This is a genomic window from Psychrobacter sanguinis (assembly GCF_020736705.1).
In the GTDB taxonomy this organism is placed as follows: Bacteria; Pseudomonadota; Gammaproteobacteria; order Pseudomonadales; family Moraxellaceae; genus Psychrobacter; species Psychrobacter sanguinis.
This window is the reverse complement of record NZ_CP085990.1, coordinates 57,672-115,342: the sequence shown is the minus strand read 5'-3', so window position 1 is coordinate 115,342 and position 57,671 is coordinate 57,672. Positions and strand designations below refer to the sequence as shown.

The 57,671-nt window shown below is 42.0% G+C and carries 42 protein-coding genes, 2 tRNA genes and 3 rRNA genes (2 of these 47 cut by a window edge); 23 read left to right on the top strand and 24 right to left on the bottom strand.

The genetic code is table 11. From position 1 onward, the window contains the following. Positions 1–35, top strand: partial view of an acetate--CoA ligase gene (gene acs / locus LK453_RS00560; RefSeq protein WP_201534263.1) — the 3' portion only. 1,912 nt of this gene lie to the left of the window's left edge; 35 of the gene's 1,947 nt are visible here — the last part of the coding sequence; its start codon lies off the left edge, out of view; its stop codon occupies positions 33–35. A 425-nt stretch (positions 36–460) separates the two neighbouring features. Then, the gene (locus tag LK453_RS00555) at positions 461–1,630 is read left to right on the top strand and encodes an NAD(P)/FAD-dependent oxidoreductase (protein ID WP_201534261.1); all 1,170 of its coding nucleotides are present in this window, start codon (positions 461–463) and stop codon (positions 1,628–1,630) included. A 150-nt stretch (positions 1,631–1,780) separates the two neighbouring features. Here LK453_RS00555 and ribF read toward each other — a convergent pair whose 3' ends face one another. Continuing rightward, positions 1,781–2,848 carry a riboflavin biosynthesis protein RibF gene (gene ribF / locus LK453_RS00550; RefSeq protein ID WP_201534259.1) on the bottom strand — a complete coding sequence of 356 codons (1,068 nt, stop codon included), beginning with the start codon at positions 2,846–2,848 and terminating at the stop codon, positions 1,781–1,783. 210 nt (positions 2,849–3,058) lie between these two features. Here ribF and LK453_RS00545 point away from each other — a divergent pair, with 210 nt between their 5' ends. Further along, a complete protein-coding gene (locus LK453_RS00545) occupies positions 3,059–3,685 on the top strand; it encodes a GNAT family N-acetyltransferase (protein WP_227674435.1) in 627 nt (208 codons plus the stop codon). 80 nt (positions 3,686–3,765) lie between these two features. On the opposite strand, the gene LK453_RS00540 is transcribed toward LK453_RS00545, so the two are convergent. After that, positions 3,766–5,043, bottom strand: coding sequence for a cation:proton antiporter (locus LK453_RS00540; RefSeq protein ID WP_201534254.1), 1,278 nt, complete (start codon positions 5,041–5,043; stop codon positions 3,766–3,768). Positions 5,044–5,202: 159 nt separating this feature from the next. After that, positions 5,203–6,774 (bottom strand): YihY family inner membrane protein, encoded by a 1,572-nt coding sequence (locus tag LK453_RS00535; protein ID WP_201534252.1) that lies wholly within the window; start codon positions 6,772–6,774, stop codon positions 5,203–5,205. Between the two features lie 402 nt (positions 6,775–7,176). On the opposite strand from LK453_RS00535, the gene wrbA reads away from it, so the two are divergent. The 4 genes from wrbA (at position 7,177) to LK453_RS00515 (ending at position 11,745) form a co-directional block, all read left to right on the top strand. Then, on the top strand, positions 7,177–7,815 hold the full coding sequence (wrbA, locus tag LK453_RS00530) for an NAD(P)H:quinone oxidoreductase (RefSeq protein WP_201534239.1): 639 nt from the start codon (positions 7,177–7,179) through the stop codon (positions 7,813–7,815). Positions 7,816–7,818: 3 nt separating this feature from the next. Then, positions 7,819–8,268, top strand: coding sequence for a hypothetical protein (locus LK453_RS00525; protein WP_201534236.1), 450 nt, complete (start codon positions 7,819–7,821; stop codon positions 8,266–8,268). Positions 8,269–8,547: 279 nt separating this feature from the next. Next, entirely contained in the window at positions 8,548–9,558 is a 1,011-nt protein-coding gene (locus tag LK453_RS00520; protein WP_201534233.1) for a TAXI family TRAP transporter solute-binding subunit, read from the top strand. A gap of 87 nt (positions 9,559–9,645) precedes the next feature. Further along, positions 9,646–11,745 carry a TRAP transporter permease gene (locus LK453_RS00515; protein WP_201534230.1) on the top strand — a complete coding sequence of 700 codons (2,100 nt, stop codon included), beginning with the start codon at positions 9,646–9,648 and terminating at the stop codon, positions 11,743–11,745. Positions 11,746–11,940: 195 nt separating this feature from the next. Here LK453_RS00515 and LK453_RS00510 read toward each other — a convergent pair whose 3' ends face one another. From LK453_RS00510 to LK453_RS00495, 4 genes are all read right to left on the bottom strand, one after another. Beyond that, positions 11,941–12,657: a DUF3108 domain-containing protein gene (locus LK453_RS00510; RefSeq protein ID WP_201534227.1), complete on the bottom strand. Its 717-nt coding sequence runs from the start codon at positions 12,655–12,657 to the stop codon at positions 11,941–11,943. A gap of 282 nt (positions 12,658–12,939) precedes the next feature. After that, positions 12,940–14,328, bottom strand: coding sequence for an NAD(P)(+) transhydrogenase (Re/Si-specific) subunit beta (locus tag LK453_RS00505; RefSeq protein ID WP_044298162.1), 1,389 nt, complete (start codon positions 14,326–14,328; stop codon positions 12,940–12,942). A gap of 17 nt (positions 14,329–14,345) precedes the next feature. Then, entirely contained in the window at positions 14,346–14,729 is a 384-nt protein-coding gene (locus tag LK453_RS00500; RefSeq protein ID WP_227674434.1) for a proton-translocating transhydrogenase family protein, read from the bottom strand. Between the two features lie 105 nt (positions 14,730–14,834). Beyond that, on the bottom strand, positions 14,835–15,968 hold the full coding sequence (locus LK453_RS00495) for a Re/Si-specific NAD(P)(+) transhydrogenase subunit alpha (RefSeq protein WP_201534224.1): 1,134 nt from the start codon (positions 15,966–15,968) through the stop codon (positions 14,835–14,837). A gap of 445 nt (positions 15,969–16,413) precedes the next feature. Here LK453_RS00495 and yaaA point away from each other — a divergent pair, with 445 nt between their 5' ends. Then, positions 16,414–17,226: a peroxide stress protein YaaA gene (yaaA, locus tag LK453_RS00490; RefSeq protein ID WP_201534209.1), complete on the top strand. Its 813-nt coding sequence runs from the start codon at positions 16,414–16,416 to the stop codon at positions 17,224–17,226. Positions 17,227–17,355: 129 nt separating this feature from the next. Here the strand turns inward: yaaA and groL are convergent, their stop codons facing one another. Together groL and LK453_RS00480 are read right to left on the bottom strand one after the other, a co-directional pair. After that, complete coding sequence (gene groL / locus LK453_RS00485) at positions 17,356–19,002, bottom strand: chaperonin GroEL (RefSeq protein ID WP_007393999.1); 1,647 nt, start codon at positions 19,000–19,002, stop codon at positions 17,356–17,358. 147 nt (positions 19,003–19,149) lie between these two features. Further along, positions 19,150–19,440 carry a co-chaperone GroES gene (locus LK453_RS00480; RefSeq protein WP_007393998.1) on the bottom strand — a complete coding sequence of 97 codons (291 nt, stop codon included), beginning with the start codon at positions 19,438–19,440 and terminating at the stop codon, positions 19,150–19,152. Between the two features lie 312 nt (positions 19,441–19,752). On the opposite strand from LK453_RS00480, the gene LK453_RS00475 reads away from it, so the two are divergent. The 3 genes from LK453_RS00475 to LK453_RS00465 all read left to right on the top strand — a co-directional run bounded on the left by LK453_RS00475 (position 19,753) and on the right by LK453_RS00465 (position 22,158). After that, positions 19,753–20,328 carry an acyl-CoA thioesterase gene (locus tag LK453_RS00475; RefSeq protein ID WP_201534206.1) on the top strand — a complete coding sequence of 192 codons (576 nt, stop codon included), beginning with the start codon at positions 19,753–19,755 and terminating at the stop codon, positions 20,326–20,328. 117 nt (positions 20,329–20,445) lie between these two features. Beyond that, on the top strand, positions 20,446–20,652 hold the full coding sequence (gene iscX / locus LK453_RS00470; RefSeq protein ID WP_007393996.1) for a Fe-S cluster assembly protein IscX: 207 nt from the start codon (positions 20,446–20,448) through the stop codon (positions 20,650–20,652). A gap of 681 nt (positions 20,653–21,333) precedes the next feature. Beyond that, the gene (locus tag LK453_RS00465) at positions 21,334–22,158 is read left to right on the top strand and encodes a hypothetical protein (RefSeq protein ID WP_201534203.1); all 825 of its coding nucleotides are present in this window, start codon (positions 21,334–21,336) and stop codon (positions 22,156–22,158) included. A gap of 338 nt (positions 22,159–22,496) precedes the next feature. Here LK453_RS00465 and dapE read toward each other — a convergent pair whose 3' ends face one another. Together dapE and LK453_RS00455 are read right to left on the bottom strand one after the other, a co-directional pair. Next, positions 22,497–23,732 (bottom strand): succinyl-diaminopimelate desuccinylase, encoded by a 1,236-nt coding sequence (gene dapE, locus LK453_RS00460; RefSeq protein ID WP_201534200.1) that lies wholly within the window; start codon positions 23,730–23,732, stop codon positions 22,497–22,499. A gap of 263 nt (positions 23,733–23,995) precedes the next feature. After that, positions 23,996–24,844: a 2OG-Fe(II) oxygenase gene (locus LK453_RS00455; RefSeq protein ID WP_201534184.1), complete on the bottom strand. Its 849-nt coding sequence runs from the start codon at positions 24,842–24,844 to the stop codon at positions 23,996–23,998. Positions 24,845–25,046: 202 nt separating this feature from the next. Between LK453_RS00455 and LK453_RS00450 the strand changes: the two genes are divergently transcribed. The 10 genes from LK453_RS00450 to LK453_RS00405 all read left to right on the top strand — a co-directional run bounded on the left by LK453_RS00450 (position 25,047) and on the right by LK453_RS00405 (position 34,731). Next, positions 25,047–25,922, top strand: a complete 876-nt coding sequence (locus LK453_RS00450) for a 23S rRNA (adenine(2030)-N(6))-methyltransferase RlmJ (protein ID WP_007393991.1) — start codon at positions 25,047–25,049, stop codon at positions 25,920–25,922. A 44-nt stretch (positions 25,923–25,966) separates the two neighbouring features. Further along, positions 25,967–26,833 carry a CDP-diacylglycerol--serine O-phosphatidyltransferase gene (gene pssA / locus LK453_RS00445; protein WP_227674433.1) on the top strand — a complete coding sequence of 289 codons (867 nt, stop codon included), beginning with the start codon at positions 25,967–25,969 and terminating at the stop codon, positions 26,831–26,833. A 125-nt stretch (positions 26,834–26,958) separates the two neighbouring features. Continuing rightward, positions 26,959–27,924, top strand: a complete 966-nt coding sequence (menA, locus tag LK453_RS00440) for a 1,4-dihydroxy-2-naphthoate octaprenyltransferase (RefSeq protein WP_227954042.1) — start codon at positions 26,959–26,961, stop codon at positions 27,922–27,924. A gap of 520 nt (positions 27,925–28,444) precedes the next feature. After that, a 16S ribosomal RNA gene (locus LK453_RS00435) occupies positions 28,445–29,979 on the top strand. A 61-nt stretch (positions 29,980–30,040) separates the two neighbouring features. After that, positions 30,041–30,117: transfer RNA gene (locus LK453_RS00430), tRNA-Ile, on the top strand. A 13-nt stretch (positions 30,118–30,130) separates the two neighbouring features. After that, positions 30,131–30,206: transfer RNA gene (locus LK453_RS00425), tRNA-Ala, on the top strand. A gap of 330 nt (positions 30,207–30,536) precedes the next feature. Then, positions 30,537–33,389, top strand: a 23S ribosomal RNA gene (locus LK453_RS00420). A gap of 147 nt (positions 33,390–33,536) precedes the next feature. After that, positions 33,537–33,650, top strand: a 5S ribosomal RNA gene (gene rrf / locus LK453_RS00415). Together the 16S, 23S and 5S rRNA genes with 2 tRNA genes alongside form the textbook arrangement of a ribosomal RNA operon. A gap of 186 nt (positions 33,651–33,836) precedes the next feature. Next, a complete protein-coding gene (locus LK453_RS00410) occupies positions 33,837–34,250 on the top strand; it encodes an OsmC family protein (RefSeq protein WP_201538129.1) in 414 nt (137 codons plus the stop codon). A 16-nt stretch (positions 34,251–34,266) separates the two neighbouring features. Continuing rightward, positions 34,267–34,731: a flavodoxin family protein gene (locus tag LK453_RS00405; protein WP_201538127.1), complete on the top strand. Its 465-nt coding sequence runs from the start codon at positions 34,267–34,269 to the stop codon at positions 34,729–34,731. A 147-nt stretch (positions 34,732–34,878) separates the two neighbouring features. On the opposite strand, the gene LK453_RS00400 is transcribed toward LK453_RS00405, so the two are convergent. The 7 genes from LK453_RS00400 to LK453_RS00370 form a co-directional block, all read right to left on the bottom strand. After that, a complete protein-coding gene (locus tag LK453_RS00400) occupies positions 34,879–39,225 on the bottom strand; it encodes a two-partner secretion domain-containing protein (protein ID WP_227674444.1) in 4,347 nt (1,448 codons plus the stop codon). 405 nt (positions 39,226–39,630) lie between these two features. Next, positions 39,631–41,412, bottom strand: a complete 1,782-nt coding sequence (locus LK453_RS00395; RefSeq protein ID WP_201538125.1) for a potassium/proton antiporter — start codon at positions 41,410–41,412, stop codon at positions 39,631–39,633. A gap of 99 nt (positions 41,413–41,511) precedes the next feature. After that, a complete protein-coding gene (locus LK453_RS00390; RefSeq protein ID WP_201538124.1) occupies positions 41,512–42,726 on the bottom strand; it encodes an ABC transporter permease in 1,215 nt (404 codons plus the stop codon). After that, positions 42,726–44,213, bottom strand: a complete 1,488-nt coding sequence (locus LK453_RS00385) for an ABC transporter permease (protein WP_201538123.1) — start codon at positions 44,211–44,213, stop codon at positions 42,726–42,728. The genes LK453_RS00390 and LK453_RS00385 overlap by 1 nt, the downstream gene beginning before the upstream one ends. 26 nt (positions 44,214–44,239) lie before the next feature. Continuing rightward, positions 44,240–45,298: an HlyD family secretion protein gene (locus LK453_RS00380; protein WP_201538122.1), complete on the bottom strand. Its 1,059-nt coding sequence runs from the start codon at positions 45,296–45,298 to the stop codon at positions 44,240–44,242. A gap of 70 nt (positions 45,299–45,368) precedes the next feature. Then, entirely contained in the window at positions 45,369–47,147 is a 1,779-nt protein-coding gene (locus LK453_RS00375) for a TolC family protein (protein WP_201538120.1), read from the bottom strand. A 635-nt stretch (positions 47,148–47,782) separates the two neighbouring features. Further along, the gene (locus tag LK453_RS00370; RefSeq protein ID WP_201538118.1) at positions 47,783–48,529 is read right to left on the bottom strand and encodes a hypothetical protein; all 747 of its coding nucleotides are present in this window, start codon (positions 48,527–48,529) and stop codon (positions 47,783–47,785) included. A gap of 954 nt (positions 48,530–49,483) precedes the next feature. Here LK453_RS00370 and LK453_RS00365 point away from each other — a divergent pair. After that, positions 49,484–49,825 (top strand): DMT family transporter, encoded by a 342-nt coding sequence (locus tag LK453_RS00365; RefSeq protein WP_201538115.1) that lies wholly within the window; start codon positions 49,484–49,486, stop codon positions 49,823–49,825. Between the two features lie 26 nt (positions 49,826–49,851). On the opposite strand, the gene LK453_RS00360 is transcribed toward LK453_RS00365, so the two are convergent. From LK453_RS00360 to LK453_RS00345, 4 genes are all read right to left on the bottom strand, one after another. Beyond that, the gene (locus tag LK453_RS00360; RefSeq protein ID WP_201538113.1) at positions 49,852–50,613 is read right to left on the bottom strand and encodes an iron ABC transporter ATP-binding protein; all 762 of its coding nucleotides are present in this window, start codon (positions 50,611–50,613) and stop codon (positions 49,852–49,854) included. 94 nt (positions 50,614–50,707) lie between these two features. Then, positions 50,708–51,823: an iron chelate uptake ABC transporter family permease subunit gene (locus tag LK453_RS00355; RefSeq protein WP_201538111.1), complete on the bottom strand. Its 1,116-nt coding sequence runs from the start codon at positions 51,821–51,823 to the stop codon at positions 50,708–50,710. A 62-nt stretch (positions 51,824–51,885) separates the two neighbouring features. Next, positions 51,886–52,944 (bottom strand): ABC transporter permease, encoded by a 1,059-nt coding sequence (locus LK453_RS00350; RefSeq protein WP_201538109.1) that lies wholly within the window; start codon positions 52,942–52,944, stop codon positions 51,886–51,888. 44 nt (positions 52,945–52,988) lie between these two features. Next, complete coding sequence (locus LK453_RS00345) at positions 52,989–54,041, bottom strand: siderophore ABC transporter substrate-binding protein (protein WP_201538107.1); 1,053 nt, start codon at positions 54,039–54,041, stop codon at positions 52,989–52,991. Between the two features lie 429 nt (positions 54,042–54,470). Between LK453_RS00345 and LK453_RS00340 the strand changes: the two genes are divergently transcribed. After that, on the top strand, positions 54,471–55,967 hold the full coding sequence (locus tag LK453_RS00340) for an MFS transporter (RefSeq protein ID WP_201538105.1): 1,497 nt from the start codon (positions 54,471–54,473) through the stop codon (positions 55,965–55,967). 165 nt (positions 55,968–56,132) lie between these two features. Here LK453_RS00340 and narL read toward each other — a convergent pair whose 3' ends face one another. Both narL and LK453_RS00330 read right to left on the bottom strand, forming a co-directional pair. Beyond that, on the bottom strand, positions 56,133–56,792 hold the full coding sequence (gene narL, locus LK453_RS00335) for a two-component system response regulator NarL (RefSeq protein ID WP_201541963.1): 660 nt from the start codon (positions 56,790–56,792) through the stop codon (positions 56,133–56,135). A gap of 179 nt (positions 56,793–56,971) precedes the next feature. Continuing rightward, positions 56,972–57,671: the final stretch of a histidine kinase gene (locus tag LK453_RS00330; RefSeq protein WP_227674443.1), read on the bottom strand. It continues 920 nt past the right edge of the window; 700 of the gene's 1,620 nt are visible here — the last part of the coding sequence; its start codon lies beyond the right edge, outside the window; it ends in the stop codon at positions 56,972–56,974.

Here is a 57,671-nt window from a genome sequence, read left to right as displayed (position 1 = left end):
TTGATGATTTAATCAAAACGGTTAAATCTGCTTAAGTCATTTACAATAGGCTATTCAAAGTTGGCTAATGGTTAAAAAATTACTTAGTCTCAAGATATCGGAAACCACTGTCTATAAGTAGGCAGTGGTTTTTTGTATAAATGTGACCTATTAATTTGCAGTATTAAAAAGTTAGAGCATGTATGATAAACCTCTCATTATGAGTACATAAAGTACGAACTTTTTTGTTTATTACGAATATAAGATATCCCAAATTTTAACTGATACTGATTTAATCATTATTAAAATTGGCACTGATTTAATTAGGATTAATTTAATTGATTCTTACTTAATTGCAGCGTACTTAAATAAAAATCATTAGTAAGATACTATGCACATATAGGCTCATGACTGAGCCGCTTACTGGACTACCTGCTATTCACTCCTTAATCTTCTACCTACTGTAAATACTGTTATCTATATGACTGAAAATTTAAAACCAACAACTGCTTATGACATTCAAAACTTATCTGATGCCACGCCTAAAATAGCCATTATTGGTGCCGGTCTTACTGGGCTAATGATCTCTCATTTACTTGAACAAGCTTTCGTCTCACAAAACCGAGCTCTCAATATTGTAATTTTTGAAAAGTCAGCTGGGGTGGGGCGTTTGGCCACACGGTATAAGAATCCTGAAGTTAACCGCGACCAACAATGGCAATTTGACTTTGGCGCTCAGTTTTTTACCGCCAAATCACAAAGCTTTCAAGATTATTTGCAGCCTTGGTTGGCGCAAGGAGTGATTGAGCCTTGGCTGGCCAAAACAGCAACCCTTAACAGTACAACAGAACCGTCAGAAATACAGATAACCGGTCAATGGGAGAGTGATCAGCCGCGTTATATTGGCAGCCCAAAAATGACCAGTTTTGGTCGACATTTGGCAGCGGTATTAAAGCACACTGAGATTCATTACAAAACCAGAGTCGCTCCATTAAAACCGTCCGAGCAAACCATAGAGCATACTCAGTCTAATAATAAAACTTGGTTAGTAGATATTGAGGGCAATGATTTGGGTGTCTTTGATTGGGTCATCTGTACAGCGCCACAGCAGCAGGCTATTGAGCTTTTGCAGCAGACAGACTTTGTGCATCTAGACCATATCAAGCAGCCGAAAATGCTCGCGTGTTATACCTTAATGTTGGGTTGGGAGTCGTTATCTGATTTACCGCAAACCCTCAGTCATGCTCAGTGGGATGTGCTTCAAGTCAATGAGGCAGATGCCATTGTCAATCGAGTGTTTGTTGAACATCATAAGCCAGGAAGAGAGGCTATGTTACCGAGTATAACGGTGCATGCCACCAATCAATGGTCAGAGGCTCAGGTTGATGAGGATATGACTGTGGTAAAAAACCAACTGTTGCGAGCGGTGCACTCATTACTGGATTGGAAGGACGAGACTGCACCGAAACTAGTAGACTGCCACCGTTGGCGTTATGCGGCGACTAAGCACACTAATGACAATGAATCTTCTGAAATCAGTTATGTCGATGATAATAAACAATGGGTTGTTACTGGTGATTGGTGCGATGAAGGTCGTATAGAAAGTTGCTTTAAAACAGCTACTAACGTGGTGCAAACTATCGCAGGCTAGAAGCTGTCAGTTTAAGGCTCTATGAATCACCAAAATCAGCAGCCACAAAAAAAGGCGAGGGAAACCCTTCGCCTTTTTTAAGGACTTTTATTTGTGATTTTTATTCAAAGCCCTGAATTTTTGATGCTTGAAAAATAATCTGTATCAAGCTTATTCTGCATTTTCACGCCATTGCAACAGGTCAACAACGTCTTGTTGAATCCCTGCTTTTAAGGCCTCTAAGCCATCATATTTACGTTCATCATGTAAATGATGCAAGAATCTAACTTGTAGCGTTTTGCCATACAAGTTACCTGAGAACTCAGGGAAGAATACTTCAAGCCGCCAGTCATTAGGCTTATCAACGGAAGGACGAACTCCAATATTAGCGGTACCAAATAGGCTGTGCTCAAGTAGCCCAGCAATGCCAGTTTTACCTTCATTCGCTAAGTTATCAAAGGCATGAGGGATTACTTTACCCTCTGCATCTAATACCACCACATCGACACCATACACACCATGTAGAGCGGGGCGTATTCTGTTTAACTCGATATTGGCAGTCGGGAAGTCCAAAGTACGTCCAATTTTGTCACCACCGACCACTTCGCCAGTTATCGTATAGTCACGGTTTAACAAATGAGCAGCCGTCTTTAAGTCGCCTTTCGCAAGTAGCTCGCGTATTCTGGTAGAGCTAATGCGGTTGTCTTGGAGCGTTAAAGGTGCTTTTTCGGCAACGGCTTGGGTATCAGTGATAGTTTGTAGATTAGTCACTGGCAATCCATAATTGCGTAGGAACTCACTGTCTCCAGTGCGGTCATGACCAAACTTAAAGTCATCGCCTAAGACCAGAGACTTGACGCGTAAATGATGTATTAGCATATCGGCAAATTGAGCGGCCGATAAAGAGCGAAAGGCTTCATCAAATTTAGCAATCACCACTGTATCTATACCAAACTCTGAAAGTAGTGACAGTTTCTCATCTTGTGAGGTTAATCGAGCAGGGGCAGCAAGAGGGTCTGACTTTAGTTGAGCGAAATATTCGCGCGGCTGTGGCTCAAAAATCATTACCATGGTAGCCAATTGCTGCTCACTAGCACTGGTCTGTAGCTGTTTTAACATGGCTTGATGGCCGAGATGAACACCATCGAAATTCCCAATAGTCAATACATTGTCACAGTCTAAAGTGCTATGGCTATTACCAGCATTGATTGTGGCCAAGTCTAAAAAAATTGTTTTCATAAAGCCTTATCGATAAACACGAAGAGAGTTGTAAGCTACTTTTGATAAACAGCTAATTGGATAAATTGAACAGATAACGCTACACAAAGCGGACTAAAAATTATAGTCTAAAGCTGCTAATTGATAGATAATTACTGCCCATTATAATGTAAAATTGACCTTATTGAGGCTCAAAATGAACTCAATGTCTATTTTATGAGAAATAAGTTTATGACCAATACCTTTCAGAGTGCTACGCAACCTTCATCTGATCCTTCATATTTGCATAGCACGACACAAAATCCCACCCAAACCTATCACATCCGTTTAGCACAGCCTGCAGATTTGCCTGAAATTGTAGACATTTATAATCAAAGTATACCAGCCAAAGCCTCAACAGCAGACCTAGAGCCGGTGAGTATTGAGGATAGACAGGCTTGGTTTAATGAGCATCTTACTCAGCCGAATCGTCCTATTTATGTGCTGATTAATCAGGCCAGTACGACTGAAGAAATCATGGCATGGGGCAGCTTCAGTGATGTAAAAAGTCGGTCGGCCTATAACATTAGTAGTGAAATTAGTATTTATGTCGGCAATCAATACCAAGGTCTTGGTTTGGGTAGCTTTTTTTTAAAATGGATGATGGCCGAAGCACCTGAACTCGGTATTCAGAATGTTTTAGCACTTATATTTGGCCATAATCAGCCCAGTTTGGCTCTGTTTAAAAAATATGGTTTTGAGCATTGGGGCACATTGCCCAAAGTGTGCGATATGCAGGATTTCATTGCAGATATCGTTATATTAGGTAAATCACTGACTGCGAACCACAAACCGTTTAGCTCTCAGACTCTCCTGTAGCCGTTACAATGCTTAAATCGTTCTGTTACGGCATTTAGAGAGGCTGTATGGCTATCACATATTAAAGAAACTACAGGTTTTTAGTGTTGTCTTCGCGGTGTATTCTCTTTAGGTAGCTTCTCTGCCACCTTACCAATGGTGAGACCTTGTACCAAAATCGAGAAGATAACAATCGCATAAGTTAACGCCAGTAAGATGTCTCTTTCAGGTCCGCTAGGCAACTGTAATACCAAAGCGATTGATATACCGCCACGCAGGCCACCCCAAGTCAATACCTTCCATGCCCCTTCAGGTAAATCAAGCTGCTTGTGCAAGCTTTTGGTGGTTAGACCGACCACCACAAAGCGTGCCGCCAAAGCGATAATAATGCCAAGAATAGCCGCTACAAAGATATTGAGAGAATAGGCAATAACCACGACCTCTAAGCCAATTAAGACAAACAAAAGGGCGTTTAATATTTCGTCAATAAGCTCCCAAAATAAGTCAATATAATGACGGGTCTCATCACTCATTGCCAAAGCACGACCTCGGTTACCCACCATCAGCCCCATAACGACCATCGCTAGCGGACCTGAAAGATGGTAGTGACTGGCCAAGGCGTAACCGCCCAATACCCCAGCTAAGGTCAATAAAACCTCTTCTTGATAGCTGTTAATACTTTTAAGCAAGTAATATAAAATACCACCTAAGACGAAGCCAAATAAAATACCGCCCCCTGCTTCAACCGCAAGGGTGTGGAAGACATATGAGGCGCTAGGGATGTCACCACTGGCCAATATGCCCAGTAAGATAACGAATATCACCACGCCAATCCCGTCATTAAATAAGGATTCACCGGCAATAACAGTCTCTAAACTTTTAGGCGCACCTGCTGAAGCCAAAATTCCCATCACTGCGATAGGATCTGTGGGGGAGATTAGAGCACCAAATAGCAAGCACCAGATAAACCCTAATTCAAAGCCAACCAAGGGCATAATAAAGTAAACCGCCAGCGCAATTAATAAGGCGGAAACGATAGTACCCAAACAGGCCAGCACTCCAATAGGCAGTTTATAGTCTTTTAAATCATTAATATTCACATGCAAGGCGCCAGCAAACAGCAGCATAGAAAGCATGCCATCGAGCAGCACTTCAGTGAAATCTAATTCAGCCAGCAGTCCTTTTTCATAGTCAATTAACTCATCGAACCCCATTAAGCCTAGAAAAATGGCCACGATAGACAATACTAAAGAGATGACCATCACCCCGATGGTGGTTGGCAAACCAATAAAACGCTTATTAATATAAGCAAGTAGGGCGGTCAGGCTCAAAAATATGGCACTGATTTCTAATATCGTAAGTCCTGATGCGTGCTCCATGGTGTTAACTTTCATCCTGTATTTGTGGTTGAATTCAACGGTCGTACGCTAATGGCTATGGCTTGTTTTTTGTACTATTTTTGCTGGACGCTAGTATTACTCGTGCTGATGGTTTTGCTATTGCGACCATCAATAAATCGTATAGACGTTGTCACACTATTATCGGTCAGGGTTATCCTCTTCAGTAATAACAGGTGCATCTTTGTCATGTGAGAACATACCCAATAAGCCTGATCTCTTTTTAGGTTTTTCCGTTTCAGCTGAAGAAGTAGACTTAACACTGCTGTTAGGTACCAAATCACCCTCAGGTGGCATCACCGCTTCGTTTCTCTTATTGTCTTCAACCACTTTGGCATCAGGATCAAAAGTTTCAGCCTCAAAATCTCCTTTAACTGAATTCAATTTGCCCTGATTTTTGGATTTCGCTTTTTCCCCAGAGTCAGCAAACATAGGTTCAGTCGTTTCTACGCCTTCACGGGGTAAGCTATGTTCAAAGATACTTCCCAGCGGAATATCCAACTCATTTTTGGCATGATTTTCGGTGTTTTTAAAGCGATCAACCAATAGGTTTAACCAAGGGGTGTCCATATTGTCACTTACCTCATCAAGCTCATCTTTGATAGGTAATGGGTAAGGTAGGGTACGGTAAAAATCCCATAACGTGATATGGTCCAAATCTCTTTTTAGTACATAGTTTCCTTTTTCAGTAACGGTAATCAAATTGCTGTCTAATAAATAGTTCAGATAAGTGAACCATTTTGGCAGCTCTTTACGACCTAGAACACTGCGCAGCTCTTCTTCGCTAGTTGACTGACCTTCTTGATAGCGATCATGAATTAGATTTAGCATGTCGAGTAGACTAAGAAGAGGATGACGAGGGTACACTTCTTTGGTCGCAAAAATAGTTAAGGTATAACTAATTTCCACACCCAATAAGATAATGTTCCAAGACAAATAAATCCATAATAAGAAAATAGGCAGGGCAGCAAAGGCACCATAAATGGCTTCATAACTGGTGAAGTTGGTCATGACAATACCAAATGAGTACTTCAGCAGTTCAAAGGTAACCGCCACAAAGACACCGGCTATAGCTGCATTTTTTAACGGAACTTTTGCTTTGGGAATAAACCAGTACATGCCGATGAAACCTGCGATAGTTATCGCAAACGACACCAACTGAATCCAGAAGTTCCAGTCAATCCCATAACCGCCAATTTGCTGGTTTAAAAAACTTAAGCTTTGAACCGTACTTGAGACGATAAAAGCCGTTCCTAATACTAAGGGACCCAAGGTAATAATGGTCCAATAGCGGACAATACTTTTCACCCCACCAGAGCGATCTTCAACGCGCCAAATTTGGTTGAAAGCACGTTCAATGGTGGTCAAGGTCATTATGCTGGTGACAAATAAAGCCATCGCACCTATGGCAGTCAAGTTACTTGATTTCTCAGCAAAGTCATTCAGATATTGAGAAACTTGTAATCCTGACTGAGGCAGCAAGTTGCTATAGATTAAATCAGAGATTTGCTCGCGTACCGATTCTAATGCGGGTATTGATGACAAAATCATCAATAAAACCGTTAAAATAGGGACAATTGATAATAGTGTGGTATAGGTCAATGAAGCCGCTTTTTGTTGGCTATCGTCCTCAATAAAGTTGCGAATTAAGAAACGCAAAAAGTTAAACCAAGTCTTGTCGTAAAATGGCAGCTTTTTTAACAGGTTTTCCATATCAGAATCATTATATTAGTGTAGTGAAAGATAAGAGGGGCACTAAAAGCGCATAGTTTACCAAATATTGATAATCAAAATGTGAAGAATGTTTGTGTCTTAATGATATGATATCGTTAACTTAGAATGAGTTAGACACTTATTATGTTCGTATTTAGTATTAAGGCACTGACTACACAAAAATAGCCCCTTTTAAACGGTAGCCTCTTTTTATGAAACTAATTATTCTTAAATTAGAAGTGCCGAACCAACAATGTTGAATTGAAAGTACTGAATTAGAAGTGTCCAACCAAAACTATTAGATTCAAATGCGGCGCTAAATCTTGAAACTAAGTGTTGTACCCCTTGTTCAAGCTCTATTATAGAGCAATAACAATTTAAAATAATCGGAAGTGAAGTCTTATGACAAATGACAATGTCTCTATCCCCTCTACTGAAGGCAGCTATGTATTGGTGTTGTACTACTCGCAACATGGTACAACCAAAGAGATGGCTTATGCTATCGCACAAGGTATTGAAGAGGCGGGCATGACCGCTCGAATTCGTACAGTACCCACTGTGGCAGTAGAAACCACAGTCGCTAAACCGGCCATCCCCGATGAAGGTGACTTGTATTGCACCATGTCTGATCTAAAAAACTGCTCTGGCCTTGCTTTAGGAAGTCCGACCCATTTTGGTAATATGGCAGGCTCAATGAAGCATTTTTGGGACAGTACCGTGACCTTATGGTTGGCTGGTAATTTACAAAATAAACCAGCCACGGTCTTTACCAGTACCGGTTCAATGCATGGCGGACAAGAGACCACATTACTAACGATGATGATGCCTTTGTTGCACCACGGTATGATGATCTTGGGAGTGCCTTATTCAAATCCTGAGTTAAGTCGCACCAATCGTGGGGGTACGCCTTATGGTTCAACGCATGTCAGCGGCAGCGCTCACGACCAACCAGTGACCAAAGATGAGCGCAGCTTAGCAATTGCTCAAGGTCGTCGTCTTGCTAGTGCTGCCAAAGCGCTAGCTAATGCTAAGTGGTTGTAATATATGGCTAAGAGAGAGGTGCTGGATAGAAGTAGTCCAGAGAACATAGCCCTTATTGCTAAGTTACAATCAAGACTACGGATGAGTTGGATCGCTTGGCTGGTCTATCGCGGTATCGGCTTACCTGTGCTGTTAGGCCTGTTACTGGCGACCCAGCCTGATGTCATCGGAGGTATCGCTTGGCAACTGCTGTGGTTGATTCCAGCGCTTATCGTCACGCCTTGGGTAATCAAAGGTAAATCGCCTTATGCTCTGCTAATGAGTAGTATGCTGACCTTGGTTTACTTAGGTGCCAGCGGCGTTACTTTATTCTCTAGGTTTTATGACAGCGGCAGTAGTGTGATGTGGGTCTATGCCATAGATCTGATACTTATTCTGCTTATCAATGTTTGGTTATTTAAATTATTAAAGCGCTTACCGTCAATGAATGACAAGTTTAAAGACCCACTATGATCTTATACTAAACAAGTTTTTAATATAAATTTATTAATTGCTATAACGTAATAAGTCAAAATTTTTTTATTAATTTTAAGCTCAGTTCAGCCCTAAGGGCGGACTGGGCTTTTTTTATATTAGACCCAAAAATGAACTTGACTCCAAAATATGAATTGAGATGACTTCTGGACTTGGTTAAACATGTGTAATAGTATGAATGTATTGATGCATATTTGTAATAATATGTGAAATAATATTTCTCTAAGATTAAAAACAATAACCAACAGGATAGTACTCATGAAATTACTTCCCACTTTATCTGCGATGACACTCGGCATGCTAATAATGACCGGTTGCTCTACATCGTCGGATGAAGCATCAGATGTCGAATCTGCTACGGTCACCGATACTAAATTTATCACCATTGGTACAGGCGGTGTCACTGGTACTTATTATCCGACAGGTGGTGCTATTTGCCGTATGGTAAAAGCGGCAGAAACGCCCATTCGTTGTTCCGTCGAGTCAACGGGTGGCTCAGTTTATAATGTAAACACCATTAAAGCAGGTGAGTTAGATTTTGGCATCAGCCAAAGTGATACTGCTTATCAAGCTTACAATGGTGAAGGTAAATTCAGTGAGGCCCCTGTTAAAGAGTTACGTAGTATATTAGCTATTTATCCAGAGCTTTTAGCACTAGTGGTTCGTCAAGATTCTAATATCGCAACCTTAGCTGACCTTAAGGGCAAGCGTATCAATATTGATGTGCCGGGTAGTGGTACACGTATGACGACCGAGGCAATATTTGAAGCTTCTGGAATTAGTTTGGACGATTTAGCGCTTGTAAATGAGCTAAAATCTTCTGAAGGTCCAACCATGCTTAAAGATAAGAAAGTAGACGGTTACTTTGGTATGTTTGGTCATCCTACTGCCAATATTAAAGATGCAGCTAATTCTGTAGATATTGATTTGGTGCCTATTGAAGGCGCTGTTATTGATAAGCTTATTGCAGACAACCCTTATTATGCTAAAGGGATGATTTCAGCTTCAGACTATCAGGGTATAGATCAAGACGTACCAAGTATTGGGGTTAAGGCAGTATTGGTAACCCGTGATGATATGGCTGATGATGCGGTAACTGCGATTACCCAAGCTGTACTAGATAATTTTGATGAATTTAAGGACGCACATCCTGCCTATAAAAATATTACTAAAGAGTCTTTACTTGAAGGCTTAGCAGTGCCACAACATCCTGCCGCTATAGCAGTATTTGAAAAAGCGGGAATTGTTTCGGCTAATGCTCAGTCATAAAATTATTTGTGATGCGTTAACTTTATGAATAAGCACAGGTTTATCGGCCTGTGCTTATTTTTTTGAAAAAGTCTCTCGGAGAATGCTATGAACAACTATCCTTCACAAGATATGGTCGTAGATGATGCCAATATCGATAACGCAGATGTCTTAGAAGGCAAGCGTGTTCTACCCACCAATTCCCTCGGTTATATAATTATTGGTGTCATTGCTTTCTTATGGTCATTTTTTCAACTGTATGTTGTACTAATCCCATTTAACGATGTATTTATTAGATCCATTCATTTAGCCTTTGCATTGCTAATGACTTTTTTGATGTACCCAATGTTTCGTACAAAAAAAACAATGTCTAGTATTCCAATTTGGAACTATGCACTTGGTTTGATGGCTGCGGCTACCGCGTTATATATTTTCATTTTTTACGATGCGCTTAATGCTCGCTCCGGTGCTTGGATAGCGATGGATGTCTGGGTAGCGTTGGCAGGTATTTTACTGTTACTGATGGCTTCTCGCCGAGTTTTAGGGCCGGCGCTGGCCATTATTGCCATTGTATTTTTAGGTTATGTTAAATTTGGCCAAATTATGCCGGATATGATTGCGCATAAAGGGGCCAGCATTAATAAAATGATGGGACAGATGTTTCTGACCACAGAGGGTATCTTTGGGGTACCACTAGGGGTGAGTGCCAGCTATGTATTTCTCTTCGTTTTATTTGGGGCGCTACTAGAGAGGGCCGGGGCAGGTAAGTACTTCATTGATTTGGCTTATGCGGCATTGGGCCGTTTTGATGGCGGACCTGCTAAGGCTTCGGTTGCCGCATCTGGGATGATGGGGATTATCTCAGGTTCGTCTATTGCCAATACAGTGACTACAGGCACTTTTACCATTCCTTTGATGAAGCGATTGGGGTTTCCTGCGCATAAGGCGGCTTCAGTGGAAGTTGCAGCGTCGACCAATGGTCAGTTAATGCCACCAATCATGGGAGCGGCAGCATTTATCATCGCCGAGTTTTTGGGTATGGATTATGCGGGCGTGATTATGGCAGCAGCAATTCCTGCTTTTGTCAGTTATATCGCCTTATTTTATATCGTTCATTTGGAAGCCAAAAAGTTAGGCATTAAAGGGGAAGCTAAAGATCGCTTGCCACAAGTGTGGGGGGTATTCATTAGCGGATTGCATTTCTTGCTACCAGTATTCTACTTAATGTATACCTTAATCGTTTTGCGTATGTCGCCACAGCGGGCCGCCTTTAATGGTATCTTAGTATTGATGGCCATTATGGTTGTCCAGCCCTTTGTTAAGTCGTTATGGACTAAAAAAAGCTTAAATCTTTCCGAAAACTTAAACACAGTGATAAATGATCTTGTTGTTGGCATGGTCAATGGCGCTAAGAACATGGTACCTATTGCCATTGCTACCGGGGTGGCAGGTATTGTTGTTGGCTCAGTTACGCTCACAGGTATTGGCTTAATTTTAGCCGATGTAATCGAAGTGCTGTCGCATGGCTATATACTGGCAGTGCTAGTATTAACAGCAGTGGTGTGTCTAGTGCTTGGTATGGGTTTGCCCACTACTGCAAACTATATTGTGATGGCGTCTCTAACTGCACCAGTTATCTTAGGATTGAGTGGAGATTTAGGGTATCTAGTCCCAGCAATTGCGGCTCACCTGTTTGTGTTCTACTTTGGTATTTTAGCCGACGATACCCCTCCCGTAGGTATGGCAGCTTATGCAGCGGCAGGTATTGCTAAATCCGATCCTATTAAAACGGGTATTCAAGGTTTTGCTTATGATATTAGAACTGCCATTTTACCGTTTATGTTTTTCTTTAACTCTAAACTGTTGTTAATCGATGGGGTAGATCCTACTAATCCTAAAGATCCTGCGGGTTGGCAGTGGATTACCAATCCTTTCGAGATTGGTCTTATTTTTTCTATGGCAGTGTTTGGTATGTTGGCTTTTTCGTCAGCAACACAGCGTTGGATACGGGTCAAAACCAATGGGTTAGAGGTTGTTTTATTGATAGCGATTACTTTGCTACTGATGATACCCAACGTCATTCAAAGTTGGCTTAACTTACCGTATGAGTACATCAGTTATGCAATCGGCTTAAGCTTGTATGCGGTAATATATGGGTTGCAAATGAGACGGCATAAAACACAGTTGGCTATTTTGAAAGCGGCTTAATAAAATAACGCTGATATAGTAATCAAAATATTTTTCGAATAAAGTGCTGTAAGGCTAGAGTAAAAATCTCATAAAGAGTGCAAATAATGAACGCATAAAAAGGCCCCCATAAATCTATGGGGGCCTTTTCAATAACAAGACATAAAGTATTGGTTAGAAAGGTAACCTATAAAAAGTTAGCTTATAAAAAGGCGATTAACGAACTTTAGTCAATGCCATTTCCATTCTTTTACCATCATTAACCTGAGCAACTTTCACCGGTAAATAGTCTAAGCTAGGTGCCAACCAGAAGCTAGTTGAACGGTCACTGTCCTCATGAATACGGTCAACACGAATGGTATCAAAAGTACCTGCTGGTACGGTCACTTTGGTATTGCCTACTTTTTTGAAAGGTGTTTTTTCTACTTTGTCTTTTTTGACCATGTAGTAGTTACCGGTAAATTTACCGGTTAATAGATCTTGTCTGATTTGGGCTTCCAGACTTAAGTCATCAAAAGCTCTATTGGGTGCTGATAAATTAACGGTCTTACCACGGTAAGTACTGGCAACTTTTTTGCCAGAGTCGCTAAATTTCATATTATGGGTATTACCGATACCGAATACTTTATAAGCGGTACTGGCACTGGTTGGGATAATATTGTTACCACTTAAGCTAAAGGTACTGCTTTGATTCGCTGTAGCCACACCGGCCACTCTGGCATTTACTTTATAGTTCCAAGAGTTGCCTGACTTGGTTAAAGTACGGGTGGCAGTACCTTTATATTTATTTTCAACAGTGAAAGAATAGTCTGCAGTTGAAGGGGTTAACGCGGTTGAAGCCATACCTGCAGTTGAAGCCACTGCTGTTGCCGTTGCTAAACTCACGCCAGCAACAATTTTTTTCGCTCTCATATTTTTTAATTTGTTAAACATATTTTTGCCCTTAATTTATTTCTTTTCTTTAAGTTGTTATCAATGAGATAGGTCACTCATTAATAGATTTCTCTCTATTGAAGCGAAAACCTATTAAAGTTAACTATACTCTATATATGGTCATACCTTGTTACATTTCCAAGGGCAGTATTGAAGGTATTTTGTTAGCATTTCTTACTGAAAGAGTCGATTTATTATCAACAGAAAGCCATTCAGAAAATATAAAAGACAGCCTAAGCTGCCTTTTATATCTAGAATGAACGTAGTGAGCAAATATAAAGCCTAGTGACCGCCACCGTTAATAGTGCGTACCATTTCTTCAACCATTTTCTTGGCATCACCAAAGATCATCATGGTCTTATCTAAATAGAATAGCGGGTTGTCTAGTCCAGCATAACCGGTACTCATAGAGCGCTTGATTACCATAACCGTTTGCGCTTTTGAGGCTTCAAGGATGGGCATACCAAAGATTGGAGAACCTGGGTCATCTTTAGCAGAAGGGTTAACCACGTCGTTGGCACCAATAATTAACACCACATCTGTACTTGGGAAGTCTGAGTTAATCTCATCCATCTCCAAAATGTCATCATAAGGCACATCTGCTTCAGCAAGCAGTACGTTCATATGACCTGGCATACGACCCGCAACAGGATGAATGGCAAAACGAACATTGACGCCTTGTTCCTTTAGAAGCTCATACAGTTCTTTCACCGCATTTTGCGCACGGCCTTGGGCCATACCATAACCTGGAACAATAATAACGTCACTGGCGTTACTCATTAAGAAGCCCGCATCTTCAGCAGAGCCAGACTTGTAAGTTTTTGGTGCGCCATCATCGCTACCGGCGACAGCAGCGGTTGAACCCATTCCACCAAACAATACGTTTAATAATGAGCGGTTCATAGCCTTACACATGATGTAAGATAAAATCGCACCTGATGACCCTACCAACGAGCCGGCAATAATCAACATTGAGTTGCCTAAGGTGAAACCGATACCTGCTGCTGCCCAACCCGAGAAAGAGTTAAGTAGAGACACAACCACCGGCATATCACCGCCACCAATTGGGGCAATCCACATCCAGCCAAATAACACTGCAAATACTGTCATGGCGTAAAATGCTGGCATAGACTCAGTGACGAAGTACCAGCCACCACAAGCAACCATAGCCACAAAAAGAATCAACTGTAAGGGCTTAACCCAGCCGCCATTGACAGTTTTAGCCCATTTCTTAGCGCCTAATTTGCCGAAGGCAAACACTGAGGCGGAGAAAGTAATGGCACCGATAAAGCAACCAATGAACAGTTCAACACGAGCAATTGTGCTGTGTTCGTGTGTGCTGTTAAGCACAGTGGCTAGGGCGATAGCGACCGCAGCCAAACCAACAAAAGAGTGCATTAATGCCACAGTTTCCGGCATTTCGGTCATGGCAACGGTTTTCGCTTTCCACATACCGACTAAAGCACCTAAAATCATTGCACCGATGATAAGCCAAAGCACAGGACCTTCCGCTAAGAAGAAGGTAGTAATGACGGCAATGGCCATAGCAGCCATACCAAAGCGATTACCACGAATGGCCGTTTTTGGGCTAGATAGACCGCGTAATGTAAGAATAAACAATACAGCGCCTATTAAATAGAACCAATCAGCGTGAGCAGCAATCCAGTTCATTTGAGTTAATTCAGGATTCATGCGTCACCTCCTTTTTGATCAGCCGCTGTGTTTACTTTTTTCGCTTTAGGTTTGAACATGGCAAGCATACGCTCAGTTACTGCAAAACCACCAAAAATATTAATACTGGCTAAAAACACAGCGAAGGCACCCAATAAGCTGGTCACTGAAATGGCATTGCCATCAATATGAACCGTTTGTAGCATCGCACCCACGATAACGATACTTGATAAGGCATTGGTTACTGCCATTAAAGGGGTGTGAAGGGCAGGGGTAACGCCCCAAACAACGTAATAACCCACAAATACGGCCAATACAAAGATGGTAAATATGGCCACGAATGGGGTAGCACCAGTTACGGCAACGCCCAGTGGTGCGGTTGCTAATAAAGTAGCAAGCATAATCTTCTCCTAAGATCTTTCTGAAATATTCATGTTTAGCTTTTTGGATTATTTTCGACAGCGCAGAGGCTTTAGTCAGCAATATTTGCCTGATTTATCAAACCTTTATCTACGCTGTAAACGCACCTCACCACTATGGGTCACTGCTAAAGCTCCCTGAATTTCATCTTCAAGGTTAATCGTTAAGGCATTGTTGTTGTCTTTATCAAATAAAGTGGTAATAAAGTTCACTAAGTTATTGGCATATAAGTCAGAGGACTGCGCCGCTAAGCTTGCTGGAATGTTGGCGGCGCCGATGATACGTACGCCATTTCCTGTGACAATGGTCTCTCCAGAGACAGTACCTTCAACGTTACCACCTGAGCTTGCGGCCATATCGATTAATACTGAACCTGCTTTCATTTTGTCTAGTGTCGTTTTATGCACTAATCTTGGCGCATTACGACCTGGAATCTGAGCTGTGGTAATAACAATATCTGCATTTGAGACCGCTTTATCGACTACGGCAGCCTGATCTTTCATGTATTGCTCAGAAGGGGTCCAAGCATAGCCGCCTGTTGATTTAGCCTTTTCTTTTTCCTCATCGCTCATCGGTACATCTAGCCATTTGCCACCCAACGACTCCACTTGCTCTTTGGCTGCGGGACGTAGGTCACTGGCTTCAACCACAGCGCCCAAACGCTTAGCAGTAGCAATGGCTTGAAGACCAGCCACACCCACCCCTAAGATAACCACTTTGGCAGGCTTAACCGTACCAGCCGAGGTCATAAACATTGGGAAGGGACGGGCGTACTCATTGGCCGCCATCAGTACTGCTTTATAACCGGCTAAGTTGGCTTGGGAGGACAGTACGTCCATGTTTTGCGCACGAGATAGTGTGCGGGGTAGTAGCTCCATCGCATAGGCAGTTACCCCTTGTTGCGCATAGTTGTCTAACTGATCATTGCGGTAAGGGTCAAGCATACCGATGACGATGCTACCGGTAGACAGTTGAGCGATCTGCTCTGCGGTTAAGTTTTGAACCACACAAATAATGTTTGCTTGAGACAATACTTCAGATTCGCTGGCGACTTTAGCGCCGGCATTGAGATAAGCGGTATCATCATAATAGGCATGTTGACCTGCACCAGATTCAATAATCACGTCATGGCCAAGCTTAATAAGTTTTTTTACTGAGTCGGGCGTAATTGCAACGCGTCCTTCAAATGCCTGCTTGGCTTGAATTGTGCCTATTATCATGTTCGCTCCTAGCTTAATTAATGGATGTAAATTTTGGCTTTATTCACATAAGGTCATCTAAACATCTAACCTTCCTTGATGAAAACATCTGGTTTATAGTCATAGAACTAAAGGTTATCAATTTAATAAATGGCTAAGTGAATACCATCACGGGAATTTATTATAGGAATATAAATTAAAAAAATTCATCGTAGAAATATGACCGACCAGTTAAATTTAATCAAAAACTTTAATTTATGTACTTTTCGAAAGTTAACGTGAAACATAACACAAGGTTATCTATAAATGCGAGAAAAAATTGCTCTGAATGACTCACTATAAAATCAAATAGGTGATTAGTTATTGATAGCAATTAGTCATGGTCGACTTAAACTTGTTAAACTATATAAATTAAAAGTTTTGGATTAGGTTAAAACCACAAAATAAATAAATTGAGGATAAAATTATGTACTTTGTATTGTCTCCCGCAAAAAGTCTAAATGAGAGCGATGAGATACCTGTTAATCTGGGCAGCCACTACAGTCAGCCACAGCTCATTGAGCATGCGCAAGAATTGATGAAAGTATTAAAGTCTAAAGAGCCTGTAGATTTACAGGAGTTGATGAGTATTTCTGATGATTTGGCTCAGCTAAATGCACAAAGAAATCAACAGTGGTCATGGATTGATACCAGTCCGTTTACTCAAGACAATGCCAAAGCGGCTGGCTATTTATTTGACGGCGATGTGTATACCGGTCTTGATATGTATAATTTAGATAAAGAGACAGTGATTTATCTTAATGAACATTTGGGTATCTTGTCAGGACTATATGGGGTACTAAAACCACTAGATTTAATTCAACCTTATCGTCTTGAGATGGGTACTAAGCTTGAAAACGAGCGCGGCGATAATCTGTATCAATTCTGGGGTGAACATATTACTGAGGTGATTAACCAAAGAATGGGTCAAGCTGCTGAGCAGGGCGAAGACAATGTGTTGATTAATCTAGCGTCTAATGAATACTTTAAGTCAGTAAAGAAAAAGTCATTACAAGCGCAGATTATTACACCGCGATTTGAAGATGAAAAAAGTGGCAAGTATAAAGTGATCAGCTTCTATGCCAAAAAAGCACGTGGTTTGATGGTGAAATACGCCGCTGACAATAAAATAACTCAGGCAGAGGACTTAAAAAACTTTGATTTGGCAGGTTATTATTATGTGGAAGAACTGTCTGATGAGCATAACTGGACATTTAGACGGGATGAGGCTGATCAATAACCTTAAGTTTTGTAAGTTATAAGCAAGCACTTAGACAATAAAAAACCCCGATAAGCAATTGCCTATCAGGGTTTCGTTTGCCAGTTACGCCTTTAGCGTATCATGAACAATTAAGGGGAAGGGGGACGATTACATCATGCCGCCCATACCACCCATGCCGCCCATACCACCAGCACCCATGCCAGCCATAGCGTCATTGTCTTCTGGCTTATCTGTGATCATGGCTTCAGTAGTAAGCATCAGGCCAGCAACAGAAGCTGCGTGCTCTAACGCTGAACGAGATACTTTAGCTGGGTCAAGGATACCCATCTCTAGCATATCGCCGTATACGCCAGTCGCTGCGTTATAACCGAAGTTACCAGAACCATTTTTCACTTCGTTAACTACCACAGAAGCTTCATCACCTGCGTTAGTAACGATTTGACGTAGTGGTGCTTCCATTGCACGGCGTAAAATGTTGATACCCGCGTTTTGGTCATCGTTGTCGCCTTGTAGATCAGCTAATGCATTTAAAGCACGAACCATAGCAACACCACCACCAGGTACCACACCTTCTTCAACCGCAGCGCGAGTCGCATGTAGCGCATCATCTACACGGTCTTTCTTCTCTTTCATAGCGGTTTCAGTAGCTGCGCCCACTTTAATAACGGCAACACCACCTGATAATTTGGCCACACGCTCTTGTAGTTTTTCTTTGTCATAATCTGAAGTAGATTCTTCGATTTGACGGTTGATAGACTCAACGCGTGATTCGATTTCAGCTTTAGAGCCAGCACCATCAACGATCACAGTGTTTTCTTTACCAACAGTTACTTTCTTAGCAGTACCTAAGTGTTCGATAGTCGCGTTTTCTAAGCTTAGACCCACTTCTTCAGAGATAACCGTACCACCAGTTAAGATAGCGATGTCTTGTAGCATTGCTTTACGACGGTCGCCAAAACCTGGTGCTTTAACCGCACAAGTTTTCAAGCCACCACGCATGTTGTTTACTACTAGAGTAGCCAATGCTTCGTTTTCTACGTCTTCAGCAATGATTAGTAGTGGTTTGCTTTGCTGCATTACTTGCTCAAGTAATGGCACGATTTCACGGATGTTGCTGATTTTTTTGTCAACAAGCAGAATGAATGGGTTTTCAAACTCAGCAGTTAAGCTGTCTTGCTTGTTAGCGAAGTATGGGCTGATATAGCCACGGTCAAACTGCATACCTTCAACAACTTCTAGTGAATCTTCGAAGCCTGAACCTTCTTCAACAGTAATAACGCCTTTTTTGCCTACTTTCTCCATTGCTTCAGCGATAAGCTCACCAATTTTGGTGTCAGAGTTAGCAGAGATAGAGCCTACTTGAGCGATGGCCTTAGAGTCATCTGCTGGGGTAGAGATCTTATGGATTTCAGCAACAGCAGCCGCAACTGCTTTATCGATACCACGTTTAAGATCCATTGGGTTCATACCAGCAGCAACAGACTTCATACCCTCAACTAGGATAGCTTGAGCCAATACAGTTGCTGTAGTAGTACCATCACCAGCCACGTCATTGGTTTTGCTAGCCACTTCACGTACCAGCTGCGCACCCATGTTTTCAAATTTGTTTTCAAGTTCGATTTCTTTGGCTACTGAAACACCATCTTTAGTGATAGCAGGAGCACCAAAAGATTTATCGATAACCACGTTACGGCCTTTAGGACCTAGGGTTACTCTTACAGCGTTAGCAAGAATGTTTACGCCGTCCATCATTTGTTTACGAGCGTCAATGCCAAATTTTACGTCTTTAGCCATGAGAATACTCTCCAGTTATTTTAGTTAATGAGTGTTTAGTTATAAGAGTTTGGGAAAATTTATAAGCTTAGCCAATCTGTTGTTGTAATAGTGGATTGTCTACGCCAACTGTCTAACCCAAAAGTAGAAAGTTATTAATCCTTTTGATTAACCTTCCAAGACGCCTAATACGTCAGACTCTTTCATAATCAATAATTCTTCGCCGTCAACTTTCACAGCTTGACCTGCATATTGACCGAATAAAACTTTGTCGCCAACTTTTACGTCTAAAGCACGGACTTCACCGCTGTCACGGATTTGACCATTGCCAACAGCTAGGACTTCGCCTTGAGAAGGTTTTTCTTGTGCAGAACCTGGTAGTAAGATACCACCCGCAGTTTTTTGTTCTTCTTCCACACGGCGGACAACGATGCGGTCATGTAAAGGGCGAATATTCATTGTTCACTCCATTAAAAGTTCAATTAAGTTGATAAAAGTTTACCCATATCACTCATGAAGATATTGTTGTTTAACAGAATTTCAAGGGTAATTTTCTTGTTTCTGCTATGAGCTATGGGGCTGTCCTAAAAGTGGGGTTAGCTGAGTATATTTTCAACCTTAAAAAAGTAATTTTTTTATTAAGTTGGCTGACAAGTGACCCTTGCCTGTATAGACTAACGCCTGTACAGAATTTATGCTTTGTGTAACTTATTGAATATCATCCGACAAACATCCCATTAAAACCTGACTTACCTGACTTGGAGACGGCAAATGAATATGCTAATACGTTTTTTTATAGTGATGGCGTTATTAAAACGTGAGCATGCTGAGCAAAATAAAGGTAAGCAGCAAAAGGCGAAAAATTCTGTAGATAGCAGTGCTTCTCAAAACAATGTTTCTGCTGACTTATTTCAACCTTTTAGCCGAAGCTATCGCATATTGCCACATGATATGGGCTTTCGTAATCACTTACCCAATTATCGTTATTTGTCGTTTATTGAACTTAACGTGACCGGTTGGCTGTATAAAATTTTGAAGAAAAATCAATTGGGTGGTCTGAGTATGGACTGGATTATCTCTATGCAAGAGATGGTCTATTTAAAAGAGATTAAATTTTTAAATAAGATGACGGTGAGCAGCACCTTAGAGGGCTGGGATGAGAAATATGTTTATTTTCAGCACCACTTTTATGTCAAAAATACTTTGATGGCAATTGGCTTAACCAAATTTGTATTAATGAATAAAGAAGGCAAACAGTCGCCAGCAGTATTGGGAATGCAAGGTAAGCATTTGACTGAAGTTATTAAAACTTGGAATGCAAACCAGACCGCCATTAAGTCTCAATAATGTTTGGCTTTGATAAAACTGGCTATATACATACTCTGAAATTTGCTAGCATTAAGGTTATAACTATTTTAAGTTCACCCAATACTTAAAAAATAATTTCATAAAAAGGAAATCACTATGAATCAAAAACTTAAATGGACCGACAGCCTAGACATCGCCATCGAATTGGTGGAAAAGTTTCCAGAAACTGACCCACAATATATCCGTTTTACTGATTTACACCGCTGGGTAACCGAGCTTGAGAACTTCGATGACGATCCTAACAAATCAAACGAAGGTATCTTAGAAGCCATTCAGATGAATTGGATTGATGAGGCGGACTAGTTTAACGGCTATAGATGAAATATAAATAGGTTATTGTGAATCCTACCTTTGGTGTAGCTGTCTCTTAAGCTCGATTTCGAGGACGCTCAATTCGCACCTCACAAATAAAATTCTAAAAGGAATTATTATGAGTACCACTGTTAAGGAGCTATCCAATGACATAGCTTGTTGAGGGGTTAATATTCGTACCACAAATCAATCAGAATTAAATCAAGAGACAGCTAAAATTGGAGGGCTATGGTAAACCTTTTTCAATACCTATTTTTCCAAACTTCCAAAAGATAGCTGTATTTATGGGGTTTATCATAGATACTAAAGTGATGCTAATGGGGAGTTAGAGGTTGCCGCTAGCTGGAAGCAGAATGGCAATAACCCAGAGCTCGAAAATTCTACTCTTGAACCGGTCACTATTCCAGCAGGAAAGTACTTAGTTTTTAGTGGACAAGGTTGATTACCTGCTGCAGTTGATAGAGAGATATTATGATTTAGGTCTAATAAGTTTTGTGATGTTGTTGAAAAAGTAGCTAGTGTAACTTCAAAAGTTGATCTTAGTGCATCTAAAGAAATAGGAAGTTATTTAAAAGAATTCGACAAAAAGAAGGTTGATAATTTTTTGGAAAAGTATAAAAATTTAGCAGAGCGATACATTAAAAAACTATAATTAATTTCAAGGGTATATATATGGCTATGGATGGGAATGACAAGTCATCATTTACGCTTCAAATAATTGAAAAGGCTTTAGCATTACCAGGTGTTAAAATTGATAGAAGAAAATTTTTGTCAGATACCTTTGGTAAAAGCTTGAGCAACGAAGATTTATTAAAGTTGTTAGATCTTGGACCTTCAAAGTCTGGTCTCATCAATAGGAAAGATCTGAAAAAAGCTGCTATTAAAAGTTGTAATTCTAATAAATGGTCATGCTCTGCTACATCTTTTGCATCAGGTTTTCCAGGTGGAATTGCAGTGGCTGCAACTATACCTTTAGATACTATTCAGTTTTTTGGCTTTAGTCTTAGAATAGCTCAACAAGTTGCTTATATATATGGTTATGAGGACTTTTGGAATGGCGATATTCTAAATAATGAAAAAGTAGAAAGCGAACTCGTCATGTTTTTAGGTGTTATGATGGGAGTAGGAGGTGCATCGCATGCTACTCGACTATTTGCTAGTCAATTTGCTAAAAAAATAGCTAGTGACCTACCTAAGAAAGCTCTGACTAAAACTATCTATTACCCAATCATAAAATCTATTGCCAAGAGTATTGGTATTAAAGTTACTAAAGAATCTTTTGCGAAAAGTCTTTCTAAAGCTATACCAGTGCTTGGTGGTATTATTTCAGGTGGTATGACATATAGCAGTATGTCTATAATGAACAAAAGGCTATATGAAACTTTTGAGGCAACTTTAGATTACAACGAAGATAGGGCTAATGAAGATTTAGAAAGCCTGAAAGAAGTGTTGCCTGAAATTTTTGATGTTGATAGGGATGATTATCGAGAATTGTAGTTATTTCGATAGTCATATTGAAGTGCTATAAGTATTTCACTAATAAAATAAATACTTGTATAACTATGAACTATTAATAGTAGATAATACTTATTTAGTTAGAATCTAAATTAAGCAACAAATTTATTCTTTAAACTTAAAAAGATTCATAAAGCTAAATAGTATTTGAATGCAATAAAATTGAAAAAATTTGTACTTTTGCTTAATCCAAGCCCTGATTTATCCTATAAGGTCTAATTCAGGGCTATAAAGTGGTAACTGTAGTCAAAGAATTATAAAGTAGAGACAGATCAATTGACTGAGGATACTACGCTTAGCGATTCGTATCCTTATGACTATTAATCCAACAACAACTCTTCTAGCATGCGCTCATAAATCTGAGCCAATTTACCGATATCATCAATTTCAACACGTTCATCAACTTGGTGGATGGTAGCATTACGCACACCCAGTTCAACCACTTGCGCACCAGTTGGGGCGATAAAACGGCCGTCAGAAGTGCCGCCTGAAGTGGATAAGGTAGTGTCAATACCAGTGACGTCTTTAATGGCTACTTTACACGCATCAACAAGTTTACCCTCAGCCGTTAAGAACGGATGACCCGATAATTTCCAGTCGATATCGTAAGTGGCTTCAGTATCATTAAAATGTCTGTCTAAAATTTCATGGGTTTTGGCTCTCAATTCTTCTTCTGTTGTTTCAGTCGAGAATCTAAAGTTAAACACCACTTCTACCGTTTCAGGAATCACATTATTGGCGCCGGTGCCTCCATTAATATTTGAAATTTGCATAGAGGTAGCCGGGAAAAAGTCATTGCCACTATCCCATTGGGTATGGGTAAATTCGGCTAATGCTGGCAGGAGAGCATGGATCGGGTTAATCGCTAAGTGAGGGTAAGCCACATGACCTTGCTTACCGGTGACCGTAAGTATGCCACCTAACGAGCCACGACGGCCGTTTTTGATAACATCGCCTAAAGTATCGGTGCTTGATGGCTCGCCAACCAAACAATAAGTGATTTTTTCATTACGAGCTTCCAAAGCTTCGACTACTTTTACCGTACCGTTGATAGAAGGACCTTCTTCATCAGAGGTAATCAGCATAGCAATAGAGCCGTTATGATTAGGGTGTTTTTTGACAAAGTTTTCTGTAGCGACGGTAAAGGCCGCAATACCCGTTTTCATATCGGCAGCACCGCGTCCCCATAAAAAGCCATCTTTGACAGTCGGCTCAAACGGGGGGATTTTCCAGTTATCAACATTGCCCGTAGGCACCACATCGGTATGACCGGCAAAGCAAACCACTGGATCGGCTGTACCACGTCTGGCCCAAAGGTTCTTCACTTCAGCATTATTTTTGTCAAAGTTGGGCGCAGTTGTCTCTTTATCGCCAAAATACATGAATTCGCAGTTGAAATCTAAAGGCTTTAAACGCTCTACTAAGACATCTTGACAGTGTTTATCTTCTGGTGTGACTGAATCACGGCGCATCAGATCAATGCTTAACGCCAAGGTTTGCTGCTGCGGAGTTTGTTGTAAATGGCCAGACTGCCCAGTAGTGTCGCTAGAACTCATAACTTGCCTCAAATATACAAAATCAAATAAAAAGCTGATAGCGAGCTTGTGCATCGCATCAGATAAAGTGGGAAGGTTGGAATTAACATGACAGGTCTATCTACCTGCCATGCTAAGCGAACCATATCATGTCAAATAAATTAAGTATGCCCGATAGTTAAAATAAATCCTATCTGCATCGGCTTTATTTTGCCTCGCTACTGCTTGACTTGCTAGCTTAGCGTCTTGCCTTAACATTAATTTAAAACTTTAATAGCTCGCATCTATAAAGGGTCGGTAATGATAAGTGCATCATCACGGCGTAGCCAAGTGGCAATAGAATAACGTTGACGATGCGCTATCTCGACTTGATGCTGCAAATTACTGTCAAAGATGACTAATCGATTGGCCTTAGGTAACAGTTGGTGCAGTTGGTTATGTTCATCTACGATAGAAAGTTGCCCACCATCAGCATCCTCCCATTCATCATTGAGATAAAATACCGCAGAGATAACACGTTCATCACGTCCGATAGGGTTATCAGAATGCCATTTATAGCCAAATCCAGGCGGATAACAAGCGTAATGTGCCTCGCTATGACGAATACCAGCGAACAAAGTACGGTTTAGGAAAAATGCCAATTCATTGATACTTTGTAGATAATGATAGCCTGCATAAAAATCTTTGGTAATCCAGCGAATACGGTCTCCACGAATATCTGTTTTGCGCACGCCTTCAGTGAGTTTGGCGTCACGATAATCAATAAACCCACTCTCAGCTTGTAAAGCGAGTAGAGCGGTGGATTGGTAGAGGTCATCTAGGACGATGAACCCGTCACTCACAAAGTAGTCTAATACGTCATCTTTTATTCTTTGTTCCCAGTCTACTGCGAAGTCTGATTGCGCTAGGCTCTTTTGAGTTTCAGACAAATCAATATTAACCAAGCGGTTATGTTGCTGGGTAAATGGGGTATTGGGCGGTAATTGTTGTAAGGCTTTATAGGCTTGTTTTTTAGAGTCAGCCAAGTCTTGCGGTGTAAGCGGAGGTGGTATAGCTGCGGTGATGGGGTCTTGGAAGTGATAAGTAGTTGGAGATAAATTGCTTTCGATGGTCGTCTTAACGACTGTAGTCATTGGCGGATTCTCTGTTGTTCATTTTTAACATCACCCTAGGATTTAGAGGTGTGAAAATGACCGAAAAAAGTGAAGAACTACCCAGAAATATTAGGGCGATATTAAGGGTATTAACCATTAATATACTTATTTTAAACCAGCTTATGCTACCATAGAACTAATTTTTGAAAATAAACCTTTCTACCATAACACAAGCTAAATTATGAATTACAAACACGCTTATCACGCCGGTAATTTCGCCGACGTTGCAAAACACATTTTACTGGTGCAATTACTTAATCAAATGAGTACCAAAGGCAAGCCTTATTATGCGCTAGACGCTTATGGTGGTCGAGGTCTTTACTCGTTAAGCAGTGAAGAAGCCCGCAAGACAGGGGAAGCCAAATCAGGTGTCCAAAAGATTTTGGACGCCGATGTCTCTGAAGCACCTGCTGCGGTTCGTCAGTATGTTGATGACATCAAACAAGCCCGTCAAACTTATGACAAGCATGTTTATCCAGGCTCACCTTGGTGGATTGCCAATCATGTTGAAAAAAATCCAGACGTAAAGGTACGTGCTGAAGCTTTTGAATTAAAGAATAGCGAATACGATGCTTTAAACTATCAGTTATACCAACTGCCTATTGGTATTCAAAACCGTGATGCTTTCGAAGGTATTTTGGGGGTTATTCCTCCTGTAGAACGTCGAGGGGTGATCCTAATTGATCCGCCTTATGAGCAAGAACATAAAGACTTTACCCGTTTGGTAGAGTTATTAGTGGCTACTATGACCAAATGGCCTCAGGGGATTTATGCACTTTGGTTCCCAATTAAGAACATTGAAGCGGTTGAGCTTTTTTATAAAAAAATGAAGCGCACTGGAATTCGTAAGCAACTTCTATGTGAATTAAATATATATCCTAATGATGTTGCAGTAGGTCTTAACGGTACCGGCATGCTGATCATTAATCCACCTTGGAAATTTGATCAAGATGCTCGTGAAATTCTTAATTTTATTCAGCCTTTACTGCGTCCTGAAGATGCTCCTGAGTTACCACAGAGCCAAGCGGTAAGCGTACGCTGGCTAGTAGGTGAGTAGCTACTTAGTAGGCAACTTGGATTTTGATCAATAAAGGATTTTGTATGAAGACTCCACATCAATCGCATTCAGATACGGTACAAGCAGGTTCGGTACAACCCGATAATTCTACACCTGCGCAGCCTACTGAGTCTGGCATTGACGGCTTAGATACTTTGACTTTTGAAGTTATTGAGCGGGAAGTGACCGATGGTAAGCCAGTGGTTAGCCGAGGTGTCTATTTAGCTCCCAACTTAATTACCACGCTTTCTTTATTGTCTGGATTCTTCTCTATACTATCAAGTACCCAAGGCCACTTTTACAAAGCTTCTTTGGCCATATTTTTGTCTGCTATTTTGGACGGAGCTGATGGCCGGGTGGCACGTATGTTAAACGCCCAAAGTCCTTTTGGCGAGCAATACGATTCCTTAGCAGATATGCTTGCTTTTGGTGTGGCACCTGCCATATTAATTTATAGCTTTGCCCTTCAGCCTTTAGGTAGAGTGGGTATTGGCTGCGCCTTCATATTTACCGCTTGTGCCGCATTTCGTTTGGCACGTTTTAATGTGCAAATAGGCGAAGTGGACAAAAAATACTTTGTTGGCTTAGCAAGTCCACTGGCTGCTATATTGGTAACCAGTGCGGTCATGGTGGCTATTGATCATAATCAGTGGATAGGACAATATGATTCACACGTTATGATTATTGCTGCTATCTGGGTGGTTATATGCGGTTTATTAATGGTCAGTAATATTAAATACTATAGCTTTAAAGAGTTTGATAAAAAGAAAGTGCCATTCGTGGCTCTTATTATCGGTGTGTTAGTCATGGCGATTGTGCTTTATGATATTCCAGTGGGTATTCTAGCCATTGGTGTCATTTATGCATTATCAGGCATCTTTTCGACTCTTCAAGCTAAGGTAAGAAATTAATAACTAGCATGATTTGCTTAAGTAATTTGCTTAAATAAACAATTTGCTTAAACAAATAACCTGCTCATATAAATAGTTTATTCAAATACACAGTGGCTAAGTCTATCACCTCATCATTAAAGGCTTTGTTGCAAGCCACTCGTCCTAGAACCTTTCCTTTAGCCATTGCCAGCATCGTTTGCGGCAATGGCTTAGCTTTATCTCAAGTAGCGTCCTTCTCCTCCCTCGGTTGGCATAATATTACGGTGTTCCTACTGACGTTATGGGTAGCTTTGGCTTTGCAAATTTTGTCTAATTTAGCCAATGATTATGGGGATGGGGTTAAAGGAACAGATAATCTGCGTGACATTAACAGCCCTGAACGTATGATAGCACAAGGTCTGTTGCGGCCTAAACAGCTTAAACGTTTAATTATTGGATGGGCGACAATTACCTTTTTTTCAGGGGTGGCTTTAATCAGCATTGGGTTTGATAATCTACGTGACTTTTTGATCTTCCTAGCATTTGGCATTATCGCTATTATTGCGGCTATGGCTTATACCATGGGTAAGCGCCCTTATGGGTATCGAGCAATGGGAGAGGTAGCCGTTCTGGTATTCTTCGGTTGGTTGGCAGTGCTTGGCAGTATTTATTTGCAAACCGGTCAAGTTGAGTTAAGTCACTTACTGCCAGCAACAGGGTGTGGGGGATTGGCTGCCTGCGTGCTCTATGTTAATAACATGAGAGACATTTATAGTGATAAACAAGCAGGGAAAATAACCCTTGCTGTCCTATTAGGTAGCAAGAGGATGAGGGTAGGCTATACGTTATTGATGGCCTTATCTATTTTATGTTATTTGCTATATGGTATTGTCTATAATCTATATAGTTTGTTATGGGTATTGGCCCTGCCTTTAATGGCCAAACATCTATCAGTTATCTATTCTGTGAGACCAATTGGTGCTTCTAGCTACAGTAAGGTTAGCACTAGGAACAGTAAAATAGATACGGTATTGATAGGCAGTCAATTAAAATCCATTGTGAAGTTGACGCTTATCGTTAACCTGTTGTTCGTGCTGGGTCTTGGTATAAGTCATCTATTTCACAGTTAGCTTTTAAGGTTAAAAATTAAGATCTCAAAATAAATTCGAAAAAGTTGAAAAAGGCGGTTGACACAAAAAATTAAGGGTCTATAATACGCACTCACTAAGACGGACATGAGGCAATAAATCGAGAGATTGAAAGCTGGTTCACTTAGGAAGAATTAAAATTAAGTGTTGACAACGATATTCAAATGTATATAATAGTCAGCCTGCTAAGCAACAACGTTATTACTAATTAATAATAACTGAGTGCAGCTAAAGATTTAACTTAGGCTTGGACGACAAGCTAAGAACTATTTAAAAGCTAAAATCAAAGAACAACTTGTGTGGATTTTTGCTGATTTAGAATGCTAAAAATTAAAGTTGGGACATCATCTTTTCGGTGATGTGACTAACTATAAAAATTATCATTCTTTATTAGTAAAGAAACTCGAAGTTAATTCATTATATGAAACATACGGAAAAGCAATTTGCTAGTATTGAATGAGCCAAGTTTAGAAGCTTCTTTAAAGAGCTTCATAGCAAGATTAAACTGAAGAGTTTGATCATGGCTCAGATTGAACGCTGGCGGCAGGCTTAACACATGCAAGTCGAGCGGTAACAGGAGAAGCTTGCTTCTTGCTGACGAGCGGCGGACGGGTGAGTAATACTTAGGAATCTGCCCAGTAGTGGGGGATAGCACGGGGAAACTCGTATTAATACCGCATACACCCTACGGGGAAAAGGGGGCGCTTGCGCTCTCGCTATTGGATGAGCCTAAGTCGGATTAGCTAGTTGGTGGGGTAAAGGCCTACCAAGGCGACGATCTGTAGCTGGTCTGAGAGGATGATCAGCCACACCGGGACTGAGACACGGCCCGGACTCCTACGGGAGGCAGCAGTGGGGAATATTGGACAATGGGGGCAACCCTGATCCAGCCATGCCGCGTGTGTGAAGAAGGCCTTTTGGTTGTAAAGCACTTTAAGCAGTGAAGAAGACTCTATGGTTAATACCCATAGACGATGACATTAGCTGCAGAATAAGCACCGGCTAACTCTGTGCCAGCAGCCGCGGTAATACAGAGGGTGCAAGCGTTAATCGGAATTACTGGGCGTAAAGCGAGCGTAGGTGGCTTAATAAGTCAGATGTGAAATCCCCGGGCTTAACCTGGGAACTGCATCTGATACTGTTGGGCTAGAGTAGGTGAGAGGGAGGTAGAATTTCAGGTGTAGCGGTGAAATGCGTAGAGATCTGAAGGAATACCGATGGCGAAGGCAGCCTCCTGGCATCATACTGACACTGAGGTTCGAAAGCGTGGGTAGCAAACAGGATTAGATACCCTGGTAGTCCACGCCGTAAACGATGTCTACTAGTCGTTGGGGAACTTGATTCCTTAGTGACGCAGCTAACGCAATAAGTAGACCGCCTGGGGAGTACGGCCGCAAGGTTAAAACTCAAATGAATTGACGGGGGCCCGCACAAGCGGTGGAGCATGTGGTTTAATTCGATGCAACGCGAAGAACCTTACCTGGTCTTGACATATCTAGAATCCTGCAGAGATGCGGGAGTGCCTTCGGGAATTAGAATACAGGTGCTGCATGGCTGTCGTCAGCTCGTGTCGTGAGATGTTGGGTTAAGTCCCGCAACGAGCGCAACCCTTTTCCTTAGTTACCAGCGGTTTGGCCGGGGACTCTAAGGATACTGCCAGTGACAAACTGGAGGAAGGCGGGGACGACGTCAAGTCATCATGGCCCTTACGACCAGGGCTACACACGTGCTACAATGGTAGGTACAGAGGGCTGCTACACAGCGATGTGATGCGAATCTCAAAAAGCCTATCGTAGTCCAGATTGGAGTCTGCAACTCGACTCCATGAAGTCGGAATCGCTAGTAATCGCGGATCAGAATGCCGCGGTGAATACGTTCCCGGGCCTTGTACACACCGCCCGTCACACCATGGGAGTTGATTGCACCAGAAGTGGGTAGCCTAACTTTTAGAGGGCGCTCACCACGGTGTGGTCGATGACTGGGGTGAAGTCGTAACAAGGTAGCCGTAGGGGAACCTGCGGCTGGATCACCTCCTTATTGACGCATTCGGTCAGCAAGAATTCACAACAAGTTGTTCTTTGATTTAGCAAGCTCTTAAGGGTCTGTAGCTCAGCTGGTTAGAGCACCGTGTTGATAACGCGGGGGTCATAAGTTCAAGTCTTATCAGACCCACCACTTATCCCGATACGGGGCCATAGCTCAGTTGGTAGAGCGCCTGCCTTGCACGCAGGAGGTCAGGAGTTCGACTCTCCTTGGCTCCACCATATTGGTTACGGATTAAGAGTGCATAAAATAGAATTAAGTGATTCATCTTTATAATGAAGGTAATGATTACTTACTTCTGTTTTATACAGAAAATATATGACGATCTGATGAAGACGTTATTACTATTTAAAAACATAGATATGAGTTGTAATATACGGTTAGAAAATGAATCATTCACTGAGCCATTGTCTAACCAGATAGCCAACCTTTTAATGACATCAGTTGTTATCCCAAGGGGTTGGTTATCAAAGTAAAGAGAACTGAATCAAGCGTAAATTATCAAGGTGATATCGTTATAATTACAGACTAAAGACCCTTTGGGGTTGTATGGTCAAGTAATTAAGCGCACATGGTGGATGCCTTGGCAGTCAGAGGCGATGAAAGACGTGACAGCCTGCGATAAGCTTCGGGGAGGCGGCAATATCCTGTGATCCGGAGATTTCTGAATGGGGAAACCCACTTAGCGTAAGCTAGGTATACTAATTTATTAGTAAGCGAACGAGGGGAAGTGAAACATCTCAGTACCCTTAGGAAAAGACATCAATAGAGATTCCCCTAGTAGCGGCGAGCGAACGGGGAGGAGCCGACGGATTTATATGTAGAAGAACAGTGTGGGAAAACTGGCCATAGTGGGTGATAGCCCCGTATTCGAAACATATAATGAAGCATATTAAGTAGTGCGGAACACGAGAAATTCTGTATGAAGATGGGGGGACCATCCTCCAAGGCTAAATACTCCTGACTGACCGATAGTGAACCAGTACCGTGAGGGAAAGGCGAAAAGAACCCCTGTGAGGGGAGTGAAATAGAACCTGAAACCGTGTGCGTACAAGCAGTGGGAGCCCACTTGTTGGGTGACCGCGTACCTTTTGTATAATGGGTCAGCGACTTATATTCTGTAGCAAGGTTAACCGTTAGGGGAGCCGTAGGGAAACCGAGTCTTAATAGGGCGTATAGTTGCAGGGTATAGACCCGAAACCGAGTGATCTATCCATGAGCAGGTTGAAAGTGCCGTAACAGGCACCGGAGGACCGAACCCACTGTCGTTGAAAAGCCAGGGGATGACTTGTGGATAGGGGTGAAAGGCTAATCAAACTCGGTGATAGCTGGTTCTCCCCGAAAGCTATTTAGGTAGCGCCTCGGACGAACACCATTGGGGGTAGAGCACTGTTTCGGCTAGGGGGTCATACCGACTTACCAAACCGATGCAAACTCCGAATACCGATGAGTGATATCCGGGAGACACACGGCGGGTGCTAACGTCCGTCGTGGAGAGGGAAACAACCCAGACCGCCAGCTAAGGCCCCAAATTCCTAGTTAAGTGGGAAACGAAGTGGGAAGGCATAGACAGCTAGGAGGTTGGCTTAGAAGCAGCCATCCTTTAAAGAAAGCGTAATAGCTCACTAGTCGAGTCGGCCCGCGCGGAAGATGTAACGGGGCTCAAACTAGGAGCCGAAGCTGCGGATTTGAAAATTGTTTCAAGTGGTAGGGGAGCGTTGTGTAAGCCTGTGAAGGTGTGTCGTAAGGCATGCTGGAGGTATCACAAGAGCGAATGCTGACGTGAGTAACGATAATGCGAGTGAAAAGCTCGCACGCCGGAAGATCAAGGGTTCCAGTCCAACGTTAATCGGGGCTGGGTGAGTCGACCCCTAAGGCGAGGCCGAAAGGCGTAGTCGATGGGAAATCGGTTAATATTCCGATACTTGTTTATGATGTGATGGAGGGACGGAGAAGGTTATGCCAGCCTGGCGATGGTTGTCCAGGTGGAAGGATGTAGGTAGACGGCTTAGGCAAATCCGGGCTGTTAATACTGAGATCTGATAGCAAGCTGTACTTGTACAGCGAAGTGGCAAATACCATGCTTCCAGGAAAAGCTTCTAAACTATAGTCATAAACGAATCGTACCCTAAACCGACACAGGTGATCAGGTAGAGAATACCAAGGCGCTTGAGAGAACTCTGCTGAAGGAACTAGGCAAAATGGTACCGTAACTTCGGGAGAAGGTACGCTGTCGATGGTGAAGGACTTGCTCCGTAAGCTATTGACAGTCGCAGATACCAGGCTGCTGCAACTGTTTATTAAAAACACAGCACTCTGCAAACACGAAAGTGGACGTATAGGGTGTGATGCCTGCCCGGTGCTGGAAGGTTAATTGATGGGCTTAGCGTATGCGAAGGTCTTGATCGAAGCCCCAGTAAACGGCGGCCGTAACTATAACGGTCCTAAGGTAGCGAAATTCCTTGTCGGGTAAGTTCCGACCTGCACGAATGGCATAATGATGGCAGCGCTGTCTCCAGCAGAGACTCAGTGAAATCGAAATCGCAGTGAAGATGCTGTGTACCCGCGGCTAGACGGAAAGACCCCGTGAACCTTTACTACAGCTTTACATTGAACTTTGACCTGACTTGTGCAGGATAGGTGGGAGGCTTTGAAGCAGATACGCCAGTATTTGTGGAGCCATCCTTGAAATACCACCCTGGTCATGTTGGGGTTCTAACTCAGGTATAACAATACCGAGGACAATGTATGGTGGGTAGTTTGACTGGGGCGGTCTCCTCCTAAAGAGTAACGGAGGAGTACGAAGGTGCGCTCAGAACGGTCGGAAATCGTTCATAGAGTATAAAGGCAAAAGCGCGCTTAACTGCGAGACCCACAAGTCGAGCAGGTACGAAAGTAGGTCTTAGTGATCCGGTGGTTCTGTATGGAAGGGCCATCGCTCAACGGATAAAAGGTACTCTGGGGATAACAGGCTGATACCGCCCAAGAGTTCATATCGACGGCGGTGTTTGGCACCTCGATGTCGGCTCATCTCATCCTAGGGCTGAAGCAGGTCCTAAGGGTATGGCTGTTCGCCATTTAAAGAGGTACGCGAGCTGGGTTTAGAACGTCGTGAGACAGTTCGGTCCCTATCTACCGTGGGCGTTGGAAATTTGAGAGGATCTGCTCCTAGTACGAGAGGACCAGAGTGGACGAACCGCTGGTGTTCGGGTTGTCATGCCAATGGCATTGCCCGGTAGCTACGTTCGGATTGGATAACCGCTGAAAGCATCTAAGCGGGAAGCCAACCTCAAGATTAGATTTCCCTTAAGAGCCGTTCAAGACTAGGACGTTGATAGGCAGGGTGTGGAAGCGCAGTGATGCGTGTAGCTAACCTGTACTAATTGCTCGTTTGGCTTGACCATACAACACCCAAGTGGTTTTGTAGCTCCTTATAAAGAGCAAGCTATAATTATTTCGATATCACCCTGATAATATTGATTCAGGTTCTGATATAATAGTCAAACAAAGTTGAGCTAATAGCTTAACCAACTCATATCTATACCCCCTTTGCTGACGACAATAGCACGATGGAACCACCTGATCCCTTCTCGAACTCAGAAGTGAAACATCGTTGCGCCAATGGTAGTGTGGTTCGCCCATGTGAGAGTAGGTCATCGTCAGCTCCCTATACCCTAAAAGCCCCCATTCAGTTTGAATGGGGGCTTTTTCCTTTGTCTGCATTTTCTATGTTTCCTTTGATGGTAAATATTTTACTTCAAATCAAATATTCGGCTTATTTCATTATTATGCTGAAATAAGTTACTATGGATCTTATAGAATAATATTAAATCAGTTAAGGGATAAGTTTTATGACCACCTCTACCGTCGAATACCAAGGCAATCTACGTACTCAAGCCTTACACCTTCAATCAAATAACCAGATTATTACCGATGCGCCGACAGACAATCATGGTAAAGGCGAGGCGTTTTCACCGACAGATTTATTGGCCACCAGTTTAGCGAGCTGTATGCTAACTATTATTGGTATTAAGGCTGAAAGTATGGAAATTGATGTCGTTGGAACTAAAGCAGAAGTGACTAAAACAATGGTAGCAGAGCCTAGACGAGTCAGCGAAGTAAAAGTGAATATTCAGTTTGCTAAAGACTTTGATGAGCGTACTCGTAAGGTATTAGAAGCCGCAGCGCTAACTTGCCCAGTGGCCAAAAGTATTCACCCTGATATCAAACAAGACGTAAGCTTTAGCTACTCAACAAGCAGCTAAAAAATAGGAGAGTGAGATGTCAGTCAAGACTTTACTTATTGTTGCTCATGCGCCATCGCCTAATACTAAGAAGTTAGCACAAGCGGCCTTTGATGGGGTCAATCACCCTGATATAAATGTGAATGTCATATTAAAATCACCGCAAGAAACGCAACCTGAAGATGTCTTGGCTGCCGACGCGCTACTACTAGGCACTACTGAAAACTTAGCTTATATGGCAGGCTTAACCAAAGACTTTTTTGACCGCTGTTATTATCCTGTGTTAGAAAAGAAACAGGGGTTGCCGTTTGCGCTATATATTAGAGCCGGACAAGATGGTACGGGTACTAAACTGGCAATGAAAACTATTACTACGGGTCTACGTTGGGAGTGGATTCAAGAAGCCTTAATACTTAAAGGGGATTGGCAAGAGAGTTTCACTCAACAAGTAGAAGAGCTTGCCATGACGTTAGCGGCTGGGGTAGAGGCAGGGATTTATTAGTTAGTTTTATCCCTTGTGGCAAACTTGCACCTACCTAAAACGATATTTAAATACTTTAAAACACTAAGACTAAAAAACGCGATAAGGCAACTTATCGCGTTTTTATTTTCATATTGAAGCTATTTTATTAGTTTATTATTTAATCTTTTATTTATTGTTATTGATAAAGCCCTCGAGATACGCCATTGGGTCATAGTTTGCTCTTGGATTGAAAGTAAAATCAAAACTATTATGAGTATTAGGTGTGCTCACACCCACTGTATTAACGTTACCGCCCACATTAAGTTGACCATTATTGGCTTTGATACCAACAGGTGTGGTTTGAGTGGTAGTGGCATCACTGTGATGAATGTCAATATCCGCTATAGGTTTAACACCCGCTATCGTACCATTTTTGATGTCAGAGACAAGCTGAGAGCCGGCGTTCTCTGACGTATACTTAACAGGTGAACCCTGCGCACCTATAGCGATATTAACGTCTGTTTGATTACTATGGCCTTGCAAGGTTTCATTATTCACATTGCCACCAATATTGCCTTGAATTGTACCAGTACTCACACTGCTACCAGTAACATTAAGGTCACCACCTACGTTAAGATTGGCATCTTTGCCGATATTCACATTAGCAGGCGTATGCGATAGGCTGTCTCCAGTATTAACACCAACACTGACACTTCCTGTTTCGGGAGCAAGTACGTCGCCCTCTTTTTTTGCATTAAGCGTGCCATCAAGATTTACTGAGGTATGTTGGTTGGTATTTACGCCTGCATTGATATTTAAATTGCCATCGGTGTTGATATTAGTATTGGCAGCTGTCACGTTAGTATTGCTGATATTCACACCTTGATTGGCGTTTATGTTCAGTGGACCTGACTTAACTTCGCTGGTGCCATTATGCTGGCTTTGACTGGTTCCAGCACTGATATTTCCGCCTAGCTCTAAGCTACTACCCCCTGAACCCACATCAACATTTATGCCCACAGAACCTGAGCCACTATGTGCTTTATCGATAGTGCCAGCAATATTGGCAGTATTGGTGTCTATATTAAGCGTACCTGTATTAACATTTGTGCCTTGAACGTTGACAGTGCCATTGGTACCTGATGTTGATAGATTTATGTTGCCTGCGGTGACCGTATTATTGACCCCTTCAATAGAGGCACCATTATGTCCATTGGCTCCAACAGATACGCCAACGGATGGCTGAGGCGTAGGTTTGTCTAAAGCGAGTCCACCTACTTTCACGCTAACATCGAAGCCACCACCTGAGGCATTACTGGTATTGTTAGATTGTACAAGACTGACTTCTTTACCCGCGTCTACATTTAGGCTACCAGGTGTGGTGATATCACTTTGAGAGACGACCGAGTTGTCGCCATGAATGTTGACGTTCGCACCGGTAATAGTCGCTGACTTGGCAGTGGTAGTGCCCGCCTCATCGTGTTGGAAATTGGCCGATACGCCAACTGAACCTGTAGGGCTAGCGCCTTCAAGACCGCCAATGCCAAGATTAATGCTTGCGCCACCAGCGTTATTGGTGTTTTTGGTACTGTCATAACCTGAAGCAAGGGTCACATCTTTAGCTGAAAGGTTAACGTCACCTGTGGCTTGGTAATGGGTGCCTTCATCATTAAGGGCGTTTTTGGCCTGTTCATTGATAGTACCAGCAGTAATTTTGGTACCTGACCCCTGTGTCTCAATGTTAGTGTTGCCCGAACCACTCGCGCCAATATTGAGACCTGCACTTAGTCCACCCTTATAGTCTGCTGAGGCAGAAAGTCCAATATTAACATCAACGTTTGTATCGGACTTAGTATGGGTAGCATGAGCTTGGTCATGAGTAATGTTATTCGCCTGCTCATTAACCGTGTCTTGAGCCGTAATCTGCGTACCAGAATGATGAATATCATTGTCTGCTGTAATATTGATATTTTTTCCGTTTAACTCACTGGCCACTGGAGCCGTGGTTTGATCAGATTTCTTCTGATTATTGACATCAAGACCTAATCCAACTGTCGCGCCTGATGTATTAACACTACCTTTCAGACCTAAGAATACATCAGTATAGTCACTGGCGACCGTATGACTATTATCTTGAGCAGAGGTAGTGACGTTATTTCCACTAATATTAAGATTATTGTCAGAGGTCACTTTACTGCCTGCAATGTTGACATTACCTCCTTTTAGGTGGGTCGTTCCACCAGAAACAAGCGAGCCTGCTACGGTTTGGGTATTGTCAGTATCCACATCATGGGTAATACCCAAGCCTAAACGCCAGTCAACAGAAGCATCCTCTAAGGCTATTGCTTTAGGTTCTTCTTTTTTTGAGGTATCTGCTTTAGGCTCAGCCACATATAGCGCTGTCGTTATAGGTGTGGCTACAGTACGTGCTGCTACATTAGTTTCAGCCACTTTGGCTTCGGCACCTTTAGCAGCAACCGTATAAAGCGATGGCTTTGTGGTGATATCAGCAACAATACCTATGGCGTCATGAACGGTGGTTACATCATGACTGTCGTTTACACCGACAATATTAAGCGTCTTACCGGCCTCTAAATCTAGCAGTCCTGCTGCTTTCACTTGGCTGCCGACCACGTTTATATTTTGATCAGTGACCAGTTGTAAGTTGGTATAGGACTCTAAAATTGATTCTTTGTTTTTGGTATCGGTAGTCGTCGTAGTGGTCACATCGACGGGAATATCAAAGATAGTGCCGGTACGGTGTAAGTCTACATTGGTTGTTTTTTCAGTAGCGCCTTTAATATTGAAATCGCCATGAGGTGAGTTCAAATAAGAGTGATTTACTGCCAATACACGACTGCCAGTAAGGTTTAAGCCTTTGGCTGCGTCAATATATAATAAATTGCTGGCTTGTACGTCAGCACCATTTTGGGTGATGATAGTGGTGTCGTTATTATCGGTTTGTGAGCCGAAAAGTCCGCCCCAATAAGTGACTTTATGATCTATATTGTGAGTGGCTTTACTGGTTTCAGCGGTAAAAGAAACGGTACCAGGGGTTTTGAACTCTATGTCCTTGGCAACCATTTGTGCCCCGGCATATTGTTGGTTACCGCCGCTGGTCATGGCCGCTTTATTGGCCAGAATAGCAGTTGGGATATAATAGTCTTTACTTGCGGATTCCGAATCAATAACACGTTTAAGGGCAATGGTACCAAGCCTATCCTCATTGGTGATATTGTGAAATTCGTTGGCATTCCCTCCCGTCAATATAATGTCTTTACCTGCATTTAGACGGACAACAGGGGCAATCATTTGTGCCGAATTACCAGTCAGGCTGCCAGTTTTGGCATTGACATTAATAGTATTACCACGAATATCAGTGCCGTACAAAGCAGTTACCTTAGCGGTATGAAATAAGGTGTTTTCTTTCAGACCACCTTTTTGGGTATTGGTGGACCGATAAATGGTATTGATTGTTTTTTCACCATTAAGGGCCACATTTTCGGCTTTTAGATCTACATGATTGCCAATCACTTGAGTGCCATTAAGTGATAAATTATGCGCAGCCTGCAAATCGATATTGTCCGCAGCAATTTGTGTTGGCGTATAGTGTTGTCCAATTTGAAGGGTAGTGGAGGTGATCAGTGGTGAGTCTTTTTTGTCGTATTGTTTTTCAAAGTCTTGTACCGCACCATGCAGGTTTAAGTTGCCTACTTTGGCTTGGAAGTCATTGGCTTTAAAATTCACCCCTTTCACATCTAACGTGGCGCGGTCATCGGTACTGTGAAGCTTAATTCGTCCTGCCTGCATGCTTCCTAGAAGATTGCCATCTAATACTGGGGCGTTAGCTCTGCCGATAGACTTAGCGCTTAAGCTTCCATCTGGATTAATATCAACATCATTACGACCGATAATAACGTTTACCGCATCAGCATTCTTAATATCAGCATCTAAATAAACCTGAGGAGCAATAAAATCCACAATTTTGCTATTATCGAATGTCACACCACGGGCGATGCGTAACCCCCGATCATTATTGGTGTTATAGCCTGATAGCTTACCATTAGTAATTTCTGGCGTACCCACTGCCAAGCTGACTCTTGGTGTATTAATAAAACCACAACCTTCACAAGCAATACCGTTAGGGTTGGCAAGCACATAATCGGCTGCCATACCGAAAACTTCTTGTTTACCCAGTAGTAAAGAGGGGATACGGCTTACGACTTCGTTTAAAATGACATTGGCCGCTTGATCTTTGAAATTTGAGTTGGCACCTAAGTTACCTGCCAGAACTGACTGTCCGCTTTGGGTTGCATTATTGAGCACAGCACCAGGCTCATAAACGTTAAATTGATTGTATTTATTATGAGACAAGCCTTGGGCATTCGGAGCGTTGATTTGCACTACTTCAACACCATTTGCTTGCTTTTGTACCTTAACCTCTCCGAGTGGACGGATGTCTGCCATTGCTGTGCCTGACAGTGAGGTGATAGCCATTAATGCGGTTATACGTCCCGCAGCAGATAATTTCATTGATTGCATCTTCTACCCTTAAATACCCAGTGATCGTTAATGAAATAAGACCTTGGATTTGGTAGAAATATCAGTGGGTTATCTCTCTATACGATGCAATCCTTGCCCAAAAAATACGACGATCCTAAAACTCAATAAACCCTGATAATTTCAATTGTCCAAGACAGTTAATGATAGTTAATATCGATACCAAGGCTATATACGTGCTTAGCCATAATAATCATTATCTCTATCTCATCGCCAAAAGTTCAAAATATTAATGTAGGTTTAGTGATGAGATAGGGTTAGATACTAACTTGGCTTCTAACTTAATGCTAAGTTGCTAGACATTAGTTTAGATTATACAGCAGCGATATTTTATCAATATTTTTAAATATATCAGAGGTTTATGAAGATTTTATTACTTTACTCTACTGAGCGATGCTTTAGGCCTATAGTACGTAAGATGCCTCTGCTATCTACTTCTTTAATAATGAGTGCCCATTCTTCATCAACTTGGACCGTATCTCCTGGCACAGGTGGGGCATTTAAATTGGCTTTAATGAATTCTGCAACGGTTTGCTGCCACATATTAATAGGTTCACCCTCCTTGTTATAAGTTACTTTGGTGTTAGGCGGTGTAGAGGGGATGCTTTCATCAAAGAAAGGCAGATCGCCTAATTTGACATTGGGAGAAATCATCCAGTCGCCATAGAAATCTTCAACCTCACGCAGGTCTATCTTGATGTCGTTAAATATGCGCGCAATTTTAGCCGCATGATTGCCTCTAAGACCGTACCAAACCCGATCTCTATGCTGTAATCTGGTATCGTCATCGACCACCATAATCTTCCCATTACGGATTAAAGCAAAAATAGCAATCTCGTCGGTGCTAATGGTAGAAGAGATGTCTTTAGGATGACGACCCATGGCAAAAGCACCTGGCTTCACCTCAAACTCATATAAGGTAATACTCGATTGATCTGAAACCCAAATTTCCATCTCTTCATCAGGTTCATTGTTATTAGGAACCCTTACCTTAAATAGATTAGACATAAAGGGGATGGTTGTGCCTTGTAGGATTAACGATAAGATAACCACACCGAAGGCGATATCGAAAAGCAGGAAGGCATCTTCTAAACCTGCCATTACCGGTAAAATGGCAAGGGTAATCGGTACCGCACCACGCAGGCCAACCCAAGAAATAAAGCCAATCTCTCTATCTTTAAAACCGAAGAGTTTGATGCTTGAATAAACCGCAATAGGACGGGCAACCAGTATCATAAAGGCCGTAATCGCTACCGAATAATACCAAACGTTCAATACGTTAGAAGGCGTTACCAATAAGCCCAGAACCACGAATAGAACCGCTTGTGATAACCAAGCAAAGCTGTCCATTACCCTTAAAACATGTTCTGTGGCACGTACTTTATTATTGCCAATTAAAATACCGGCTAAGTACACCGCTAAAAATCCACTTCCGCCCAGTAAGTTGGTGGCTGCAAATACCGCTAAGCCAGCTGACATAATCAAAATAGCGTACATGCCAACTGCTAAATGCAGCTTGGGAATTAATTTGGACAATAGATAGCCTGAGATTAGGCCCATGATCATCCCAAAGCCAAGCTGTTGGGCCAGTAATCCAAAGAATCCTAGGACGCTTTGACTCTCAGGATCAACATTTAAGGCAATTAAGCCAGTAACTAATAAGATAGCAAAGGGGTCGTTCGCTCCTGACTCTAGCTCAAGCGTGGCTTGAACGCGGTCGTTTAGTTTAACACCACCATTACGCAATAAAGAGAATACCGCAGCCGCATCGGTTGAGCCTACGATAGCCGCCATTAACACTCCAATGCGCCAGTCAACATCTAGCAGCCAAGTGACGAAGATACCAAGGATAAGAACAGTGGCAAAGACCCCCCAAGTGGCTAATACTACTGCTGGCTTTAGGCCGACTCGGAAAGACTTAAAAGAAGTGCGCAGCCCCCCATCTAATAGGATACAAGCTAAGGCAGCTTGACCGACAAAGTTTGCAATACCATATTGTGAAAATTCAATGCCTAAAATCCCCTCATCACCGGCCAACATGCCAACGCCCAAAAATAGCAATAATAAGGGTAGGCCCAGTCGGGCTGATAAGGTACTGGCCATGATGCTAGAAAAAATAAGAATCGCACCTACCAAATATACAATATTTAGGGTTTCCATTTTTATTTGTGCCTAAAGTCAATAATAGTTGGAGAGGGGAAGACATGTCTTCAAAATAAGAGGGCTGGCTTAAAAAGCCAGCTTTGAGCAAGGCGGTGATTAAAACACTTTAGTTTCAGCTTTATTAATCTGTCGATGCTGTACGCCAATTAATAGTATAAAGGCAATCACCCAATAAATAGCCAAATGGTAGAAGTGTTCGCTCACTTGAGCTATCGAGGCACCCATTTGGTTCAGCTGTACCGAAGCATGCATGCCTGAGGTGGTAGGGAATAACCAACGAACATATTGTAAAAATTCAGGCAATTGGCTAGTGGGCCAAGGATATCCACTTAAGAAAAATATAGGCATTGAGCTAAAAATTAAAATTTGCATACTGCGTTCACGTTCTCTGAACCACATGCCTAGTAGACAGCCTAAAGTCGAAACGGTAAGAGCAAATAGGGCATAAAATAGCAAGGTGCCTGACATATTATGACCTCGAGGGTAATTCTGATTAGAAAATACCCAGCCATAATAGAAACAACCCATCAAAAAAGAGACCACAGACAGCGCCATAATACGTCCCAACCAGCCCGTAGCAGTCGCATTTTGTTTCTTATTTTCGTACCAAGTACCAATAAGCAAAGCGGTACCCATTAATAGCGTCTGTTGTAAAATTAGAATAGACACTGCGGGCACCACGTAAGCCCCATAGCCCTCTGAACGATTGTACATGGGGTCTATGCGTAGCGGAACAGCCTGAGTACTGTTTTTGGCAGTATCCATATAGGCGCCTTTGGCCACGCTTCTTTTTACTTCCACACCTGCCGAGACAGTGCCTATGGCTTTTGTAAAACCCATTTGTACCTGCTTATTGAGCAAAAAGTAGCCGTTGTTGGCCAGTACAGAGACATAAGCGGACTTATTGGAAAAGACATTTCGCTCAAGGTCTCTTGGAATGATGAGATAACCGGCAATATCGCCTCGATACATGGCTTCTATCGCCGCATCTTCATCTACATACTTGTAAACAATCAAGTTAGGGCTGGCATCACTATAGCGGGTTATAGTACTTGATAATTCACTACGGTCATAATCAACCACGCCGACTGGAACCTCTTGGACAACTTCGGCTTTATAAGGCCAAGGGTAGAAAAAACCATAAATGATAGGGGCGATTACCAACATCAATAACACGCCTTTGTCTCTAAAGATAGAGGCTAAAGTTTGCAAAAACCCTTGCAAAAAAGAGGTATGAACATAATTGCCTTGGCGCTTAGGTCTTGGCTTTTTTATTAAATTAGCATCAGGTTTGTAATCATTATCAGACATTATCGAGCCCCCCAACGCGCTGGATTTCTGAAAGCTCTTAAACACAGCAGCGCGGTGATAACCAAAGTAACCACTACCGCCGCTATTAATCCTAGGACTGAAGGCATAGCGATAGCAGGGGGTGTTGCCATCTGGAGTTGGGTTAAGTGGACTTTTAAGTAGTGAGTCAGTGGCAACATATTGGCCCATCTCTGAGCACCTTCACTCATTGCCATTAGCGGAAAAGTAACGCCTGCAAAAGCAAAAGAGGGCGCAGAGACAAACCCAGTACTCGATAAACCCATACGTAAAGAGTAGCTTGTTAAACTGAAAATAGCGCCTACCCAAAGTGATATCATAATTAACGCCACATAAGCGATAAACACAAGCGTCAGGCCAATCCAGCTGGCAGGATGTATCGACACAATTAAGGCCAACATCAATATACCCCATATCATATATGACAACAAAGCCCAAATCAGCTTGCCGTTGAGGCCAATCACCAGTGCCATAATGGATACCTTAGTAGGCATTCTGGGTTTTGCACTTTTATTGAAATTCAAACGATAACGAAGATTAGGATTAGACAAGATAAAATGCGATTCACTTACCAGCTCATATGTCCTAGAATTCATCAAACTATAATCAACAGGCTGTTGCCAGCTTTCATGTAAACTTGAATGCAGGTAAGCCAATCTTTGTTCTGGCGGAATATGTTTTAACGTTTTAAAGTCAGGGTAGGGCATGTCTGGGAACACCATATTGTGATACCACAGAGAAAAAGTTTTGTCCCTAATCTCACGTCCAATAGTGGTAGCGCCAATAATCATCGCTAAGATGTGTAACAAAGAAGGAATAACAGTCGAAGCCAGAAACTTTTGATAGTTGGTACCGATATTATACAAACCGATACGTTCTACCGAGATTGGCGTATGCGATATCATCGCTTGCTCGCCATAAGTACCTTGTTTAATACTGCGTTTGATTTCTACACCTGCCGATAGGGTACCCGTTACCGTTTGTACCCCTTTTTGAATAATGCCAGAGTGAGTACCATATTGAGCATTTACTTTTAGAATAACCGGAGAGGGTAGACCTCTATTGATTTTCTCGTCAAAGTCCTCAGGTATATAAACTACCGCATAAATCTCTCTGCTCAAAATCGCATTTCGAGCACTATTTGTGTCGTGGTAGAGGTGTTTGACTTGCAAATCGGGGCTAGCATCTAAATAACGGGTTAATGTGCGAGAATAACTGCTGCGGTTTTCATCCATGACCCCAATTGGAATATCAACAATATAGGGTTTAGAAAACATCCACCAGACACTTAAAATGGTCAATAGGGGTAACCATAAAAGCATGACATAGTCCCAGGGGTGCTCCTTGAGGAATCTAGCCTCATAGCTGGCACTCCGTACAAAAACAGACCATAATGATGCTTCGCGATTACCCTTATCACCAAAGACTATCTGTAGCTTTTCATTATTATCAGGTTGTGACTGGGACATATTCTAGCCTATCAATTTCATAGAGATTATTGAGCAATATTGGACTTTTTGTTTACTGCTTTGGGATCAATCTCTACCACAACGCTCATCCCTGAACGAATTTTGGTATCCGCTTTGGTGGGACGTGCTTTGACTTCAAAAGTACGAACATCTAAATTGTCTTCAGTATTGGTAGCACGCCAAGTGGCAAAATCAGACATTGCTGCCGTGTTAAATACTTTGAAAGTCATTTGATAAGAATGGTCTGGTGAAGATAAAGCTGGGACTTTGCCAACAAACTCTTTACCAATGCTAAATTGGTTTAACAAATTTTCAGTGACATTGATGACCACCCATTGGTCATTCGGGTCAACTAAGGTCATGATAGGCACACCTTGACCAATAACTTCACCTGGATTGACGATGACATCATCAACGATACCGGAGATAGGGCTCTTCAAGTTGGCTTCATCTTGAGCTGCTTGAGCTTCTTGAATTTTACCATCTACTTGGGCGACCTGTGCTTTAGCCGCATCTTTGTCTTCACCACGTGCCCCTTCTTGTGCCAATTCATATTGCAGGCGTGCCGCATCAGCTTTGTCTTGATTCGCCACATATTGAGTATAAGCTTCATCACGCTTTTGACGTGCCATTAAACCTTCTTGATAGAGACGATCAACACGCTCAAAAGTACTCTTGGCCAAGTCAGCTGCAGCTTGGTTAGCTTGCCAGGCGGCCTTTGCTTGTCCAATCTCTTGAGGTCTGGCTCCGTTTTCAGCTTTGTCTAGTTGGCTTTGAGCCATATCACGTGCGGCCAAAGCTTGGTTCATTTTGGCAGTGATTTCTGGAGAGTCCATCTCAATGAGCTGCTGACCTACTTTGACCGTGTCGCCTTCAGTCACCATAATATTTGAAATTCGTCCAGGAACTTTGGCAGCGATAGCTGTTGACTGCATTTCCATCTGACCTTGAACGACAATGGGTTTTTCCGTACTTTCTGTACTTTTGTTAAGCCCATAGATAATAACCCCTATCACCCCAACGAGGACTAGGGTTAAGACGATATTTCTAATCATTGTTGGGCTCGGCTTTTTTGAAGCATTCATGTATTTATCCTGGAAGATAAAAAATTAATAATAAAGAAGATGATTGAAACGAAAATAAGGCTAATGGGCATCAGTAAACGGTTGGCAGTCTAATATCAGCCACCGCCATATATTCATTAAAGGCCTCAGGGGTACCGATGCTCTCCATCAAGGCTGCTAGAGCTTGCACATAATCATTGGCAGCAGACGCTTGTTCGGTGCGGGCTTGCAGATACTTAGTTTGTGCTGTGGTCACATCTAAGGCAGTATTAACCCCTTCTTTCATACCCAACTGCTTGTAACGCAGAAGCTCTTGAGCCAACAATACATTGCTATTTAGCGATTGGAAACGAACCCGCGCATTTTCAACGGATTGCCAGTTTTTTTCTACCAAAAGTAGAATATTATCACTGACATCAATCTTCGCCAATTGTGCTTGACGCATCTTAGCTTCACTTGAGGCATGCTGAGCATCTTTGTTTAAGCCGCCCCATAGTTTCCAGCTGGCTGAAACCCCCGCAATCCAGCTTGGGTCATTTTTTAGCTCGTGATACCCGAATACAGACACTGTGGGTTTAAAGCCCGTGTCCGATAAATCGCTCAAAGATTGGGCTTGCGCATACTTAGCGTCTACTTTCTTAAGACCAGGATGGTTTCTTAAAGCCAAATCTTGGAAATACTGAAGCGAAGGCAATGGCTTTGAGGACACAAATAAAGGCGTAGTAGGCTTAATAGGCTGCGGTGAGCGTAACAACCTTTGTAAGGCAGTCATGGCTAGTTTGGCATCATGACGCGCTTTAATGGCCTCACTTTCCGCTTCGGCCAAAGCGGTTTTTGCCTCTAATCTATCTACCCCAGAGATAAAACCTTCTTCTAAATAACGCTGAGCCATATGGTCAGTTTCTTTGACGGTATTTAAGGCATCTTCACGAAGATAAGCAGCAAGCATCGCCAGCTGAGCCGTAAAATAACGTTCTACTAACGTGGTTTGCAATTGGTCTTTATCGAGTAGAGCATCTGCTTGGCTTTCTTCAGTCCTGGCATCTGCTAAACTTGTTACGGCTTTGGTGCGCCCCGCTGTATACACGGGCCACAGCATGGCTACTCCCGCGGACGTCGTATCGCCCTTGCGCTTAATATCGTAACTATCCGGAATTCTCTGATCGATAATATCGCCAATAATAGCCTGACCTGCTTCAGACAATAAAGGCTCACCTGTTGCAGGATCTTTAGCTTCGTTTACCCTTTCTTGAATACCTGCTTGAAGACCACTTAAGTCCAAATTAGCGTCCAAATTGTAATGAGTGGCGCCTGCTCGCAAAAATACCAAAGGTTGATTAAGGTCCTTCGTGGCTTCAGAAGTTAATTCGTTTGAGATAATACCGGCATTGTTGCTGGCAAGCTTAGGGGAAACTTGAAGTAAAACATTTTGAGCTTGAAGCAGGCTGAGCTTCTCAGGCACATCAATGCGATAAACATCATCGATAGGCACCCCGGTAGAGGGGTCAATAATGCTTTGTAAAGGAATAGGCTGGTAGCTGCCTTTTTCAAGGTTTTGGCTAATTTCAGCGATGTTCACTGTTTGATTTGTAGAGGTGACTGCTTGAGGCGCTTTTTGAGAGTATATGTACTCATCATTAGCATTATTAGTTGCCTGCACGCTGTCTTCGGCGTTGGCTGGTGCCATTAATAGGTTAAAAAACAGACCTATTGCCAACGACGTTTGCCAGGTTAACGCTAAAGAGAGTCGACTGAGCTTGAAGCGATGACTATTAACCGTTGAATTATCAAGGTATAAAGCACGTGAAGGCACTGCCTTAAAGACTGAGCCATCAAGAGTCTTAGTACGATTTAACTTAAGTAGTGACATATTGGCAACTGGCTATTAAAGAGTTAAAGGAATAAAAGCAAGTCAATCAATGACCAAGCGTTGACGACCCCTATTATATAGCTTGCGGCTGTCGAGCAGTCAGCAATTATCAACTGGCTAATAACAAACATATTATAGAAAAATGGTTTTGTTAATTAGAATACAAGAGGGGTAGCGCTTACTTTTCGATGAGAAAGAAAAGCTAGGAACTGTCAAGAGATTGATAGCGCTACTTATGATACAACTCCCAATCACTTATTTAAAGTTATAAATCAATCAGTAACCTAGTCAATAATTTTATAGAATTCATGGTTTGTTATTTACCAGACAGCTCATCTATCCGACAGTTCATCTGAAAGATAGTTTATCAAATAAAATGATATTGAATTAACAATTACCAAAAGGGCCACCTTGTTTTAAGCAAGGTGGCCAATCCGGTTATAAAATATTATTCAGTTAGCGAAATAAAACAAGCGCTTTATTGAGATACAGTCTGATTATACCTAATTATACACTTGTTATATATAAAATAGAGTCAGAACAAACCTAGAAGTTGAAATGAAGTTACTTATTAAATAAGTTTATCTATTAAATAAGGTCATTTGTTAAATAAAACCCTTTATTTAGGCACTCAATTAAGCGTTTTCAAGTTTAGGACGGGCTTTTTCAATCGCTTTTAATAAGGCTGCTTTAAATCCGCCTGCTTCGAAATGAATAACATCTGAATGAGCGGCACAGACGTGTCGAATATCCTGCCATTTTTCCGCAAGGTTTTCCGCCCAATCACAATAATCTCTACCCGCAGTAGGTTGGTCGGTTAATGCTTTTTTGGTGGTAGGATGAATGCCAAGTTCCGGCATGACGGCTTGCAGAATTTTGGCAGGTGGGGTCACGAAAGTATCATCGACATGCAAGGTTTTGCTTGCTGGATGGTAAGCAAGTAGGGAGCTGGCATGTACCATCTCATTGGGCGAAATATAGTAAATACCTTTCGGTAATGAAAATTCAAGTTCAGGATAACGCTCTGCAACTGCTTTACTTTCTACCAAGTCTTCCGCCCAGTCTACTTCTGGAACTTTTATCTTATGACGTTCACTACCATAAACAATGGCTTTCGGAAAGTCTTTTGCCATTTGGGCACAGTGAATAGTATGAAAAGGATGTAGATTCAAGATGGCTTCTACGTCATCGCCATTGTTGGTCAGAGACATCACTTCATCACGTATTTCATCAGTCAAAGTATAACTGTCTAAGAATATAAACCGACCTGAGTCAAGTTTGACCAATGAGCATTGAGTACCAATATTAATCAGACCGCCTATTTTAAAGGTACCTTGAATGTTCCAGAATCCAGAACCTAAATCTATAATTTTGTCAGACATTTATGTCTCCTATTTTTGTTATAAGTGAAAAGCAGTCATTTATAGCCATATACAGGTACATGCTAATCTATTATTTAGAAGGACTTTTTTACTGCTAGACGTCAGGGTTTATAAACAGCTGCCAACACCGTTGTTATCGATTAGCACTTTTATAGTTAATATCTTTATTAAGTTACTTAACTATTATGGTGCTTAGATTGGAAGGATTAAACCTTATTATGACGGTTAACCATGACAGGGTTTGTTATAAAAAGATATAAAATGTTAAAGGGGGTGAAAAAGTAGGCACGATTAGATTAATAGAACAGGCGCTAAAAGCTGTTTACTATAAAAATTGCCTACTATAAAACGCCAGTGATGAATGGAGGCACAAAGTAGGGGATAAGCTTTTGAAAGGAATTTAGAAATATAGGGTATTGATAGAGAAAATAATAAGAGTGCAGTGATTGGAGTTGAGGATGCAATAAGCCAAGCTGTATTGATTAATAAACTCAGCTTTGTCTGTTAGGAAACCAACAGCATGCAAGATTTACAGCGCCAGGGAGTCTCAATAGAGTGCTTCAATTGCAGAGGTGAGTCGACCCTTCTTAATTGGTCACAAACTTGGCAGTGATACCGAGAGTCATAGACGTAACAGTTGTCAAAAATAGCGAAGACTTCAGAGACGTCGAGCAATTGGAAATAGTTTTGCAAATATTTGATTTGTTTAGCGACATCATCATACTCTTCAAATTTGCACTGCTGCCAAAAAATCCGGCACAGTAGTCGTTGTCTCGAGGTTAGAGTCGGATCAAAGTACAGTTTAAGAAAATCCATAAAGGCCTTAGGAGTTAACAGAGGATGTCATGGTAAAATTGATACAAGTAATCCATATTATACGCTAGCATTGTCGTCTCATCATTAAAAGTAGTTCAGTTGACTCGCTAGGCGCTTCCAACTAAGAGTATTCATTTTATGTCCCCAACTCTCATCGCTTATGTGTATTTAGCAGGTGCGATTCTTTTCGAAATTACTGGCACTACCTTTTTGGTGAAGTCGCAAGAATTTACCAAACTTTATCCCACTTTAGCGACTGTGGTGCTTTATGCCTTTTCTTTTTACTTTTTGACCAAGTCGTTAAGAGAGATTCCCCTTGGTATCGCTTATGCGCTATGGGGCGGGATAGGGATTGTCTTGACCGCTATCGTTGGTCTGATTGTCTTCAAACAGAGTATTGATATGCCGGCAGTGATAGGCATCGGCTTAATTGTGGCCGGCGTTGTGGTGCTTAACTTATTTTCAAGCTCTGTGGGGTGAGAGGTAGGGAGGTTTAGGCCAATACGCTAAACCCGGCTATCAATAATAACTGGATAGCCCTTATGCTCAATCACAGTGGCTTTCACTCCATACAAATCCTGTATGGTCTCTTGGGTAATCACTTCAATAGGATGGCCGGTTTGGATAACTTGACCGGCTTTCATCATCACCACTGTATCAGCAAATTGTGCTGCTTGGTTAATGTCGTGCAGCACAATGACCACGGTCTTTTTTTGTTCATGCGCTAAACTGCGTAGGGCACGCATCAGCTGACCTGAGTGGTACATATCTAAGTTATTAAGCGGCTCATCAAGTAGTAAGTACGGTGTGTCCTGGCAGACAATCATAGCAATAAGTACCCGCTGCTGTTGCCCACCGGATAAGGTAGATAAATAACGATCCGCCATATCCTGTAATTCGAACTTTTGAATAATCTCAGCCACTTTCTGGCGATCAGCTGGGGTGGGCCGGCCTTGATGATAGGGGTAACGGCCGAACATCAATAGCTCTTCCACGCGCAGACGGCCCTGTAGCTGATTGCTTTGTGCCAATATGGCTACTGTCTTAGCCATAACCTTGCTGTCGGTATGTGCAATGTCATATTCACCAAACTGAACCGAACCACTTTGCAAGGGTTGCAATCGCGACATTACACTAAACAAAGTCGATTTACCCGCTCCATTGGGCCCGATTAATGCAATCACTTGGGCATCTTCTAAGCTTAAACTGATATTGTTCAAGATAGGGGTGTGATCGATGTGATGGCTTACATTATTAATGGTAATCATAAAGGTAGTCAGCTACTAGAGATAAAATAGGGTGAAAATTAGGGGGTTATAATAGTAAGTTTTAAATAAGCAGCTTAACTGCCTTATTTATTACCTAAACTACTTGCTTACGATATTGTTTTAATATTAGGCCGATAAATACCATACCGCCGAGAAGTTCAATTACCACTGAAAGCACACCCGCCATACCCAGCACCCTCTCAAACAAAGTCTGACCCAATACCAAAGTAATCATGGATACTAAACTGACCAAGACGATGCGCTCGCTATGATACATACTGTGGCTGATGCGGTTGGTCAAAGCGCATACCAATAATCCCAAAAATACGATGGGACCGACAAAAGCGGTTGCGGTAGCGACTAATACTGAGATGACTACTAATAAACGCAGGGTTAGGCCTTGGTAATTAATGCCTAGACCAATGGCGTCAGAGCGGCCCAGCATTAGCACATCGATTTGAAAGCGCCAATGCCAAACAAGCCAAGCACTGACAATACAAATGGCTAGGCTCAGCCACATCATATGTAGGTTGGTGATATTAAATTGAGCAAAGCTGGCAGCTTGTATCACTACGAAGTCTTCGGGGTTAATCAGGCGTGCCACTAAATTTGATAAGCTTCTAAACAATACCCCAAAGATAATGCCTACTAAAATCAGCCGAGATAAAGAGTGCTCAGTGCGATTAAATAATAGACGAAACAGTAATAAAGAGGCGGCTATCATTAGCGCCACTTCAATACCAAACTTTAGTAACGGCTGACTGGTAAACATATTAACCGCACCCAAAAAAAACACTAGGAGGCTTTGGATGAGAATATATAACGAGTCAAAGCCTAGTAAAGCGGGTGTTAAAATAGGGTTGTGGGTGAGGCTTTGAAATAGTAGCGTAGAAACTCCAATGCAATAACCCACAATCATAAGTGCTGCCAGCTTTTGCCCGCGAAACGGCAACACAAAGTCCCAGTTACCATTGGCCTGTAAGGTCATAAACAGTACGCAGCTAATCAGTAAAGTTAGTAAAGCAATCCACACCGGTTTGCTAAACACCAAGCCGGGATTAATACGCGATTGGGTAGAGCGAATGACAAGGTTAAGTGGGTTTTCCGAAGTTTGCTTTTTTGAAGGCGCTAACGGCGAGCCTGCATATTTCCTAATAGTGCCAGAGGACTTGGGTATTGAGTCGACTGGTGCTTGCTTGGGTGAATTCATAATAAGCTTAGCTGGCAAAAAGGGTAAATAAAAGATAAGACTTAAAGGCTGCTATAGTGAGCTTAAGCTGGGGCTGACGGATTAACTTCAAGTTTACGAGGTTTGGGTTTGCGAGGTTTACGTAATAACAGCCATAAAAATATCGCTGCTCCAATAACCCCAAATACGGTCGCTACCGGTACTTCAAAAGGATAGCGGATGCTGCGACCAATAACGTCGCACAGTAACACCAAACTTGAGCCAAATAATGCCACTGCAGGCAAGCATCGGCGTAGACTGTCGCCCATTAAGCGGCTGATAATATTCGGCACTACCAGTCCGACAAAGGGAATGGCGCCTACGGTGACCACTACCACGGCGCTAATCATGGCCACGGTCAATATCACAAACCAGGTTATCAAGCGCTGGTTCACTCCTAAGTTAATAGCAATGGCATCGCCTAATCCTACAATGGTTAGTTTGTCAGCCAAAAAGTAAGCCACCAGTGCTAAAGCACCGGTCACATACAACAGCTCATAACGACCTGCCAAAATGGTGGAAAAATCCCCAAAACGCCATACTGACAGCATCTGTAAAGATTCTGTCTCATAGGCAATAAAGGTGGTGACCGCTTCAATAATGCCGCCAAACACAATGCCCACCAAAGGCACCATTAAGATATCCGTGGCAGGCAGGTGCTTAATTAGACGCATAAACAGTACCATGCCAGCGATAGCGCACAAGGTGGCAATTAACATCTTGTTAAATAGGCTACTTGTGGGCAAATACAAACTTACCAAAAGTAAGCCTAAACCTGCACTTTGAGTGGCCCCCACCATAGAGGGATCGACGAAGCGATTTTTTAATACCACTTGTAAAATCATCCCTGCCACTGCTAGGGAAGCACCGGTTAAGATAATGGCCAGCGTGCGCGGTAGGCGACTCACCAGCAATAGCTGCAGGTCGTTACTAACGGATTGCTGGGTCAACGCTTGCCACAGCCCTTGCCATGAAAAATCTGCCACACCCAACGATAAGCTTAGCAATATTAAAGCCATCAACAGCAGCACACTTAAAGTGTTGAGCAGCATGGGTGATAGCAAAATAGGTCGAGCTTTGGGTTTGGCAGAAGAATCAAACATAACGGTCTTTATTTATACTAAAGAAGTAGGTGATAAGTGTTCTTTTATTGAGCACTTTCAACTTTTTCGGCTTTATTAAAAGCGTCAGTGATAATCTTGGCATCTTTTAACCATTGGTAATAACCACCGAAAGCTAGGTATGAGTCTGGGCTTAAGTAGACAATGTGTTTGTTTTTCCAAGCTTTGGTTTGATGCATTAATGGGTTATCCAATACCGTATCTGCACCGGCGCCTTCCTCGCCGATGGCTGAGCTTCTATCTAATACAAATAACCAGTCGGGATCGACCTTTTGTAAGTATTCAAAAGATACTGGCTGACCATGTCGACCCTCTTCAATTTGGGTATCAGCCGCAGGAATGCCGAAGACAGTGTGCAAAAAGCCAAAGCGAGATTTTTCGCCATAGGCTGAGATTTTATTGCCGTTGACTAACACAACCAGACCATTACCTTTACCAGCACTGGCTGCTTTGGCTTGCTCGATGGCTTGATCAATATCTTGTTGCAGCTGTGCCGCTTTATCGGCTTTATTAAATAGCTTTCCTAAGTCAGCTAAGCGCTGTTTGCTAGACTCGTAAATATTTTCTGTATCTAAAGTAAGGTCTAAAGTTGGCGCCATTTTGCTAAGCGAATCATATTTTTCTGCCATACGTGAGCCGACTAAAATGGCTTTAGGCTGCATTTGATTAAGTGCTTCCATATCAGGCTCAAATAAAGTACCGATATTTTTACTCTCTGGAGCGCCCGCTGCTTTTAAATTGTCAAGCCGTAAACTACCGGGTAAGCCGGCAACGGGTACTTCCAAAGCAGCTAAATCTTGCATCAAGGTCATGTCATACACTGCTAGCGGCTCAGGATTGGCGGGTAAAGTTACTTCACCGCGAGTGGTATTAATGCTTATTTGTGCTTGGCTGTCAGTGGCACTGGACTCTACATTAGTTGCTTCAGAGCTGGAATTAGTTTGAGTCTCAGCTTTTATATCACTTTGATGATCCGTCTCTTTGGGTCCACAACCAAAAAGAGCCCCGCTCACCATTAAAGTTAACAGAGCCAGCTTAGCTTTAGGGTATGCATAAGAAGATAGGCTTTTGATAAACATAAAATCTCACTTAATCATTAAACTTAGTCGTTAAAAAAGCCATTACACGAAAATGGCCATTAAATAAAAGGAGGTGAAAAAATTAAACTTTTTTATCTATTCAAATAGCTCAGAAGCCATCTAAATTAACTGCATAGTGTGCAGTCAGATATTTGCTGTTTTTTAATAATGAGCATATGGTACGGTTTTTAAATGCAAAAGTAAATGATAATAATTTTTATTCAATTAAAAATAGATACTTAATCACTCTTATAGCAGTACCTTATCCTCCTAAAGTAGTAGATAACCTACTCTTTATAATGCTTTTGCTCGATACTTATGAATTAAGGCAATTGTTATATTGATAACAATGATAGATAAGCTTGACTTAAGGAAGATCCAACCTGAAGTCTGCTTGTCTTTTTTTATCAATGACACAGGAGTCATATCATGCATGCCAAAGAGCTGCTTGAGCTAGAGCGACGGGATATTAGGTCATTACACTATACTTGGATCGCTTTTTTTCTAACCTTCTATGTCTGGTTTAATATGGCACCGTTAGCAACCTCAATGCTAGCGACCGAAAACTACTTAACTAATGATCACATTAAACTATTCTTGATAGCTAATGTGGCTTTGACCATACCAGGGCGTGTGGTTGTGGGTATGGCACTCGATAAGTTTGGGCCAAGGCGAGTTTTCTCGATACTTATGGTAGTGATGGCAATACCAACTTGGTTTTTTGCATTTGGTAACTCTGCCATGCAATTCTTTGTAGCCAGATTATTTATGTCTATTGTGGGCGCAGGGTTTGTGGTAGGTATTCATATGACCTCACTGTGGTTTAAACCAAAAGATATTGGCTTTGCTGAAGGCTTTTATGCTGGCTGGGGTAATTTTGGTTCTGCCGCAGCAGCCATTACCATACCAACTATAGCATTGCAGTTTTTTGGTGGTGATGACGGCTGGCGCTGGGCGATTGCACTTTCTGGATTATTAATGGCGATTTATGGCGTCGCTTATTGGTTCTTGATTACTGATGGACCAACGGCTGATACACATAAAAAAGCACGCAAAGCGGGTGCATTAGAAGTATCAACATGGAAAGACTTACTGCTTTACTGCTTATTTATTATTCCTTTATACGGCGTACTTAGTGTCTTGGTATATCGTACCAAAAATATGGGTTTTTTAAGTGATACGGGCTCATATATTGCCTATGGCGTGATTGTACTGGCTGTGCTTTTTCAAATCTATAAAGCCCTTAGTGTTAACATACCAATGCTTAAAGCTGGCATACCAGAGGATGATAAGTATCCGTTTACATCTGTGGCTGCTTTAAACGTAACCTACTTTGCAAACTTTGGCGCTGAGCTTGCCGTTGTCTCTATGTTGCCGATGTTCTTTGCATCAACATGGGAGCTTAATCCGACTACAGCTGGTTTAGTTGCGTCGACGTTTGCTTTTGTAAACTTATGGGCACGTCCGTTAGGCGGCTATATATCTGATAGAGTGGGTAACCGCCGCTTAGTGATGCTTATTTATATGTTTGGTATTGGCATTGGTTTTGGGCTAATGGGGTTACTTGACTCAGGCTGGCCGATATTTATCGCTGTTGTGTTTACCATCACTTGTTCAGTCTTTGTGCAAGGCGCAGAGGGAGCAACCTTTGGTATTATTCCTTCGGTAAAACGCCGCTTAACTGGACAAATCTCTGGTATGGCAGGCGCATATGGTAATGTGGGCGCGGTTTTCTATCTGTTTATTTTTACTTTTGTTGAGCCACATCAGTTCTTTTTTATAATTGCAGCGGGTGCATTTATTGCATGGGTGCTCTGTTTCTTCTGGTTAAAAGAGCCTGAAGGTGCATTTGATGATGAATATAAAATGTCATCCGTTGATTTACAAATTGCGGAAGATGACCGAGTAGCCCAGCTTAGCAAATAGACCTAGCAAATTGTTTTACTGACTTAAAATGCACACAAAAAAGACACTTCGCTTAGAGGCGTCTTTTTTTGTGGTTAGTTTTGGTTGATAGCGCAATTATTTATTAATATAAACTACCAATATAATCTATCAAGATAGGTTATAAGCATGGCTTATAGGCCTAAGCTATAAGTCTAAGCTATTGACTGCCCAAACTGCAACATCCACACGAGTACGTAGGTTGGTCTTATTCAAAATATGCTTCACATGTACCTTTACAGTGGACTCAGAAATCCCTAGTTCATTACCGATCATTTTATTACTTTGGCCTTTGGCAATCATTTTAACCACTTGTAGCTCGCGACTGGTCAAGTTACTGACAATGTCATCGAGATTTGGGGTGCGTAACGCTTGGGCTAGCACTGCGGCCAATCTTGAACTCACTACTAACTCGCCACGTAAGGCTTTGCGGATATCTAAGGCTACTTGTTCAGGCTGCATGTCTTTTAGTAAGTAGCCATTGACGCCGAGCTTTAACGCATTGTGGATGTCATCGCCACTATCAGACACGGTAAACATGAGAATTTTTGCTTGATTGCCTTGATCTCTAATTTGTTTAACCGTATCAAGTCCACTTAGCCCCGGCATGTTTTGATCAAGAATGATGAGGTCCACATCATTGTCTTTTAAATAGACCAATGTTTCCTCACCACTACTGACATCAGCCACCACATTAAAATCAGGCTCTAGGCTTAGCAAGTCTGCTATACCACGCCGTAGCATAGGGTGATCATCGACCAATAGTATTTTGGCAGGAGAGGTAGAGGTATAAACTACGTTAGACATATAAACTCACGGGTAATTAAAGTTAAATTTTCTTGAAGGTTTAAGTCGCTTTTAATCTTTTAAGGCCAAATCAGTTGCTAATTCAGGTTGGTTACTAATTCAGGTTGGTTACTAATTCAGGTTGGTTACTAATTCAGGTTGGTTACTAATTCAGGTTAATTGCTAAGTTAAGTTAATGGCTAGTTGGTAAAAAAAGCAGGAGCAAACCGAGCCTCAATTGTGGTGCCTTTGGGGTGGTTTTGAGTTATTTTTAGGGTGCCTCCTAAGCTCTTAGCACGCTCCTGCATAATCATTAATCCGTGATGATGGGTGTGATCAAAATTCCCAGAGATGCCTTTACCATCATCACTAATGGTAAGTAAAGTGTCATCACTATCAGCGATATAAACATAACTAATCTCAACATTATTGGCTTCAGCATGACGGCAAATATTAGATAGAGCTTCACGCACAATTTGAATGACGTTAACCTGTTCAGAGGCATTTAAATTCAAAGACATCACTTGGTTACTGACTTTGATATTAAACCCTCCTTTTTTGGCAAATTCATCTGCAGAGTTATGTAGGGCCTCATCAAAACTGTCATCATTTAAGCTTAAACGGAAGGTAACGAGTAGGTCTCTTAAATGCTGATAAGCAGAGGTTAGTCCTTCTTTAATCTTTAAGATCGAATCGGTAACCAATACTAAGTCGGGGCTATCGCAGTGAGTGTGATTCAGTCTTTTTTCTAATATCGTGACTTGGATTTTTAAATAGGACAAAGATTGCGCCAAAGAGTCATGTAGCTCTCGAGCAATTGTTGCCCGCTCTTCAAGCAAAATAACCTGATGCTCATGCTGGCGTTGATGCAATAAAAACATAGCGGTACTAATTAAATTA

Coding starts and splice junctions, on each gene's coding strand:
- LK453_RS00555 (WP_201534261.1), top strand. CDS start 461: ATGACTGAAAATTTAAAACCAACAACTGCTTATGACATTCAAAACTTA.
- ribF (WP_201534259.1), bottom strand. CDS start 2,848: ATGAAAACAATTTTTTTAGACTTGGCCACAATCAATGCTGGTAATAGC.
- LK453_RS00545 (WP_227674435.1), top strand. CDS start 3,059: ATGACCAATACCTTTCAGAGTGCTACGCAACCTTCATCTGATCCTTCA.
- LK453_RS00540 (WP_201534254.1), bottom strand. CDS start 5,043: ATGGAGCACGCATCAGGACTTACGATATTAGAAATCAGTGCCATATTT.
- LK453_RS00535 (WP_201534252.1), bottom strand. CDS start 6,774: ATGGAAAACCTGTTAAAAAAGCTGCCATTTTACGACAAGACTTGGTTT.
- wrbA (WP_201534239.1), top strand. CDS start 7,177: ATGACAAATGACAATGTCTCTATCCCCTCTACTGAAGGCAGCTATGTA.
- LK453_RS00525 (WP_201534236.1), top strand. CDS start 7,819: ATGGCTAAGAGAGAGGTGCTGGATAGAAGTAGTCCAGAGAACATAGCC.
- LK453_RS00520 (WP_201534233.1), top strand. CDS start 8,548: ATGAAATTACTTCCCACTTTATCTGCGATGACACTCGGCATGCTAATA.
- LK453_RS00515 (WP_201534230.1), top strand. CDS start 9,646: ATGAACAACTATCCTTCACAAGATATGGTCGTAGATGATGCCAATATC.
- LK453_RS00510 (WP_201534227.1), bottom strand. CDS start 12,657: ATGTTTAACAAATTAAAAAATATGAGAGCGAAAAAAATTGTTGCTGGC.
- LK453_RS00505 (WP_044298162.1), bottom strand. CDS start 14,328: ATGAACTGGATTGCTGCTCACGCTGATTGGTTCTATTTAATAGGCGCT.
- LK453_RS00500 (WP_227674434.1), bottom strand. CDS start 14,729: ATGCTTGCTACTTTATTAGCAACCGCACCACTGGGCGTTGCCGTAACT.
- LK453_RS00495 (WP_201534224.1), bottom strand. CDS start 15,968: ATGATAATAGGCACAATTCAAGCCAAGCAGGCATTTGAAGGACGCGTT.
- yaaA (WP_201534209.1), top strand. CDS start 16,414: ATGTACTTTGTATTGTCTCCCGCAAAAAGTCTAAATGAGAGCGATGAG.
- groL (WP_007393999.1), bottom strand. CDS start 19,002: ATGGCTAAAGACGTAAAATTTGGCATTGACGCTCGTAAACAAATGATG.
- LK453_RS00480 (WP_007393998.1), bottom strand. CDS start 19,440: ATGAATATTCGCCCTTTACATGACCGCATCGTTGTCCGCCGTGTGGAA.
- LK453_RS00475 (WP_201534206.1), top strand. CDS start 19,753: ATGAATATGCTAATACGTTTTTTTATAGTGATGGCGTTATTAAAACGT.
- iscX (WP_007393996.1), top strand. CDS start 20,446: ATGAATCAAAAACTTAAATGGACCGACAGCCTAGACATCGCCATCGAA.
- LK453_RS00465 (WP_201534203.1), top strand. CDS start 21,334: ATGGCTATGGATGGGAATGACAAGTCATCATTTACGCTTCAAATAATT.
- dapE (WP_201534200.1), bottom strand. CDS start 23,732: ATGAGTTCTAGCGACACTACTGGGCAGTCTGGCCATTTACAACAAACT.
- LK453_RS00455 (WP_201534184.1), bottom strand. CDS start 24,844: ATGACTACAGTCGTTAAGACGACCATCGAAAGCAATTTATCTCCAACT.
- LK453_RS00450 (WP_007393991.1), top strand. CDS start 25,047: ATGAATTACAAACACGCTTATCACGCCGGTAATTTCGCCGACGTTGCA.
- pssA (WP_227674433.1), top strand. CDS start 25,967: ATGAAGACTCCACATCAATCGCATTCAGATACGGTACAAGCAGGTTCG.
- LK453_RS00410 (WP_201538129.1), top strand. CDS start 33,837: ATGACCACCTCTACCGTCGAATACCAAGGCAATCTACGTACTCAAGCC.
- LK453_RS00405 (WP_201538127.1), top strand. CDS start 34,267: ATGTCAGTCAAGACTTTACTTATTGTTGCTCATGCGCCATCGCCTAAT.
- LK453_RS00400 (WP_227674444.1), bottom strand. CDS start 39,225: ATGAAATTATCTGCTGCGGGACGTATAACCGCATTAATGGCTATCACC.
- LK453_RS00395 (WP_201538125.1), bottom strand. CDS start 41,412: ATGGAAACCCTAAATATTGTATATTTGGTAGGTGCGATTCTTATTTTT.
- LK453_RS00390 (WP_201538124.1), bottom strand. CDS start 42,726: ATGTCTGATAATGATTACAAACCTGATGCTAATTTAATAAAAAAGCCA.
- LK453_RS00385 (WP_201538123.1), bottom strand. CDS start 44,213: ATGTCCCAGTCACAACCTGATAATAATGAAAAGCTACAGATAGTCTTT.
- LK453_RS00380 (WP_201538122.1), bottom strand. CDS start 45,298: ATGAATGCTTCAAAAAAGCCGAGCCCAACAATGATTAGAAATATCGTC.
- LK453_RS00375 (WP_201538120.1), bottom strand. CDS start 47,147: ATGTCACTACTTAAGTTAAATCGTACTAAGACTCTTGATGGCTCAGTC.
- LK453_RS00370 (WP_201538118.1), bottom strand. CDS start 48,529: ATGTCTGACAAAATTATAGATTTAGGTTCTGGATTCTGGAACATTCAA.
- LK453_RS00365 (WP_201538115.1), top strand. CDS start 49,484: ATGTCCCCAACTCTCATCGCTTATGTGTATTTAGCAGGTGCGATTCTT.
- LK453_RS00360 (WP_201538113.1), bottom strand. CDS start 50,613: ATGATTACCATTAATAATGTAAGCCATCACATCGATCACACCCCTATC.
- LK453_RS00355 (WP_201538111.1), bottom strand. CDS start 51,823: ATGAATTCACCCAAGCAAGCACCAGTCGACTCAATACCCAAGTCCTCT.
- LK453_RS00350 (WP_201538109.1), bottom strand. CDS start 52,944: ATGTTTGATTCTTCTGCCAAACCCAAAGCTCGACCTATTTTGCTATCA.
- LK453_RS00345 (WP_201538107.1), bottom strand. CDS start 54,041: ATGTTTATCAAAAGCCTATCTTCTTATGCATACCCTAAAGCTAAGCTG.
- LK453_RS00340 (WP_201538105.1), top strand. CDS start 54,471: ATGCATGCCAAAGAGCTGCTTGAGCTAGAGCGACGGGATATTAGGTCA.
- narL (WP_201541963.1), bottom strand. CDS start 56,792: ATGTCTAACGTAGTTTATACCTCTACCTCTCCTGCCAAAATACTATTG.